Here is a 57671-nt window from a genome sequence, read left to right as displayed (position 1 = left end):
AAGCTTACCGGGAGGTATTCCTTGATGGCGACGGTGCGTTCCAGGTTGCAGTCGTGGGCCTGGTAGGTGACGCCGATATTTCCTCGCCCCAGCACGCGGCCGATCTCATACCAGTTTTGAAGCCGGTAGCCGGGCGTGAGGGGGATGGGTTGACGAATGTTTTGCATGGGCGCGGGTATGGCGTCCTGACGAGCCTAATCGGTCAGAATTCGTTCCACTATAACCAGTCGGGTTGCGATAGTGAACCATCATCGTCGGCCGGACCGGTGCGGCAGGTTTGAATGCAATTCGAAGGCTTAAGGTAAAATACTGAAATTTAATGATAAATTGTTTGGTATAGAGGATTGGTACGGAACTAAAAAAAGTCCCTATGGGTTCTTGCGCGGGAAAAGTGGATTACAATTTCAACGATGTATGTCCAATCATGCGCTTTACATCCCACGATTGGCAGGTATATTGAAGCTTGCAAGACATCCACCCCATGGAGAGCGTTACATGAGTGAATCGACCGAGACACCGAAGAAGAAGCCGGCACGCGGGGCCAGCGCAAAAGCGGCGGTTTCAGACAGTGCTGTTGCAGAGAAAGCGGCTGCCTCCAAGGCTGCGGCAGGCAAGGCACCCGCGGCCAAGCGGGCGCCGGTGGAGCCGGTCGTCACTCCCGCGGCAGGTCCGAAATCGGCTTCAGAGGGTAAGGGCGCTAAGGCGCGTGCCCAGATAGCCGATGCCGACGCGGCAGAGAAGAAGACGACGCGGCGTGCGAGTACCAGCAAGACCAAGGCGGCGGCGTCCTCCTCGACGGCGGGCTTGCCCAATCAGGACGTCATCGACAAGATGGTGGCCGAGGCGGCTTATTATCTGGCGGAAAAGCGCAACTTCGCCGTTGGCTTCGAAGAGCAGGATTGGCTAGCTGCCAAGGAGCAGATCATGACGCAGCTCCTGGGCGCCAAGAAACCCAAGACCTGATCGGGGCGGATTAGCAGCCCGCTCTAAGCTCGAAACGTGCGCCGCTTGACCGTATTGGCAAGCCGGCGCACGTCGAAGCTCGAGTCCGGAATAGGCACCGCGTGCTTTCGCTTCCGGCCCGCATCGGTTCGTGCATCATCTCCTCGCAATGACGTTCCCCGGTCGATTGCCCTCTGTTTCAGGCAGCCCGATACACTCCGGCCTGGATCGGTCCGGTCTCTCATGAAAATGCCGTGAATACGTGGAAGGCGCGCAAGCGGATCGATGCGCATGTATCGGTCGCGCCTGAACACCGGCTGCCGCCGACCCTGTCCTGGCCGCACCTGATCGCCCTGGGTGTCGGCGCCATTGTGGGCACCGGCATTTTGACGCTCATCGGCGTGGGTGCCGCCAAGGCCGGTCCCGCCGTAATTCTTGCCTTCGTCGTCGCCGGATTCGTCTGCGCCTGCGCCGCCCTGGCCTACGCGGAATTGGCCACCTTGATTCCCGCGGCGGGCAGCGCTTACACCTATGCCTACGTCGTCTTAGGCGAACTCGTCGCCTGGATCATCGGTTGGAGCCTTATTCTGGAGTATTCCCTGGTGGTCAGCGCCGTGGCGGTCGGTTGGTCCGGTTATGCGGCGCCACTGCTCGGGGCTTGGATGGGCGTTCCCATGGCGCTCATGCAGGGGCCGGAGCTGGGCGGCATTCTCAATTTGCCGGCTGTGATCATCATTTTTATGGTCGCCGGGATGCTGATCGTGGGCACCCGCGAGAGCGCAACGCTCAACGCCTTGCTGGTCGTGCTAAAGCTGGTGGCACTCGGAATGTTCGTCTCGGTTTCATTCGGCTATTTCAAAGCGGCGAACCTCCAGCCATTCATGCCCTTCGGGTTCTCCGCATCGGTCGGTGCCGACGGGGTGGAACGCGGAGTCATGGCGGCGGCGGCCATCATCTTTTTTGCTTTCTATGGCTTTGACGCCATCGCCACCGCCGCCGAGGAGACTCGCAATCCGGAACGGGACTTGGCCATCGGCATCGTCGGTTCCATGCTCGCCTGCATCCTCATCTACATCGCCGTCGCGGTGGCCGCCCTGGGTGCGCTGGCCTACACCCGTTTTGCCGACAGTCCGGAGCCCCTCGCGCTGATTTTGCGTGAATTGGGACAGCCAGCGGCGGCGCGTTTCCTGGCGGCGTCCGCCGTGCTGGCCTTGCCCACCGTCATCCTCGCCTTCTTCTATGGGCAAAGCCGCGTATTCTTCGTGATGGCGCGGGATGGGCTGTTGCCGCCGGGCTTGGCGCGGGTTTCGCGGCGCGGCACGCCGGTGCGCATCACCCTGTTCACCGCCGCCATCGTCAGCACCATCGCGGGACTGTTTCCACTGGCGGAGATCGCGGCGCTTGCCAATGCCGGCACCTTGGCGGCATTCTCCGCCGTGGCGCTGTGCATGCTGATCCTGAGGCGCCGCGAGCCGCAACTGACGCGGCGTTTTCGAACGCCTTGGCCCTGGCTGGTGGGGCCTTCGGCCATGGCCGGGTGTCTGTACCTGTTCGTCAGTCTGCCGCATCAGACCCAGCGCTATTTCTTTCTCTGGAACCTGATCGGCCTGGGCGTGTATCTGACCTACGGCTGCCGGCGGAAGAGCGGGGACGGTCGGTGACGAAGAGCAGGAAGGTTCAGGGCGGTGGCTGAAGTCTCGACCCGATAGGGCAGTAGCCCTCGGCAGGGATGCCCAGCGCCGCATTGAATTTGGCGGAGAGGTTCTGGTGACCGCACAGCGCCGCCAGTTCGATGACGCCGTCATCGCCCACGCTTTGGCGTAAACGGTGGACCAACTCCGCGTCCACGTCGATGGCCGTCGCGGTGATGGCTTCCGCATAGGCCAGGGCGTCCTTCTCCTCCGGGCTGAAAAGCGGCGAATCCCGGAAGCGATCCAGATCGTCCAATTGCGCCTCGCTGACGCCCCGCTCAAGGGCATGGGAGGCGTTCAAATCCACGCAGAAATGGCAGTGGTTCAATTGCGCGATGCGCGTTCGCACCAGCGCCCGCAGCCTGCCGTCGAGGGGCGAGCCCTTGCGCTCCAGTGTCCGCAGCATCAGTTGGAAACCGATGAAGGCGAGAGGCGTCCGTGCCCACAAGCGCACCGGTTCGGGGACGCGGCCCAAGCGCTTGCGGATCAAAGCCAGGATCGGACGCACGTACCAGGCATAGGGATAATCGTCGGGCGTGGGTATCAGGCTCATACTGCCTCCGAAGCGTGCGGGCTCAATCCGGTCGGGGACTTGAAAGGGCTGTCATCTGCGCCTCGATCCAGTCCTCAGCCACGCGGTTGACCTCGGCGGCGGGCAGGCTGGCGGCATCGAGGGGTGGACCGATGCGTACCTGTATGGTGCCCGGATGCTTGAGGAAGGCCCGACGACCCCAGAATTCCCCGGCATTGTGGGCCACCGGCACCACCGGGCAGCCGGCGCGGTGGGCCAGGGTGGCGCCGCTGCCGTTGTACTTGCCGCGCTGCCCCGGAGCGACGCGGGTCCCTTCCGGGAAGATTACCACCCAGCGGCCTGAGGCAAGACGCGCCGCGCCATCCTTCAAGACCTGCTTCAGCGCCGCCGATCGCGCCGAGCGGTCGATGGCGATGGGCTCCTGGGTGCGCATGGCCCAGCCCCAGAAAGGGATGTTCAGCAGTTCCTTTTTCAGGATGAAGGTGAGAGGCGGAAAAATGGCCTGCAGCGCGATAGTCTCCCAGGCGGACTGGTGCTTGCAAAGGATCACGCCGTTGCGCTCTGGGATATGCTCCATGCCTTCGACCTGGTAGTCGAGTCGGCAAATTAGCTTGAGGCTCCAAAGGTTGAAGCGCACCCAGCGCTGGGCCAGTCCATAGCGCAGTTCGAATGGCGCAGCGTAGGCCAAAAGCATCAGCGGGCAGATTACCAGGGTGGAGAGGATCATGCCGGTGAAATAAACGCCGGAACGCAGGTAAAGCCCCAGGTCAACGCCGGGTGTAGAGGATGTATTGGACGGCTTCATAGAGGTTGGAGAAGGAGGAGACGTCGAGATCGGGATTGCGCTTCAAGGTCTTGGCGCCCTTGCCGGTTTCCACCAGGATGGGCTCGGCGCCCACGCTTGCCGCAGACTGAATGTCCCTCAAGGAGTCGCCGATGGCGGGAACGCCGTCCAGGTCCGCGCCGTATTTGCGGGCGAACTGCTCGAACAGGCCGGTCTTGGGCTTGCGACAGTTGCAGCCATCCTCAGGGCCGTGGGGGCAGTAGAAGATATCGTCCAGATGGCCGCCGGCCTGCTCCACCATATCCCGCATCTTCTTGTGGATGGACTCCAGTGTCGGGCGGTCGAACAAGCCGCGGGCGATGCCGGACTGGTTGGTCAGCACCGCCACCCGGAAGCCGTTGTGCCGCAGCAGGGCGATGGCTTCCAGGCTGCCGGTAATCGGGGCCCATTCGGCGGGCGACTTGATGTAGGCGTCGGAATCCTCGTTGATGACGCCGTCGCGGTCCAGCAGCACCCAGTCCATGTCAGGTGTCGGCCTGGAGCCTGGATATGTCGGCGATATCCATGAACAGGCCGTCGACGATGGCGAGCAGCCCCAAGCGGTTGGCGCGCAGGGCCGGGTCCTCGGCCATCACCATCACCCCGTCGAAGAAGGCGTCCACCGGCTCCTTCAGGACCGCCAGCCGGCACAGGGCCGCGGTGTAGTCGCGCTGTTGCAGCAAGGGCAGGATGGCCGCCTCGGCGTCGCGGGCGGCGCGCAGCAGCGCGTGTTCCGGGGCTTCGGTCAGCACGTTTTCGTCCACGTTGGCCACCGGCGCTTCCTCGGATTTCCGCAGGATGTTGCGGATGCGCTTGTTGGCGGCGGCCAGGCTGGCGGACTCGGGCAGGCCACGGAATTCGCGCACGGCCTTGAGGCGCGAGAGATAGTCCAGCGGATTGCGGCCAAACATGTCCAGCACGGCGTCGATCTCGTCATGCCGGTAGCCCTTGTCCAGGGAATAGCCGCGCAGGCGTTCCAGCACGAAGTCGCGCACCGCGGTCTGCGTGGTTTCCCGGTCGAAGGGGTGGCTGAGCGACTGCAAGGCGTGGGCTATCAGGTCTTCCAGGTCCAGGTCCAGCCCGCATTCCGCCAGGATACGCAGAGCACCCAGGGCGGCGCGCCGGAGGGCGTAGGGGTCCTTGTCGCCGCTGGGGATCAGGCCGGCGCTGAAAATGCCGGCCAGGGTCTCGATCTTTTCCGCGAGCGCGAGGATTTGGCCGGTGCGGGTTTCCGGCAGGGCGCCTCCGGAAACCTTGGGCAGGTACTGTTCCTCGATGGCTGCGGCAATCTCCTCGGGCTCGCCTTCCGCCAGGGCGTAGTAGCGCCCCATGGTGCCCTGCAGATTGGTGAACTCGCCCACCATTTCGGTCAGCAGGTCCGCCTTGGCCAGCAACGCAGCGCGCTCCACCCAGGCGCTCTGGGTTTCCAGGGCTCCCGCGATGTGCGCGGCCAGGCGCTGCACCCGGTGGGTCTTGTCCAGCACGGAACCCAGGGTCTTCTGGAAGGTGATGTTGGCCAGGTCCGGAACGCGTTGTTCCAAGGTCTTGCGGCGGTCCTGGTTCCAGAAAAATTCGGCGTCGGAGAGGCGCGGACGCACCACGCGCTCGTTGCCTTCCCGCACCGTGTCCGGCCGGCTGCTCTCGATATTGCTGAAGGTGATGAAATGGGGCAGCAAGGCGCCCTGGGCATTCTTCACCGGAAAGTACTTCTGGTTTTCCTGCATGGTGGTGATGAGCACCTCAGCGGGCAGGGCCAGGTAGCGCGGCTCGAAATTACCCAGCACCGGCACCGGCCACTCCACCAGGGCCGTCACCTCGTCCAGCAACTCGGGCTCGATGTGGGCGATGCCGCCGGCTGCGGCGGCGGTCTGCTCCGCCAGCTCCTTGATGCAGGCGCGGCGTTCGTCGAAGTGGGCGATGACATGGCCCTCATCGCGCAGCCGCTGTGGGTATTCGCTGGCGCTGGCCAGTTCCAGGGAAGCGGAACTGTGGAAGCGGTGCCCCCGGGTGATGCGGCCGGTGGACAGTCCCAGGATTTCGGCAGCAATGACTTCGCTGCCATACAACAGCACGACCCAATGGGCCGGACGGACGAATTCGGCGGTTCCGGCGCCCCAACGCATGCGCTTGGCGATGGGCAGGGCCAGCAAGGCCTGATTGAGCATGCGCGGCAGCAGTTCGGCCACCGTGGCGCCCTGTTTGGTTTCGCGGAAGAACAGCCACTCCCCCTTGTCGGTCTTCTGGGTGAACAACTGGTCGACGCTGGTGCCGCAACTGCGGGCGAAGCCCTCTGTGGCCTTGGTCGGCTTGCCGTCCGCGTCGAACGCCGCATTGAGCGCGGGCCCGCGTTTCTCCACCACGTAATCGGGCTGGCGGGCCGCCAGCGCCTTGACGCAGAGGGCAAGCCGTCTGGGCGTGGCGTAAACGGTCACGCCGCTGTGCTCCAGGGTCTGTGCCAGGGAGGCTTCGACGGATGTCTTGAGCGCCGTCGCCAAGTTGAGCAGGGACTTGGGCGGCAGTTCCTCGGTGCCCAGTTCGAACAGCAGATCGCGGTTCTCAGCCATGGCCATTGCCCTCGTGCGCCAGCATGGGGAAGCCGAGTTTCTCCCGGCGCTGGTAATAGGCCTCAGCCACCGCCTTGGCCAGTTCGCGCACCCGCAGGATGTAGCGCTGGCGCTCGGTTACCGAGATGGCGCGGCGGGCATCCAGCAGGTTGAAGGAATGGGAGGCCTTCAACACCATTTCATAGGCGGGCAGCGGCAGGTCCTGGGCGATCAAGTGGCGGCATTCCTGTTCGTAGGTGTCGAAGCAGCCGAAGAGGAAGTCGGTCTTGGCATGCTCGAAATTGAAGGCGGACATTTCCACCTCGTTCTGGTGGTAGACGTCCCCGTAGGTCACCGCGCCCTGAGGGCCGCGGGCCCAGACCAGATCGTAGACGCTCTCCTTGGCCTGCAGGTACATGGCGATGCGCTCCAGGCCGTAGGTGATCTCGCCGCTCACCGGGCGGCAATCGAGACCGCCCACCTGCTGGAAATAGGTGAACTGGGTGACTTCCATGCCGTTCAGCCACACTTCCCAGCCCAGGCCCCACGCGCCCAGAGTGGGCGATTCCCAGTTGTCCTCGACGAAACGGATGTCGTGCTCCAGCAGGTCGAAACCGAGAAAGCGCAGCGAGCCCAGGTAGAGTTCCTGGATGTTCTCCGGGGAGGGCTTCATCAGCACCTGGAACTGGTAGTAGTGCTGCAGCCGGTTCGGGTTGTCGCCGTAGCGTCCGTCGGTGGGCCGCCTTGAGGGTTGCACATAGGCGGTGTTCCAGGGCTCCGGGCCGATGGAGCGCAGGAAGGTGGCGGGATGGAAGGTGCCGGCGCCGACTTCGAGGTCCAGGGGCTGCAGGATGACACAGCCCTGGGCGGCCCAGTATTCCTGGAGCGCCAGGATCAGGCCCTGGAAGGTGGAGACATCGCGAGTGATGGATTCTGGACTGGCCACGATGGATGCGGGATTGATTGCAAAGGCGCGATTATATCCCATTTGTCAGTGCGGATAGCCTTTCCACTCGACCTCTCGCGGCCCAGACCAAGCACCCGAAAGCGCTGACGGATAGGGGCTTCAGTCGGTCTGTTTGGCGCCGCGTCCGCCCATGCCTGTGCCTGCTCGGCGATCGCCCCGAGAGCTCCGTTCCTTATTGGGCCGCATGCTGGCCCGGGCGGGTGGCGACGGTTTGGAAATTTTTTACAGCTTGTCGGGCGGAGTAAGTCAGGCCATTGCAACGCAATGAAATATTGAGCGTTTTTCCGGTGGCATGATGGGTGCTTGGTTCGTTGGGACGAATCCATCTGAGCGAAACTATCCTGTCTGCGGAGAATGAACATGATCGCGACTTTGTCCCGATTTGGCGCTTGCCGGTTCCTGCTGTTGATCGTAACAGGCTTGCCGATGGTGACCCAGGCCGCCCTGATCGACTTCTCCAACTTCAGCGACGCGGAACGGATCGCCATCAATGGCCAGCAGAGTTCCCTGAACGTGGAAGGGATTCAGGTGACCGCCGCGCGCAACCAGTTCTCCCCGTCCCTCAACATCGGCGGTCACAGCACCTTGTGGATACGCAACGATCCGGACGACCACGGCCTTGGAGTCTGCTCGACGGCGGCAAGCGGGGCGGAAGCCTGCGGCGGCACACTGTTTAACCCATTGACTGAAGGCAATGGCGATCAGAACGAACTGGGCAATAATTTCCGGGACGAGGTCATACGGCTGGAGCGGCCGCAGCAGCATCGCTGGTCGGACTTCTGGGTCTCCTCACTCGACACCCTGAGCGGTCCGGGGCACGAATCGGGGCGCTTCTATTGGTCTGACCTGGCGGTGCCGGTCCTCAATTCCATGCAGTACGTCACCTTCAACCAGAGCCTGCTCGGCTGGGCGGCGGAGCAGGAGGAAGGCAGCATCTTCGATTACCTGATCGCCCATGGCTTCGATGTGGACGCGAAGTTCGTGTTCTTCCGCGCCGATGTATCCAACGGTTTCGACAATGACTTCCTCGTGTACAAGGCGGGCATCACCGCTGTGCCCCTGCCTTCTGCGGTGTTTCTTATGAGTTCGGCGCTGCTTGCGTCGGGCTTCATTACGCGGCGCCGTTTAGGAAACGACTTGGCTTGGCGTTATTGTCCATCACAAGGTTAAAAAGTTCGATTTAACAAATATTTATTTGGAATTCCCCGATTTGACAAGATTACCTCGAATAGTGCCTGGTTTGATTGCGTACATAGTCGGCCCTGCGAAATTCGTTACGCTGCAGTTAAGAGTTGGTAGAGCCCCCAATCAGTCTGCAGCCGGACCAGGGCCCGCATTAACCACCGCAGGTTGTAGCCGGCGGCGCACAGCACCGCGTGCAGCGCATCGCCCAAGGCGCCCGCAAGCCAGCAGCGCTCCATGCGATGATCTGATTTGAGGTGACCGATAGCCGGTTCGATTTCCTGCCGCCGTTTCAGCCAGCGGCGGTGCTTTTTGTCGAGCGACTTGAGCTTACGGCGGTGGATGATCTACACATCCGGGTTGTCGTGATCCACACCGCGGTAGCCGAGATCAACGACCATCTGTTTTGGAACACACCCGATGCCTTCCAGCAGGATCTGCGTTTGTTCCAACTGGGCTGACAGGGTGTGACCGTCATACAGATTGCCGGGCAAGGTTCGTGCTCCGTAACCGTTCGGCGGAGCACATTCTTCCCGCGGGGTGATGGTTGAGAGACATTGTCGTCACTTTCGGTTGCCTGGAGGAATGTGATGACATTCGAAGAACGTCGGAATTATTGGAAGCGGCGCTTGGCCGAGTATTCGGTCAGTGGATTGTCGGCGCGGGCCTGGTGCCGGCATGCGGGGGGTGGCGTATGGGACGTTCAGCTATTGGCGTCGTCGCGTGCAGAGCGAGTCGCCATTGGCTTTGTTGACGTTGATTCCGGTCGTTGACGAGGCACCTGAACCAGTCGGGCTGCGGATCGTGGTGGGCGGTGCCAGCATCGAAGTGGCGCAAGACTTCGATAGCAAACTGCTGCGTCGGGTCGTCGCGGCGTTGTCGTCGTGTTGACGACGCTGTTGAGTGTGAGCGCGGTGTACGTGGTGGCGGAGCCGTTGGACTTGCGCAAGTCGATCGATGGGTTGGCGCTGGCGGTGGCAACCAGCCTGGGGGCTTCGCCGTTGTCGGTATCGGTCTATGTGTTTGTCAATCGCGGTGGGGATAAAGTGAAGCTGCTGTGATGAGATCGGCATGGCTTCTGGCTGGCTTACAAGCGTCTGGAGAAGGGTCGTTTTTCGCCGGCCGCTGACGGCGTCGATTTCGCGTTCGGAACTGCTGTTGTTGCTGGAGGGGGTGGATCTGTCGGTGCGGCGTCTTCGTGAGGTTCGGGCGGGGCGGGTGAGCTGATGGAATGGCTTGCCAAGCCCCATGAAACAAGGGGCTTGGCGGTTTTCGGCGGGTGTCATAGGACCATGAATGCAACTGCCCTCGCCTAAGAAATCACGACCCTGAAAGCGGCTTTGGCGGAGCGTGACGGCCGCATCGAATAATTGGAATTCGAGATGGCGAAGCTCAAGCAGCTGATCTTCGGTGCCCGCTCGGAACGCTTGCAGACCCTGCCTGATCCGGCGCAAATGCCTCTCTGGGATGAACAGCCGGAAGACCTCCCGCTCGCCAGCCCGGTGGAGTTCAAGACGGTGGTGAAATCCCCGGCCAAAGGGCAACCCAAGCGCGTAGTCTTGCCGGAACATCTGCCGCGCGAGATCGTGGTGGTGCCCCTGTCGGCCAAGGAACGGGCTTGCCCGGCATGCGGCGAAGAGCGACCCGTCATCGGCTACGAGAGCTCCGAACGGCTGGACTACGTGCCCGCACAGCTCAAGGTGGTCGAGACGCGCTGCGAGAAGTCCGCCTGCACCAAGTGCCAAGGACCGTTGGATACTGCGCCGGCGCCGGCACAGGTGAGCGAACAGGGTATCCCACTGCCGGGGTGTTGGCGTATGTGCTGATGGCCAAGTTCGGCTATCACCTGCCCTTGTACCGCATCGAGCAAGTCTTCACCCACCAGGGTGTTCCCATCGCCCGCACCAGCCTGTGCGACTGGGTGCTGCAATGCGGCGTGGCCCTCAAGCCGCTGAGCGACCGGCTGCTGGTGTTGCTCAAGCGGCGGCAGGCGGTGATTTTCTCCGACGACACCACTGTGGCGGTTCAAGACCGGGGCAAGACCCGCGAGACACGGTTCTGGATCTATGCCGGTCACTCCTCGTCGATCATCGTCTACGACCACACCGAGACGCGGGCGGGCAAGCACCCCAAGGGTAGGCTGGAGGACTGCAGCGGCTACCTGCAGGCGGACGCCTATGCGGGCTATGACTAGGTCTTCGCCGATGACAAGATCGCCAAAGTGGCCTGCTGGGCGCATGCGCGCAGGAAATTCTTCGAGATTGCCCGACAGGCCGAGCAGGGTAAGCGCATCAGTGCCCATGACGCCCTGGGCTTCATCGGTCAACTGTATGGCATCGAACAGGAGGCCAAAGACTTGGAACTGGATGCCGAGGGCATTCGTCCGCCCAGTCAGGAAAAAGCCCGGCCGATCCTGAGTCAGTTCAAGGACTGGCTGGAGGACCGCCTGCGCGAGTTGGCGCCCAAGTCACCTGCGGCCAAGGCCATCGGTTAGCCCTGAAAAACTGGCCGGCGTTGCAGTGCTACACCGAGGACGGTCGTTTGGAGATCAACAACAACTGTTCCGAGCGGGCCATCCGCCCGCTGGCAATCGGCCGCAAGAATTGGCTGTTTCTGGGCTCGCCCCGCGAGGGGCAGGCAGCGGCCACGGTGTTCAGCCTGATCCAGACCTGCAAGGCACTGCGCCTCAACCCGGAGGCCTACCTGAAGGACGTGCTCAACCGCCTGCCGACCACCAAGCAAAGAGATATCGGCAGTCTGCTACCGCATAACTGGAAACCAGCCGCCGCATAAACTTCAGCCATAAGCCGCTCCGCGGCTACCCGACAAGACTGTCGTCCGCCGGACGGTTACGGTCATAACGACAAGCCTCAAATCCCCCAGAAATCAGCCTCGATTAAACCAGCTTCTCGGGGATCCAGCTATCTCGATTGCGGCACGAATCTCAGTGCCCACGCCGCCTCCAGAGTTTTTGCAGGGCCGACTAAAGAACGACTCTCTGGAGCATGAAAGTTCGAAATATGAGGCGATTCAATCCATCGGACAACACAGTTAGGGCAAGCAAGGTAGTTGCGATTACCGAAAGAGCGAAACCGTATCCGTAGAAGGACGGACCCAGCACTTGGGTAGCCCCAGTCAGGGCCGTGTTGGTACAGAAAAAGAACATTCCGAGCTTCAACATGGCACGTTGTAAATCCAGGTACGAGAGGAAGTTCAGAAGAGCCAGCAGCATCACCTGTACGCTAACAGCCACAACGTCAACGTTCAGCAGAATACGATATAAGTTCGGTATACCAAACAGGTCCAGCAGTTGAGGACCCGTGGCAAATATTACAATAACAGACATACCCTGAATCTTTAGAATCTCCTTCAATCCACGCCTAACTGAGTCGACCATATCATCTCTAAGCGCAGTGATTTCAGCCAAAGAGGCCCCTCCCTCTAGTGAGTCAAAAAAAGCTTTATGCCTATCGGCAAAGTCGGTTTCTACACGCACTAGGAAAGAAGCCATGCCTGGAATAATGCAAAGGTATGCCAAAAAAATTGGTAAGTCGTATATGTCGGAAACACGCAGGGGGCCAATTACAGGAACGCTAGTATGCGGGTTCCACCAGAAAATGAACTTGTCCACCCACATCCCCATTGAAAAAAATGCGCTGATCAGTGCCAAGCGCGGATAGAACGCACTTGGCCCCAGGAAATCAATTCGTATCAACTGATCAGCCGGAAAGCGGCGAAATACTAACAATAGTAAATAAAAAAACAATAATAACTGTCCAATTAAATACCCAGCCAGCAGCCCTTCGAGTCCTTCGTTCCGAAATCCAAACGCTGAGACGACTGATGTACTGTACCCGAGAAGAAAGCCAACTAAAACCCGCATGTATTCCCTTATTGCCGACACTATACTCATGACGATCCACGTCCCGGAGAGTACCACGACGCCACTGATCATCTCAAGGCGATATAGCAGTGATTCCTCTAAGATCAAAAATGTTGCCAGCGACGCAAGAATTCCGCTGATCAGAAAAACAAATGTAAGAACACCGGTTACATTGGCAGCAATCTCTGACTCATTTTTCTTAAAAATTTCGTCAGCGAGAAAGCGGGTAAAAGTAAGTTGGACGGGGCTAGTAACAATGAAGGATGATACAATAAGATAAGTTACTGAGACTTGAAATTGTTGCATGCAAGTTCCGGCACTACGCGCATCGAGCCGAATCAGTCCGATGGCAAAAACACCGCATATGGATAGTACCCAGGGGCCAGCGCTGATTAGCCCGGCATAACCATAGGCCTTCACAACTCCGAGATAGGTGCCGCTTTCCAGAAGCTTACGCAGTTCGAACCCAATTCCGGCCATTTAATCCCCCAAAGCGGCCTGATAGACCTCTCCATATGCGCCAAGAAACCGGGGCTCAGAGTAATAGCGTTCTACTCTTTCGATAGCGGTACGTTGCGCCGCCTTCCACCGAGTCTCATCGGTAAGGAGCGCGATCGCTGCTTCGGCGGTGGCTTCCGGGTCAGCGATTGGCACGACACTTCCTGCACTGCCCAAGGCCTTGTCTTCAGCAGTGTTACCCTCGATGATCTCTCGGCATGCGCCGACATTGGTCGTTAACACGGGAACGCCGGTGGCAAACGCTTCCAACAACACTAAAGGGAACGCCTCACTAATCGAAGTCAGGACCAACAGCCCCAACTGCGGGAAAATAGTATCCAGATCCTGGAATCCTAAGAAACGAACATTAGCCTCTAGCCCTAGATTGGCAACCAACTGACGACACTCGTCCCCGTATTTCGGATCTTCCGCTTCCGGACCGATAAGCCAGCCCTCCGCGGCCGGCAGTCGGGTTGCAACGACGCGCATAGCCCTGATGAAAGTTTTGATGTCCTTGATCGGCACCATACGCCCTATCAAGCCTAAAACCATAGGAATCTTCTCTGGCCGCTTTGAGCGAAGCGCGACATAATTTGTAAGGTTTATGCCATTCGGAATAACGTGTGTGCGCTCATCTGCAGCGCCGTCCTTCACTTGGCGGCGCCGATTTCCTTCGTGACAACTCAGGATGGGATTTGCTTCACTGTACACAAAACGACTCAGTCCCTCGAAATGACGAATCCACATGTAGCGATGTTCTTGCATCCCGTGCGGTGGAGGATCGCTAAACAAATCGTCGCAGTCTTCAATGTACGAGGACTGCAAATCAATTTTACGCTCCTTCGAATAGATTCCATGCTCGGTGAGCATAAACGGGATTTCCTGCAACTGCTTTAACACAACCGCGAGAAACCCAGCGTAGCCATTGCTCACCGAATGAACGACTCTACCTCGCGGAATTGAGGCCGCTCCCCGCGCTAGCTTCAAGAGCGGCGCGTGCATCATGCGAACAGTCCAAAAGTAGTCGGCGAAGCTCGCATGACGGCATTTTGATTCGGAATACCGTTGGCAAATAAAGTGCCATGCAGAGTTGCTGAAGTAAAAGTCGGCAATGGCGCGTCCCTTGGGGTTGGCTAGTTCACGAAGAAAATGTCCGATAACAGGTGCGGTGCAAAAATCTCCTTTGGAGCGAAACCAATCATGAAGGTGTTCGACGACAGCAAAGTTATCGACATTCCCACTTCGCTCTCTAGGAGTCTCGAATTCCTCGTTACCCCACAAATAGAAGCACTGCAAGTGAGTGACATTATCTGGCAATCTGAAGCGAAGGCCACTATAGCTCTCTTCGGTCGAACCTAAAAAGATCAGAGAGAACGTAAATTGAGGAAGTCCTGAAATCAATTGGTGAACCCAATGCGAAACGCCGCCATTCATAAATGGATAGGTGCCTTCAAGAACCAAGGTAATATCAGCGATCGGATTGCTGCCTTTCATTTTTCGCCCCTCACCGGGTAACAGTATCCGGAAGCAGCTGAGAGTTGTGGTTGCCAACTGGATATTACTGAATCAAAACTACTCCTACGCTCTGTTAGCATATTCATTTTTTGCGCAATCTCCCTTATATAGGGTTGTATCTTGCGCTCGTCACTACCAAATCTTTGTGAGTTTGAGAATGCCAAATAGGCGTGATCTAATTCACCCTGGAGTAATAAAATTCGTCCCAATTGAAAATAAAGACCTGATGACATTGAGAAGTGTTGTAGGCCAACCAGAGCGATTTGTCGAGCTCGCTCCAGAAGGAAGTTGGCAGCCTCACCTTCAGCCAAACCCGCGTAAACGAGTTCCCAATACGCGTTAACCAATCCCTGATGCAACATGGCATGGTTAGCCTCTTGAACTGGAGACGAAATTTTAGAATTCAGCCAATCTATCCTGTTATAAAGCGCCTTCTCGCGTCGACTCAGCAGAGCATAGGCCAACAGTCTGATATCTTCGGCCGGATCCTTTAAGGCGCGCCGCAGTAAACTTACGGCGCTCTTGTTGTCTAATTTCATGGTGAAAATTACTGCGGCGAGTCTACCGGTGGGCTCCTCACAGCGTGACAATATTCCAACTAGATTCGCTGAGTCGAGCTCTTGCCTGCCCTGGCGTGTACCCGCAAGAACTGGTTCAAGTTCCGGCCGTGGGTAACGATCAATGAAAACTTCCACCGCTTCAGAGCTCGCCCGTTGCCTTGATGACAATAGCAACACTACAGCTGTCCCGAACATTCCTAGAATGGAAAGAAAGAAGGCGACGCTGAAAAAAGGTAGTACGCCCATTAACAGCGAAGGGCGATAGTTAGAAGGAAGAAGACCCAACATTCCCAAGCTAAACAGAACCGCGGCAACGCCATGCTCGAGAAGGATTGCCTGAGTATACGCAAGTCTCGCTTGCGGAGTTTCAAGCAATGCGGAGACCGCTTGAGCATCCAGGTACAGCGCCGCAATTGCCATCAATAGCGGTGCCCAGCTAAAGGGCGGGGCACCTCTTTTGACACGGTTTGCCCAGGCCATCATATTTCTTTAGTCTTAAATAGCTGTCGTGGGTGCGGCGTTTGCGTCAAGGCTCAGCAAAGGGTTTGCGCAGACAGCCATCAGTTAGTTTTGTCCTAAACCTTCACTACCGGCCTCATCGCTGGCAAAGGCCCAAACGACGGGCGCGTAGCCCTCGGCGTTAAATGTTGCGACCCCTGATCCATCAACCGACCCTAGATCACTCGGACTGATCGTCCAAGAATGGGAGTAGCCGTCAATTGACGGAACCACTCGTGAAACCAGCTCCCATGTCCAACTGCCATCCGACCCCGCGTAACGTAACAAACGTCCATTTTCAATTACGAAATCTGCGCAGGTTTGTGGAGTACTTCCAGTCCACCAACAAGCATGAGCGGAATTGCCCGTTGAAATAAAGACGCGGTAAAAAGAAAATGGTAACAAGAACTTCGCTCGATAGGTGAGGCTCGTCGAACTTCTTACGACTGTCGCCTCCAAGAGGGGGTTACCGTCAGGGAGTGGCAAGGTTGTGACTGTCACGATATTACTCTGCTCAGTTGACCGCCCGCGCATGTCTCTCGCCGACAAGGAGAAGTGCATGGTCGTATCTGGCATCAAGCCGCCGACCCGAACGCGATGGGTCGAAGCGGGTAAGGAGAGGATCTTCTCCCCATCGGCATAAATGTCAAAGGCGATTACCGCTGGACTGAAGAATTCCCATGACTCAGGCTCGCCCCATGACAACTCAGTACTGGTAAAATCTGTTGATTCCGCGAGCAGATTCGGCGATCGTCGGGGAGACGACCACCAAAGTCTCGAAACCGGGGCTCCATCAGAGACCTCGATGCCCGTGCCAAATACTAGCGCCTGCTCATTCTCCCAAAAGAGTGATTCAGGCACACTATCGTAAGGATTCTCCATCACGTCATCGGTAACATAAACATAACCGGAGTGACGCAATTGGCTCAACTGAATAACTGACGCCATTTGTTCCAACGATGCTCCATAAATGATGTGCCAGAACTTATAGGGATCCTGAGGCACCCAATCAGGCTCGCGGTAGTTCAACGCAGAATTGGGGTCGCTCCCAACGTAAGCTGCGTAACTGCTTTCGAATGTCAAAAGAACGTCAGCGGCGTCTTCGTAGCATTGGGGAACCGTGGTGCCAGGATTGACTACGGTGAGCGCCCCCGGGTGATTCTCCTTCTCATAGTGGTTGAGGTGTCGATACAGTTCGACCCAGTCCTCAGAATCCTCTGTTGGGCCACAAGCATTCTGGCCTTGATCGAAGAAAATTCCGTCGATATCTGACCCATAAAACTCATACCACGCCGAGATATCCCTTTGCGCTTGCGCCATCCAGTCCGCAGCCGAATTAGTCCCCAAGCGAGTCGTAAGGCCAGTGGTACCGAAATAGCCCGTATCGACGTATCCCAATACCCGAATCCCTGACGAATGCGCGCGACGAATAACCGCAGTCCAGTAGTCGGTAGGTCGATAATCGGGCCCATTGAGAACATTGGCCACTACAATTCCGACCTTGCCGGGCGCGGATTCAATAATGCGGTCCCACGCTCGAGGATCCTGCATTGGATGAACATAAGCCGGCACAGCCAATTGTTGTCCCTCTCCTTGACCAATTGAAGAAGAGGCGCTACCCAAAAGCAGGACAATAATCATAAGTATCCCGCCGAAAGCCCAGAATAGCAGTCGATTGGATAGAGAGTACGAATGAATAGTCATAGCGACCTCCAAACCCACAAGCGGGAGAATTGCCCCGGACGACTTCCCAACATTACGGCCATCGGGCGTCACGCTTATCAAAGAATACATCCCTGGATAAAGGTCTATTCGCAGACCATATCGCGTAATGAATCCTGCAAACTAAAACGTGGAGCCCAGCCAGTGAGTTCTCTCAGCTTAGTGAAATCCCCCACTTGGCTTGCAACTTCAACCTGCTGCTTAAAGGTAGGGTCCTGATGAATCGAGACATGAAGCCCAATAAGGTCAATAAAACTTTCTACTATAGTTCGAATCGAAACGGCGACTCCCGAAGCCACATTAAACGGATGCCCCCACACATCATCGCACTCGACAAGTGCCACGTAGGCTCGAACAGCGTCTCTAACATCCACAAAATCTCGCTCGGAATCCAAATTCCCCACCGAAAGCACACCACCGCGCTGATTTGCTTGAATGTTTCTAAGCCGGGCCAAGAAATCAGCTGGCGCAAGTCCCAAGGGAAGCCCCGGTCCAATGAGATTGAATGGACGGACGACGGTTACCGGTAACCTGTATTGGTAGAAATACGTGAATGCGGCCAATTCGGCCGCAGCCTTGCTCGCACCATACGAAGCAACCGGCCTAAGCGGCGCAATTTCTTTGACTGGGGACTCCCGGTGCTCGGTCACTCCATACACAGAAGCACTTGAGACATGAAGTATCCTAGGCTTAACATCGAGCGACGCAGCTGCCTCCATTAGGTTACGTGTGGCACCCAAATTCACTTCGAAGCATCGATTGGCGTCCCGTCCGCCATACCCTGCCAAATGAAAAATAATCTCTGGCCCATTCCCCGCCAACAGCCGATCTATGTCCACCCGCTCTCGAAGATCCGCGTTTACGTAAGAAATATTATATGGCAGTTGGGCGCCAGGGCACTTATCCGTTACCGTGATTTGCGCTGACGGGAAATTCTCTATTAATTCCGGCAATAAGTACCTAGCAGTAAACGAGGTACCGCCTGTAACCAAAATATCCATCGATGTACTCACCCACCATTGCAATGCAGAAAATCCGAGCGCTTTTTGCAGAACCCATCCACGGCGAGATCGTAATCCTCAATTCGACCAATATCATACCACGTACACGGCTCCTCGTAGGTACAAACCTTTTCTCCTGCATCTTTTAGGCGAAGCATTAAGTCCGGCATCCCCAGAGCTTCTTCATATTCAATATACTTCAACGCCCTCGGTTCGAGAACGTTAATGCCCATACTCACTCGATAGTCAAACTCCGGCTTCTCAATGTAGCTATCCAAGAGGTGATGTCCATTAGTCTTAACTACGCCAAAGTCAATTTTCACCGTGCGTCGATGTACGGCGATAGTGGCTGCGGCATTTTCAGATTTATGAAAATCGCGTAGCTTTCTGTAATCGAGCGTCGTCAAAAGATCTCCATTCATCACAAGGAACGTATCATCCAATCCGTCAATCAGTTTTAGAGGGCCAGCCGTGGAAAGCTCCTTAGCCTCTCGAGAATAACTAATATCCAATCCAAAGCGTGAGCCGTCTAGACAAAAGGCTTCGAGCAACTCAGCCAAATAGGCGACCGCGAGCGTTACTTTCTCTACCCCGGCAGATTTAAGCTGACGAAGGACAACTTCAATAATTGGCATATCGCTGATAGGCATAAGCGGCTTGGGAAGAACCGTTGTATATGGGCGAAGGCGAGTACCCTTGCCGCCAGCCAGAATTACTGCATGCATGTTCACTCTCCTCTGTAAAGCATTGAAGTCAAAGTACCTTTAAACAAGATAGATATGCATCCAAAAAAACACACTGATGTTCTCCTGACTTGGATAGAGCCGACACTTTGATATAAATTGGGTATTCCTTCCAGCTACGCTACGCACATCTCCGTCGCTACACACACACTAAGATCAAAGCAAGTTAAACTCCGAAGCAACTATGGACGCATAAAAACACTAGATTAGTTCTCAAGACAGCGTACAATTACGTATTAATTCGACTAAGAAAGTAACCGCATAGATGTTTACTCTTGGATTATTTTCTTTGCACGTATGGATACGTATTGTTTATTGAAAAGCAGGAAATATTATTTGGCTCGTGGGTACGTGAAAACCTTGCGGTCATCTATAGCAGCACTTAGGCGTTGTCACATAACTGTTACAATGTGAAGCTTGCGTCATGACTCATCGACTGACTTTCGCGCTGGTAAGCTAGTGTGACGTAGAAATGTATCATTTGAAGGGTACACAAGGAGTTACAAAAATATCGTTTAATCTTTTTTGGAGGGGACCCCCACAGTACCGTCACAATAAGCGGATACTCACGATGCTTGGTATCTAATCGAGTAAGGCTAGGCTTCCTTGCGTTGCTCAGCGTTGAGTCCAGATTGCGAGGCGGCTAGGTCATTGAAGCTCATGCGGAGGCAAGATGTGCGGGATAGTCGGATCAATAGCGCAGAGACAAATTGCACCCATTCTTGTAGAGGGACTACGTCGCTTGGAGTATAGGGGTTACGACTCCACCGGCATCGCGGTCCTGGATGCCAGGGGGCAGATTTGGCGCAAGCGCAGCGTGGGAAAGCTGAAGGAGCTGGAGCAGCGCATCGCGACCGATCCGGTTCCTCGCGGCGGCCTGGCGGGAATTGCCCACGCACGCTGGGCGACACATGGCGTACCGACAGAACGCAATGCGCACCCGCATCTGTCGCGGGCGTCGGTCGCCGTTGTGCACAATGGCATCATCGAGAACCATCACGAACTGCGTGTCCAGCTCCAGAACAGGGGCTTTGAATTCACGTCGGACACCGACACCGAGGTCATCGCGCACCAGATCCAGGACTTCCTCGAGCAGGGGCATACGCTCGAAGAGGCCGTGCGGGCTGCCACGAACCTGTTCTCCGGCAGTTATGCCATCGGGGTGATTGCCGTTCCCGAACCCGACCGTTTGGTCGCCGCCCGCTTCGGCAGTCCCCTGGTCATCGGCCTGGGCGAAGGGGAGAACTTCATGGCATCGGACGTGTTTGCCTTATTGCGGGAGACCCGCCGCTTCCTGTTTCTCGAGGATGGGGACATCGCCGTGCTCACGCGCGAAGGCGTGGAAGTCCATGATCAGGCCGGCATTCCGACCAGTCGCCCGGTCAAGGAGGTGAACCTGCATGCCGATGCCTGCGAACATGCCGGGCATAGCCATTACATGCACAAGGAAATCCACGAGCAACCGGGAGCCGTGACGCAAACCCTGAACGGTCGCTTGAACGAAGCGGGTCTTCTGGATGTGGCCTTTGAAGCCAGCGCCTGGGAGGCTCTTAGACGAACCCGCGGCGTGCATATCGTTGCCTGCGGCACCAGCTACCACGCGGGCCTGATTGCGCGCCACTGGATCGAAGCCATGGCCAGAATCCCGTGCACGGTGGAAGTCGCCAGCGAGTACCGTTACCGTGATCTGGTGGTGCCACCGGGCACCTTGTTCGTCAGCATCTCCCAGTCGGGCGAAACCGCCGACACGCTGGCCGCGCTTTCCCTGGCCAAGCGGTTGGGGTACGTGCACACTCTGGCTCTGTGCAACGTGGCCGAAAGCTCGCTGGTGCGAGCTTCGGCTTCTTCCCTCATGACCCAAGCCGGGCCGGAAATCGGGGTTGCATCCACAAAGGCTTTCACCACGCAGTTGACCGGCCTGGCGCTGTTGGTCCTCGCTCTTTGTCGATTCCGGCCCGGCCACCCGGGCCTGATGGAGCGGTTAGCCTCCGCCGCCTTGCGTCAGTTGCGTACACAGATCGTCACCGCGTTGCGCCTGGAGACTGCGATCCGGCAATGGGCACAACGCATCGCCTTGTGCGAACACGCGATCTATTTGGGGCGCGGAGCGATGTACCCGGTGGCCATGGAAGGCGCGTTGAAGCTGAAGGAGATTTCCTATATCCATGCCGAGTGCTTTGCGGCTGGCGAACTCAAGCACGGGCCGCTCGCCCTGGTGGATGAACGTATGCCGGTCATCGCCCTCGCACCCAACAACAGACTGGCGGAGAAGCTGAATTCCAACCTGGCGGAGGTTCGCGCCCGCGGTGGGCAGATCTTTGTGCTGGCGAGTCGGGAAACGGATTTGAGCGGCTTGACTGGCATCGAGGTCATCCGGCTCCCTGAAGTCGATGAGTTGACCGCCCCCATCGTGTACAGCATTCCCTTGCAGCTTCTGGCGTACCACGTGGCCCTGTTGCGCGGCACCGATCTCGATCAGCCGCGGAATCTCGCTAAGTCCGTCACCGTCGAGTAAGCAGAGCGATGAGCTTTTCAGTCGTCGTCAGCGAAAACAGGTCCATGTGTCGTGAATACAGGTTCGGAAAGAGCGGCCGTTTCAGCCATCCGGCATCACCATGGTTCCATCCATCGCAGTGCCGGCCTGCTGTTCGCATTTTTTGACGACCCCGAGTCGGCCCGGGACACGGCCGACATCCTGAGAGCGATGAATCTGGATGTTGCACAAGTTGGCTGTCAATTGGTCATTATTTGCTAATGGCCGTGAGCCCTGCATACCCCGCACTTCAGTAAGGCAGTGTTTTAGGATTACTTATTTATATATCAATTTTATGAGGTGGCAATTATGTCTCAAAAAATTACCGGGAAAAGGGTCCTGGTTACTGGCGCCGGCGGTTTTATTGGCAGTCACCTGACTGAAGCGTTGGTGAAGGAGGGAGCAAGCGTAAAAGCTTTAGTTACATATAACTCAAGAAACGATTGGGGGCAACTGGAGCGCCTTCCAGAAAGCATAAGATCCCAGATCGAAGTGTATGCTGGAAATATTCGTGACCCTTACTTCGTAGATCGCATAACAAAGGGAGCCGAAATAGTTTTTCACTTGGCAGCACTCATTCCAATACCTTACTCCTATCTTGCGCCAGCAGAATATGTAGAAACCAATGTACGGGGCACACTTCACGTCTTGGAAGCATGTAGGAAGAATGGTGTTGCTCGACTGCTACATACGTCAACAAGTGAAACTTATGGTACAGCTCTGTATACACCTATCGATGAGAAACATCCACTACAGGGGCAATCACCATATTCCGCCAGCAAAATAGGCGCGGACAAGCTTGCCGAATCCTATTGGCGATCTTTTGAATTACCGGTGGTGATTGTCCGACCCTTTAATACCTATGGTCCACGACAGTCAGCTCGTGCATTTCTCCCAACCATACTCACGCAAGCGCTTAGCGGTAATACTGTCAGGACTGGTTCTCTGGAGCCAGTTAGAGACATGAACTATGTGGGAGACACCGTACGTGGATTTATACTCGCAGCAACAGCCTCGGATGTCGAAGGCCTGACCTTGAATCTTGGGAGTGGGACTGGGGTAACCATGGGTGAATTGATGAATGTCGCGTTCCAGATTTTAGGGCGTTCGCCGACAGTAGAAGTTGAAAGCACTCGACTTCGGCCGCGTAATAGTGAGGTCTATGAATTAATCGCTAATGCAGACCTTGCACGAAAGACGATAGGATGGGAAAGCCTTACAAGTCTGGAAATGGGCCTGAAAAAGACCATGGAGTGGATAGCGGGGAATATGTCTGACTATAAGCCACAGATATACAACGTTTGAGCCAACATTTTTGGTCTATACCAATTCGTGTGGAAGTGCAGGGCAATCGTATGAATGAAGACGGTGATTTTAATTGACAATAAGTAGTCGTCTCTGGAAAAACTCTGCAGGTTGCGTAAGCACTGAGATTTCTGCCGAAATTGATTATCCGTCCGGCAAAGTAATCTGTGAGGCAATGAGGTAAGCGTGCAGGATAGTGTCCACTTATTTTCTTGGCGGACACTATGGCCGAATACACTATTACTCCGGCCGCAATAAAGCGCACAGGTTTCTGACCTAACTGACTGAAACTACAAAATTACCGACCGAGCATCGGTTCGGATAATAGTGGCCGGAGTAATAAGCGCACCCGGCGGCAGCACAGCGCCGAATTAAAATGGCAGGTGGTGGATGCTTGCAGAGAGCCCGAGGCCTCAGTTGCCGGGGTGGCGCGCGATGACAAAACCATCACCAAACAGAATCCGAAGCGCCGGCCGCTGCCGCCCGAGTTACCGCGCCGGGAGATCCACTACCAGCCAGATTCCACGCATTGTGCCTGCGGCTGTGAACTGAAGCGGATCGCCGAGAAGCTGGACTAAACCCCCGGCACTTTCAGCGTCGAGCGCCACATCCGCGGCAAGTGTGTCTGCCTTCACTGCGAAACGCTGGTCCAGGTGCCGGCGCCGGCCCATGTCATCGACAAGGGGCTACCGACCACCGGTCTTCTGGCCCAGGTGCTAGTGGCTAAGGCCATCCTCTCCGGCCTGATCAAACCCATTTTTTGGCTCGATTTTCTGCGATGGGTGTCTGCACTATCCGCGGAAATTCTTGGTCGGGATGTCGATTCGAACTCCGATCGGAATGCTTTCGCGGTCTGAGTTTTGCAGGTCCGACTGTATATTATTTGTCCACACCCTCTTAACCGTCGATCCAATTTTACGCGGCCGGTTCTGAAAGGAGATGAGTAACTTCCCAATCAGTCAACTTCTGCCCGTGACTTTGCTTTGTCAACCTCGACGGATGGTTGAATCGGCGTACTGGGAATTTTGAGCGTAGCTGTAATCTCGGCCAATAGGGATTCCGGGCACTGTTCGGGGGTCAAACACCATGTAACACTTGAAACGAGCGTCGAACTGGCAGACAGCGAGTCGAGAATGCCATTTCTGCTCAAAAAACTTGCAAGAGCCTGCTCGTCTGTAAAATGTAAGAGGCGAATAAGGATCTGACAACCGTCGTATCTTTTGATACACCACACCTCATCCGATCCGCGTCCACCGCCAAGCAATTTCCCACAGGCATCATCCTGATTATGGGGGGGCACGGTTATAGCGATTATGGCTGACGGCAACTTGAATTCTCTTAACTCATAGTCGGCTCGCCGGATGGCTGTATCAAGCGTTTGTATGGAGCATTCGCTTAGGGAAAATATCGAGTTCCGACGCCTAATCAGGTCTCCAATGCGTCCACCAAGTACCGCGAGTAAGGTTAAGGTCTGGTGGTTAAAGTCGAATAAGGACATTTCGTTAATGACGATCACTGCCCAAATTTTGTCGTCCACATCGATCAGGGGCACGATAGATAAAGTACCGTCCACAGTATCGTAATGGTCTGGTTGGATACTTACGACTTGGCGCGTTCTAAGTACTTCGCGCAATAAGTGATTCGTTGGCCAAACCGGACGAGGGTTGCCGAAGCAGGCCATGGCTGGATGCATTAGTTGGCCTTTGATATTGATTGAATACAAAGCGGCAGATCGTGTGCTGGTGTGGAAGCAGAAGAAATCCAGAATTGGCATGGCGATTCCTTCGAGAGGAGGGCCTTTCGCTAACGAAAATGTGAGAATTCGGGACTGAAGCTCCTGGAGCGACTTGCGCAGGCTCATGAAGCGCCCTCCAAGTTTCCGTTCTAACTGGGCGTGCGAACTTTTCAATAGCTGATAAAGTGGAACGAACTCATTCATTCGCGCGTTTTGCCGCGAGTATTTGATCTGAAGCGCATGCATGCGTCTCTCGTAAATCTCATGAAATTCGCCACAAATGAATATGATGAGAAGCATGCCGATGGCTAGCGAAGAAAGAGAATGTTTAGTCGGCTCCCAATAGCCAATATAGAGGCCGATTTCATAGGCTGTGGCGAGAAGCAATAGGCTGACTGTACCGTGGTTTGTGCCGTAACGAAGCGCCAACAACAGAAGAGGAAGAAGTACCCAAGGAAATGGCGCGTCAATGAAAAATGGATCGGACGGGGTAATTAGGATTCCTACAGTTGGTATGGCGCTGGTCAGAAGCAAGTTTTCAGCCCAGGCCTTTGTAGTCGATGAAGTAGGTATTTCTGTCCGCATTTTTCATTTACCGTTTGCTAAGCGCTCGGAATGAAAAGGAGAGTTTAGTATGTGAATTCGAGACTTTGGAAACGTGCTCTAATTTCTGAAGCTAAGGTTAGAATATTGCCGGTTCCGCCAAACGGTGGCATGTCGCCGGATAATATGTGTGAGATTGACATCGGATCGCACCTACGAGATTTTTTGCCACGACACCCCAGCGCATTGAGTATTTGTTGATCCACCCCCAACCAAAGCGCGTATTTCCCTCGACTTGACCGCTGTTTCTATTAAGCCATAACTAGCGCGTTGTGAGTTACTTAGGGTGATTTCCAGGCGCACGGCTAAAATACTTTACCCGAGAGATGCGCCTCTTAAAGTCAACAATTCAGTCTCATCTCAATTGGCCCTTCATGAGTTTATTGCGGTAAATCAGCAGCACGCTGCGCAATAGTGTTATCACCCTTGTCAGGGTCGAACCTACCCCCGGGCTACTGAAGTCCGGGGGGGCAACGAATTAAATAATATGTTACAGTTTATTTAGCCTAACTTATGCCCAGATTAGCAATAGATTTTGGCGTAACATTAATGTATTTCAAATGCAATCATAAGTTGATTTTTTGGTAAAACAATACGTGGTTATACGGTGTATTTGAGCTTTGCCCGGTCCGAGGTATTTGTTGACTGCAATCGTCTAAGTAGGGCTGCTATGTTTCTTCGCAGAACGTTGGATGTCCATAAAAGACATGGCTAAGCAATTGAAGAATTGAGTTAGGTTGGTTCATGGTGAGGAGGTCGTTGCATGAGCTGATAAATATTTGACAGCTCAATAAGATAGCACTGTGGTGCCGCATAATGCAGATCAGAGGTTGCGTAGGTGTGACTACGCGGGCACTTTTGAAAGGTGCTCCAATATAGCTTAGTAAGGCCCTAGAGTTATTTCGGACGTCGCGGTATCAGTAAAACTGCTTATGACAACATGTGGCTCTTGGGGCACGATTGAGTCTAACCCCATTGTGATAATAGAGTTTCGGGGCTATGTGGCAAGATGAAAGCATTGGGAGTTTGGGGGGCGATGTGGTGTGGGTTCTTACGTGCCCTCCTCCTTGAACGTTTTAAGAAATTGGAGGAGTCATATCGGTCTCCCCGCCCACGCACTCGAGTCCCTGACTGTGTTGGACGCTGAGTTCACGGGTATTTGGGGTTTGATAGTGCGTAGAAATGCGCATTGCCCTATTCGGCGGATGAACATTACGTGGGAACATGGGCTAGCTTCGAACATTAACCTGTCGCGTGTTTGCCTTTAGCGGGCACCCGTGCCGGAGTAGCTTTAAGGAAAGTCGCACAATGGGTCCGAAAATGGATCCCGCGGCGAATGACGCCGGAAACCCGCTTTACGGCGACTGATTAAATCGACAACGACGGGTTGCCGATTATGACGGTGCGCACCAGCACCGCAGGAATCGCGGATGAATTCCGGGATTTCGTGAGCGCTTGAGCATGTGCCAGGGTGCATGGGCATCCCGGTATGCCACCGATGGAAGGGTGTTGGTTCGAGCGAGGCTTAGGCTTTGTGAACTGACATGATTCGCCCTGCAACACACGTGACTTCTAACACGCCGCCCCAGAATGCCTTGGGATTGCCCCCCTGCGCCTTGCTCGTGGTAGACGCCAGCGCGCGGATCAGGCTCTGCAACGAAGCGGCCGCCCGAATGCTCGGCGCGGTCGGCGCGGCTATCGTTGGGGAGCCAGCTGCGCAATTACTGCCGGATATTCCCTGGGCGGAATTGCTGCACCGCGGCGGCGCGCGGAGTTGCGAGGTTCGCGTAGAGGGATCTCCTGCTGCGGCGCTGACCGCCATTTGCGAGGCGCAGCAATGGGATGGGCAGCCGGCGCTGATGATCGAGCTGCGCTCGAGGATTGGTGGCGAAACGGCACCTCCTGGCCCGGACCTGGAGCGTTTTCAGGCGCGGGCGGAGCGCAGCGACAACGGCGTGTGCGTCACGGACCGGGAGGGCCGGATCGTTTATGCCAATACCGTCTTGGCGCTGCAGACCGGATACGCCCTGACCGAAATCATTGGCAGCACCCCGCGCCTTTTCCGTTCCGGAGAACATCCGCCAGCTTTCTACGCCAAGCTGTGGGAAACCCTGGAACAGGGGCGGGAGTTCTGCGCCGTGTTCATTAACCGGCGTAAGAGCGGGGAACTTTACTACGAGAAAAAGCGCATCAGGCCGTTCATCGGCCCCAATAACCGAGTGACCCACTATGTGGCGACAGGCCGGGATATCAGCCAGAACCTGCTGGTCCTGGAGAAGCTGGAGTACCTGGCGAACCACGACAGCCTGACGGGGCTGCCCAACCGCTCCCTGTTCCGCGACCGGCTCCACCGCGAATTCATTCACGCAGGTCGTTATGGCGGCGGGTTCGCGGTTTGCTATGTGGATGTGGATCAACTCAAGCCGATCAATGACCTGTACGGCCATGCCGCAGGGGATTCGCTCTTGCTCGGCGTGAGTCGAACCCTCAGCGGGCACCTGCGCAAGGAGGATACGGTGGCGCGCCTGGGCGGCGATGAGTTCGGGTTGATCCTCAAGGACGTTGCCACCGTCGAGGGCGTCCGCAAGGTGCTCTCCGGATTGATGCGCACATTCAAGTCACCTCAATGCTGCGAAGCTGACCTGATTCATGCGTCCATGTCGGTGAGCATCGGGGTGGCACTGTTTCCGCGCGACGGAGGGGATGAGGTCAGCCTGATGACGCGAGCAGACCAGGCCATGTACCGTGCGAAGGCATCCGGCGGCGGCCGGTTCCGCTTTTTCAGCCGGAGGCTGGACGCGCGGAAATGCCCGGCACCGGGTGTGTCCGACGAGATGGCGGAAAGCAGCGGGCCGAGCCGCCGCAGGCTTGGGCTGGCCAAAGACTCCCTCAACCCGGACCTGCTGTATTACCTGAATCTGATCGATTCCTCTGTGTGACGGACACGGGTGATTGCGTCCGGCCCGATTTGGGCTACGCGGGGCAGGGCGTCGGGCAGTGTTCGGTGAGCCCTGCCGCCTCTAACCGGAACACTGAGCCCGTTCTGCTCCCGCGCAGGCCGCCAATGGGAGGGTGATACAGTAGGCGGGGCCTTCGTGGCGGTTGGGTTCGGTCCAGAATTCGCCGCCCTGAGCCGTGATGAGGGCGCGATGGAGGGCAAGCTCTAGTCCCACCTTGCCCGATTTGAATGAATAGTGCGGCTTGAACAGGGTGCGTATGGTGTTATCGTCCAGGGGCGCGCTCCGGTGCTGGATCGTGATCTGTCCACACATGCCGTCGGCGGACGGCGTGACGGAGACCACCACATCCCTTGGGGCAGCATCCGTTTCGGAAGCGGGCGGGGCGCGCAGTCGTATCAGGGCATGCAGGCTTCGCTCCAGCCATACCCGGTTGGCCATGACGGTCCCCACAATTCCAAGGGATGTCACCGACACTTGCAGTGCGTCAAGCGTCTCCTTCTCCCGCAACTTGACGACGGCATCTTGTGCGAGTTGCCCTAGGTCGCAGCATTCCATGCCGGGCGGCTCGATGGGAATTCCTTCGGAGAAATCCTTGAACATCCGTCCCGCGCGCCGGATTTCCCGGATGACTTGCTCCAGGGCGTGCTCGAACGTGTCGCGGTCGGTCACCTTGCTGCGCAGTAAACGCATGGCGACGCTGGCATAGGTTCCCGCCGCTGCCAACGGTTGGTTCAGGTCGTGCGCCATGGCCGAGACCGTGAGGTTCGCCACGTTATGGGCGAGGGCTGCGTCGAGGCCGATCTGGCTGGCCAGGGCGTCCGCCTCGCCCCGCTTTTTCGCCGTCAGGTCGATGCCGAGCCCAAACCAGAAGCGCACGCCGCCGCCGGGTTCGAGCACAGGGACCACATCGACGCCAAACCAGCGCATCGCGCCACTGCGGTCGCGCAGTCGCAGTTCGCGCGCGAAAGGTGCGCCGCTGGGCGCTGCATCCATCCACTGTTCGACCGTTTTGGCCTCATCGTCCCGACTGATCAGGTCCAGCCAGTTAAGCCGCGCCTTTTCTCCCAGCGCGCTACGGCAATATTCGGAAAATGGCCGGTTAGCGTAGAAGCAGTTCCCCTTGGCGTCGCACAACCAAGCCAAGTGAGGCAAAGATTCGATCGCGGCGTATAGGAAGTCGCCGCACTCAATTGCAGTATCAGCAATGACATTTTGCATATGCAGGAACTCGATGCCCCGGCCAATGCGTCCGGGAGCGCTCAATGAATACGTGCCTGGACCAAAAAACATGGGGCTTGTGACATCCCTGTGCCGCACCCATACCAGGCAAGTCATTAACCCTGCCCAATACCTTAACTCACCGGCGCTGGGTCAGGCATCAATTACACAATAGACCGATTCGGTTCGAAAAACATCTGGCGCGAGTTCCTTGCACCGCGGCCTCTGGCGCCAATCTCCCGATTGCTGTGACGACGCCTGTCAGCCTGGGGGCGGACAAATTCAGGAAGTATTCAATCCGCGCATTATTAATACAGCGCCACTGTTGTCGGGTTAGTTTTATGCACTTGTTTATAACCCTTGTGGCAGGTATTAAATACCCATCTTTCTTAGAGGAAACCCGTAATAGTACGGATACAGGCGGGACGCCGGAGCCTGGCAATTGGTTTGCGGCGAGGTCAGGAATTCATGCACTCTTGCCCTGGTTGAGGCGGGATGCGTCGCTGGGATTCAGCAGGCCCAGATCGCAGATCATCAACACCAGTTGGGGCAGGCTCTCGGCTTCCATTTTTTCCATCAGGTGTCCGCGGTGCACCTCGACGGTACGCGAACTGATTCCAAGGGAATTGGCGATTTGCTTGGATGACAGCCCGTGGCCTACCAGCAGCATGATCTCCTTCTCGCGCGCGGTGAGGCTGTCATAGCGCTCCTTCAGTGATCTCCGAGCCCGGCGGCTTTCCTGGCACACTTGGGCGCTGGCGAGGGCATTGCGGACCTGGGCGAGCAATTCCTCCGGCTCATAGGGCTTCTGTATGAAGTCCACGGCGCCGGAAAGGAAGGCTTGCCGGGTGGTGGGTACGTCGCCGTGGCCGGAGATGAAGACAATAGGTATCTCGATGCCGTGTTCAACCAGCCAGTGCTGTGCCTCCAGCCCGGACATGCCGGTAAGGCGCACGTCCATCACCACGCAACCGGCCATGCCGCTGAGGCAGTGGGTCAGGAAGGCTTCAGCCGAATGATAGACCTTGGTTTCGATGCCTTCGACCCGGAACAGCCAGGCCAGGGCGCGGCATAGCTCAGGATCGTCATCAACTATGTAGACATACGGTGTTTCGGCGTTCATGGCGTGGTGTCTGCTTGTGCGGCAAAAAGGCGCGTTACGGCAATCCGCACCGTTCTGCGTGAATGGCAGGGAATCCTTGAATTTTTTAAGTGTAAATTGGGTCAAGTGCGATATCATAACAATAGTAAAAACACTTATACGGTAGCCGGGGCCAGTTTAGGTGATCAGGTGACTGGGGCAGGGCGTTTCTTTGAGTCTTTGCTGTCAGGGCCCCGCGCTTCGCCGCTCCGGCGTGTCTGGCGCCGTTTCCGCGTTTTGCCGCGGCGGAGTGCGCGCGCACTAATTTGGATACTATAGCGCACCGTTTCCGCGAGGGCCCTTTTGCATTCGGCGTGGCCATGACGATTGCTGCCGCGACGGATCGAGGTCCGCTTTGCACCGCATTATCGGTTTCGCAGGGTCTGCGCCCAGTCAGCGGGGATTTATGCCATGGTTCCGGTTTCTAGCCAGATACTGCCGATGACGGGCCAGGGGCGTTTGGAGCCCGAGTCGCCGCGCCATTTCCTCCAGCTCCTGACGGGATTCGGCATCGCCTGCGCGCTGACGGCGGAGCTGGGCGACCTGCTTTCGATTGCGGCCACCTTCACTTCGTTCAGGCCGGCGGCGGGGCTCCTGTGGGCAGCGCTGATCTGCTTCCCGGTTCGGCGCTGGCCGACACTCATCGTCACGGCTCTCATAGCCATCCTTGCCGTCCGTTCCGGCTTGCACGGGGTGGCCTTGGGCTGGGAGTCCGGCTTTTTCATGTTCGACGCCCTGGGCGCCGTCGCCGGGGCGTCTCTTTTGCGGCTGCGCAGCGTCGAGCGCTTCGTTTTCGACAGCCTGAAGGGTGTCATCCAATTCGCGGCTGTATCCGTGCTGGTTACCTTTGCCCTGACCGCCCCGCTCGCGGCGGCCTTGCTGCACATCGCTCAGGCCGCGCCGTTCCCTGAAACCTGGCTGCGACTCGGCCTGGCGGATTGGTCGGGAATCTGGTTCACGGCGCCCTGGGCCCTATCGCTTGTCTCCAACTGGCAGGCTGCGCGTTCCAGCCGGCTTTTGCGCCAACCGGTGGAGGCCGTCTGTCTGGTGGCATCCCTGAGCCTGACGGCCTATGGCCTGTACTTCGGAAAGTTCGGCTGGCTGAGCATGAATTTCGTGCTGATGCTCTGGCTGCTGTGGGCGGCGGTGCGATTCGGAACCGAGGGGGTTACTCTTGCCGCCATGATTATGGCGGCATTTGCCGCACGCTCCGTGGCTTTGGGGGTCGGGCCTTTTGTGTTGCCCGGGAGCTCTTTGGAGGACGCAGAGCTGCGTGTGCTTCTCTATCCCGGCGTCGCCAGCCTGGTGTTCCAGTCGATGGCCGGGATTCTCGCGGAACGTGGCCGAGCGCTTGCCGCACTGCGCGAATGGAATGCGAACCTCGACCGGCTCGCCAGCGAGCGGGCGCTGCAATTGGAAAGCGCCTTGGCGGCCATGAGCGATGCGGTGTGCATCTTCGACGCGGATGGCCGGGTCGCGCATTGCAACGACGCATTTCTCCAGTTCCATGGGTTTTGTCACCGCTCGCAGGCCGGAACGACTTTGACGGATTACACCGATTTGCTGGAAGCACGTACGCCGCAGGAGACTGTCCTGCCTTCGGATGATTGGCCCGCGGCGCGGGCGCTCAGAGGGGAAAGCGGCTTCGACGAAGAGTTGCAGGTAACCCGCAAAGGCAGCGGCGAAAGCTGGTTCGCCAGCTTCAATTTTGCGCCCATAAGGGGAAAGGGCGGGGAAATTGCCGGCGCTGTGCTGACCGGCCGCGATGTCTCCGAGCGTCGGAGGCGCGTGCAGGCCCTGCGCAAACTGTCGCTGGCGGTGGAACAGAGTTCCAATTCCGTCATCATCACCGACCTGGCGGGCCACATCGAGTTCGTGAACGAGACCTTCGTGCGCAACTCCGGGTACACACGGGAAGAGGCGTTGGGCAAGACTCCCAGCTTGGTCAACTCGGGTCTGACGCCACCGGAAACGTTCGCGGCCATGTGGGAAAGCCTACGGCAGGGCCGAGTATGGACCGGGGAGTTCACCAACCGCGCCAAGGATGGGCGCATTTATACGGACGCCGTCTCCGTCTGGCCATTGCGGCAGCCCGACGGCCGAATCACCCATTATGTCGCCGAGCAGATCGACATCACCCGGCAAAAGCTGGAGCGGGCGGAGCTGGAGATATACCGTCAGGGCCTGGAAAAATTGGTGGAGGAGCGCACCGCCGCACTGCAAACGGCGCTGCACGATCTGGAAGCCAGCGAGGAAAATGCCCGGCGCGTGATGGAGTGGGTTTCCGCCATCATCCTTATCGCCGATCATGCGGGACGATTCGTCTATGCCAACCCGGCCGGCCTGCTCGCCCTGGGGTATTCCCTGGACGAACTGCACGGCATGCAAATCGCCGAACTGGTGGGGGACGGCGACCGCCCGGAATTGTATGCATACCTGGCGGCCATGGAGCGCGGGGAGAACCAGGTACGCACCTGGACCCTGAAGCACAAGGACGGACGCGAGATTCCTTTCCAGCTTAATACCCAGCAGCTTCCCGACAGCCGCTATATCGCCATCGGTTACGACCGTTCCCGGGAACTGGCGGCGGAACTGCAACTGCGTCTGGCCGCCAGCGTGTTCGAGAACTCCTGCGAGGGCATCCTGATTACCGACGCCGAAGGCACCATCATCGACGTCAATCAGGCTTTCGTTTCGCTCACCGGCTATTCCCGGTACGAAGCCATCGGCCAGAACGCCCGCTTGCTCAGTTCCGGTCGTCACGATAAGGCCTTCTTCAGTGCCATGCGCGAATCGTGCCGGGAGCGGGGATACTGGGTCGGTGAATTATGGAACCGCTGCAAGGATGGCCGCGTCGTACGCCACATGATGACCATCAGCGCCGTGCAGGAGGCGGGCCATATCTCGCGGCTCATCGGCCTTTTCACCGACATCACGGAGAAAGCCGAGGCCGAATTGCGCTTGCAGCAGAGCGAGGAAAGGCTGCGCCTGACCACCGAGTCCCTGGGAATCGGTCTTTGGTACTGGAAGCCGCGCGACGGCGTGCTGGAGGGCAACAAGCGCTGCTGGCGCCTGTTTGGACACGACGCTGGCTGGAGACCCCGGTTCAAGGACATCCTCAAGGCGATCCATCCGAAGGACCGGCGCCAGGTGGGCAGGGAACTGCTGCAGTCGACACGGTCGGCGCGAACCTTCAACCAGGAGTTCCGTGTGCTCAGGTCCAACGGCACGGTTGTCTGGCTCAGCGCTATGGGCACGACCTATTGCAACAGCCTGGGTCCCGAGATTCAGATGATGGGTATCTGCATGGACATCAGCGGGCGCAAGTCCGCTGAGATCCTCCTGAAGACACAACACGAATCCCTGGAGGCCAGCGACCGGCAGAAGGACGCCTTCATCGCCATGCTGTCCCACGAGATCCGCAATCCGCTGGCGGCGATCAATAATGCTATGGCGGTGCTGCGCCGCTCGGCCAAGCAGGACCCGACCGTGCAATGGACCGAGCATACGGTGACCGGCCAGTTGCAACAGCTCAACCGCCTGGTGGGCGATCTGCTGGATGTGTCGCGCATCGCCCAGGGCAAGCTGGAATTCAAGCGCAGCCGGTTTGCTGCCAGCGAGCTCATGCAGCAGGCGGTGGCCATCAGCCAGCCAGTGATCGACCGCCTGGGCCAGCGCCTGCACATTCATGCCGTTATCGAGGGCCTCTACCTGGAAGGCGATATGGCGCGACTGGTTCAAGTATTCGACAACCTGCTGCAGAATGCCGCCAAATACACGCCGGCCCACGGCGAAATCTGGGTGCGCGCCGAGGCTGTGGAAGGTGAGTTCGTGCTGAGCGTCCGTGATAGCGGCATCGGCATAGAAGCGGAATTGCTGCCGCGCATCTTCGAGCCCTTTGTTCAAGGCAAACACCTGCCTGACCACGCCGATTCCGGCATGGGGATCGGTCTGGCGCTGGCGAAGCGTCTGGTGCAACTGCATGGCGGCAGCATTCGCGCCGAAAGTCCGGGGCCGGGGCAGGGCAGCACGGTTACTGTGCACCTGCCCCTGGCTGGCCAGCGTACCACGCCGAGGCGTCAGCCCGCGCTCGTTACCCCGTGTCCGACCGAGGAAAGCCGGGCACTTAAGGTCCTGGTGGTGGACGATATCCCGTCCGTAGCCGATTCCTTCGGCATGCTGCTCGAACTGATTGGTCACCAGGTCCGAATCGCCAACAGCGGTGGCGAAGCCGTGCAGCGGGTGCAGGAGAGCAGGCCGGACGTGGTCTTCCTCGATATCGGCCTGCCGGATATGACCGGCTTCGACGCATTCAGCAGGATACGGGAGCTGCCTGGCGGCGCCGACCTGCCGGTGGTTGCGCTCACCGGTTTCGGTCAGGCGCAGGATCTCAAACGCACCGCGGAAGCGGGGTTCTTTGGTCATCTGGTCAAGCCTGCCGACCCGGACGAGGTGGAAGCTCTGCTGCGCGGGCTGGGAGGCAAGCCCTTGGAAGAATTTGAAAAAATGTAAGGCTATGTTTGCGGTGACCGTTGCAGCATGTCCGTTTCCCTCCACCTGTCAGGGGGATGGTAGGGTGGGGGGGCACCTTGACCGCTGCAGTGAAATTCGATTTGGCTTCTTCGTCCGGGCGTTCTACCCCCCCATCCTCGCGTTCCCCCTGCGAGGGGGAATGAGCGAGGACACCGAACGTTAACAATTTCTCGGCCATTTCCTTGCCTCGCGGGTTCACTTAAAGCCGGGGCTGTTCTTCACGGGCAAATCGCGGAAAATAGGAAGCCGCAGCCGTCTCGCGACAGCGGGAACCGCCGCCGCGGCGCCTTCGGGCGATGTGCCCGATGCGGCGTAAGCGGCACGTCTTATTGCACCGATGAGGAAGCTGATCCCATGTCGACTATTCATCACGCGCTCGTCCTGAATCTCCACCAACCACCCGGCAACCTGGAGTTTCTGCTGGACCATAACCCATGGGAGGCCAAGGAGATCCTGTATGCCTACGACCGGATTCCAAGGTCGCTCTGGGGTTACGAGGATGTGGGCCGCGTGCACCTGTCCTTGTCCGGCACCTTACTCGAGACCCTCTCCAGCCCCGAATTCCAGCAACGGGTCTATGGCATGGTCGATTGCGGCTCCCTGCTCTGGCAACTGCAGAATCAGAGCATCATCGAGATTCTGGGAACCGGTTATTACCATCCCGTGCTGCCCCTGATTCCGGTGGTGGACCGCGAAGATCATCTTCACCGCTGGCAGGGCGTCGCCAAGCACCTGTTCTGGCGCGAGCAATTCAACGGATTCTGGCCGCCCGAGATGGGCTTTTCCATGGAGCTGATTCCGCTGCTGCAACAGGCGGGTTACCGCTATGTGCTGGTGGACAGCGAACACGTGGAACCGGTTTCGCCCATGCGCTGGGAGGAATTGCGCTACCGCCCGCATATCGCCCGCCACGGCGACGCCGAGATCGTGGTGATCGTGCGCGACCGGGATTTGTCCGACGCCCAGGAGTCCGGCATGGAGTTCGGCTGGTTCGAGAACGAACTGATCGAACGCACCCGCTGGTGCGATTTCGAGCCCCTGGTGACCACCTGCACCGACGGCGAGAACGGGGGCTGGTTCCGCAACACCACCGAGGGCAGTAACTTCTGGACCTGCTTCTATCTCGAGTTGATGAACCAGGCTCGCGGCGGCGGCCGTATCCGGCCCACCTTCATCAGCGACTACATCGAACGCCACGGCGTACACAGCGAAGTGCGCGTGCGAGAGGGGGCCTGGAACACCGGTTGGCATCATGGGCGCGATTTCACCCAATGGACGGGCTCGCAACTGCAGAAGGACGCACTGGCCCGGCTGCATGCCGTGAGTGCGACATTTCACCGGCTGCGGGAGGGGGCGATTGCCGGAGAAGATCACGACCCGGCGGACTGGCACGCGCTGACCGAGGCGCAGTGGCGCCTGCTACGGGCGGAGACCAGCTGCAATTTCTATTGGGGCGAGGAATGGGTGCACCGCGCTCACACGGACCTCGATGCGGTGGAGACAGCGCTGCAGCCTTTGCTTGCAAGGCCACAGCCGGAAAGATCCTTACCCACTTAGGCCTGTGACCGATGGGGGCTTACTCTGGACGGGGTTAGTTCACAAATTTGACAATCGTCAAAATTGTGCGTTTCAGGCTGTCACGAGATATTCACAGAATCTGTGGATAACTTGGTGCAAAAGCCGTCTGCAAACGCGCTAAGTGTACGCCCCGGCTAGCATTTGGTTTTCCCTGGTCAAGTTTTTTACAATTAAAAATATCCTATATTTCATTGGCTTGTGTAAGTATTTGAGGCAAAGTGAGTGTGGCATTTGCCGCAGATCGCCCACAATTGCGATCCGGTGGATATCCTCGCGGGAATTTGCCGGTGTCAAGGCTTCGGTGCTGGGCCAGCAGGGCACGGCTTGAGTCTTTTTGCGCGGCCTCGAACCGGTCGAATGACAGCCGTGCGGCCGCGCCAAGTCGACCTCGGTTGCTCCCGGTGGCGGCTGCCCGCATGGTTTTGAAACGACTGAAAGGTTCTTATGGCAAACGGTTCCGACAGACAGGCAGTTCCGCATGGCATCCTGCCTCGCGCAATCCACTGGTTCGATCGCAACGTGTTGGATCTCGGCCGCCAGATGCGCTGGAGTTACGTGCCGCCGCTCATGGTCTACATGGCGGCCGGCGTTTCCGGCCTGACCGGCATCGTCGGGACCTTCTTCGTCAAGGAGTACCTGGGGCTGTCCGCCGAGTTCCTGGCCGCCCTCAGTTTCTGGGCCATGCTGCCCTGGACCCTGAAGATGCCCCTGGGCCACCTGGTGGATCTCATCTGGAGGCACAAGGCTGGCTTGATTTATCTCGGCGCCGGCCTCATCGCCGCCAGCCTGATGATCATGATTGGCCTGCTCTCTGACCCGGCGGGCATGCGCGAGACCCTGTCGGCGGAAACCTGGTATGTGCTGGCCGTGCTGCTGGCGCCGGCGGGCTATGTGATCCAGGACACGGTGGCGGATGCCATGACCGTGGAGGCGGTGCCCCGATTTGACGAACAGGGCAGGGCCCGCAGCGAAGAGGACATCCGGCTGAGCCACACCACCATGCAGACCCTTGGCCGGGTCGCCATCATCGGCGGTACGCTGCTAGTGGCCATCGCCAACGTGTATCTGTTTGCGGGGGTGGAGAGCATGGGCGCGGCGCAGAAGGCGGCGATCTACCTGCAGATCTACCGGCTGGCCCTGGTGATTCCGCTGGTGTCGGTGCTGGGCGTGGTGATGGCGGCGCTGATGCGGGCCAGCGCGGCCCGGCGCCTGGCGGCGCAGGGTCTGGAGTTCGACGAGATCGACCGCGCCCTGGGGCTGGTCGTGGCCGAGCCTACCGCCCCCAATCCTTGGATACTGGGGGGCGGGGCGGCCTTCGTGCTGTTTTCTCTGGCCATGGGTCTGTCGGCGTTTCCCTTCAACGAGGAGGTGGTGTTCGCCGGTTCCCTGGCCATCGTGTTGTTCCTCATGCGGCGCCTGACCCTGGATTTGCCCGATGGCGCCCGGCATAGCCTGTACGGCACGGCCCTGGTGATCTTCGCCTTCCGCGCCATGCCTTCTCCGGGCCCCGGCTCCAGTTGGTGGATGATCGACGTGCTCGGCTTCGACCAGCAGTTCCTGGCTCAGTTGTCCCTCATCGCCAGTTCCCTGACGCTGGTCGGCATGTTCCTGTTCCGCCGTTTCATGGCGGAGCGGCCCATTACCCGCATCATCGTGGTGCTGACCATCGCCTCGACGGTGCTGTTCCTGCCCAACATCGCCATGTATTACGGATTTCATCACTGGACCGCTGCGCATACCGGCGGCGTGGTGGATGCCCGCTTTATCGCCCTGGTGGATACAGCGCTGGAATCGCCCCTGGGGCAGATCGCGATGATTCCCATGCTGGCCTGGATCGCCAACTCCGCTCCGGCGCAACTCAAGGCCACCTATTTCGCGGTGATGGCGGCTTTCACCAACCTGGCGCTAGCCTTGGCGCAGTTGCTCACCAAGCATCTGAACGCACTGTTCACCGTCAGCCGCGAACTGCGCGATCCGGTCACCGGCAGCGTGGCGGCGCCGGCGGATTACAGCGAGCTGGGCGCGCTCTTCATCACCGTCACCGTCATCGGGCTGCTGATCCCCCTCCTGGCGGTGTATCTGGTGGAGCGCCGGATGCCGGTTTCCGAGTCTCAGGCTTCGTAGCCAAAAGCATCGACGTAGGGCCGCAGCCTTGCGCCGATCGTTTCGAACGCATGCGCGTAGCGCCGCCAGCGGCCTACGGAGGAGGAATAAAGGGGCTGGGCCACCTGGCTGAAGCTCGGACTGTTGACGTACTTGCGTGCCGCCTGCTTATGGAACTCGGCCACCGCCGGGTCCCAAGGCAGTTGCAGGAATTCGAACACCCGCCGGAAGCTGGGCTCGAAGTCCGTCACCGCGTCCTCGTAGCGCAATTCCAGATAGGGCACACTGAGCCGCTCGCGCATGAGCAGCCACCAGTCGAGCATCAAGGCGTAGAAGTCCGCGATTCCCTGCCAGGTAAACAGATGCACGGTGGAGGGCGTGGGGATCATGGTCTGCATGAAGCAGCTCAGGCAGACATCGCGCGGGTCGCGCATGACGAATACGACCTTGGCGTCCGGAAAGACGCAGTTGAGCAGGCCCAGATCGATGGTGTTCATGGTGGTCTTGTCCACCAGGTGTTGGCCGCTCAGCTTCTCCCCGTACAGGCCTCGGGCCAGCTTCCAGTAATGGGCGCGAAGGTGGCGAATGCCGTCCCGATCCAAGGCCCGCAACTGATCCGCCAGGCTGCCTGAACACGGGTTCATGCGGCGCAGTTCGTCGCCGAGGGAACTCAGCAGGCTGCTCTCGTCGGCCACCAGCACCCGCGGGTGTGCGGCCAGGACTTCCTGGGTCAGGGTAGTGCCGGAACGCATGAATCCCAGCACGAAGCTCGGCGCCGGCACATCCCCGGCCAGGTCTGCGGTGGACCAGCGGCGCAGCAGCGCCGGGTCGAAGCCGGCCCTGTAGCTTTCGATCATGCGTGACACCAGGCCCGCATCCTGGCGCCGGACCTCCGGCAATCGGGCGGACAGCTCGGCGGCCGCATGCAAATGGGCAAAAACCTGATCGTATTCGCCCAGCTTGTCCAGGATGTTCGCCAGCTCCTTGTGTGCCCTAAAGGCTTCTTCCGGCGACAGGCGTCCCTGCAGCACCTTTTCCAGCCTGTTCCGGGCGGGTTCGTGGAGCTTTTCAGCCGCTTCGAGCGTGGCCAGCAGGATCTGCAGGGTTGCCGAGTCCGGCGCCAACCTGATCGCTTGCCGGGCCGCCGTCAGGGCTTGCGTGCTTAGATTGAGGCGCAGGCAGGAGACGGCGAGCAACTGGTAGCCGCGGACCTCGGCGGGATTGATCTGCACCGCTGTCCGGGCCAGATCCCGCGCGCCGGCGTAGTCGGTCCAGTATTGCAACTGGTCGGCCAGGTTCAGGGTCAGACTGACGTCGCGGGTCTTGCGGGCTTTCTTGGCCAGCAACTGGCCGGACTGGCGGAGTTGCGCGACCCCTTCCTCGCGCCGCCCCAGCCAGCATAGCGACTGCCCCAGGGCCGCCAGGGCCTGCGGATTCCTGTCATCCTGCACGACAGCCTCCGCAAAGCAACGCACCGCCTCTTCGAAATTGCGCGCCTGCACGGCGGCCTGGCCCCGCTGCATGGGGCTGGAGGGAATGGAAAACTGCGGTGCTTGAGATGACATAGGGACGTCCCGGATTAAGTCGGCATTGCGCAAAGTCAGCAAGAAAAATGCCTCCCCGGCAAATCAAGCCTGTAGCGCGCCAGCGTGGTTCGTTTGGATGGGAAATGGCGCATTGGCTGTGGCATTTCACGCGAATTCGTCCCGCCGCCGTCGCCCGCTCACCGCACGAAGGCTGAGACGCCGCCTCAGGAATCGTGTAAAATCGCGGATTTTTATTAGCCAAAACAATCAGCTATGCGTGAATTGAACCCGCTCTACAACCAGATCAAGGACTTGAAGGCTCGCCACGAGGGCCTTAGGGGGTATCTTTGACTTCGAAACCAAGCAGGAGCGCCTCACCGAAGTCCTGAGGGAACTGGAAGACCCCAAGATCTGGGATAACCCGGAAAAGGCCCAGGCCCTGGGGAAGGAGCGCGGCCAACTGGAGCAGGTGGTCAACACCCTGTTGAAGCTGCAGCAGGGCATCGCCGATGCCGAGGAACTGCTGGAGCTGGCCGTGGCGGAGGACGACGAGGATACGGTGGAGACCGTGGCGGCCGATCTCGAAGCATATGAGAAGGATGTCGCCGGGCTGGAATTCCGCCGCATGTTCTCCGGCGAGATGGACCCCAACAATGCCTTCCTGGATATCCAGGCCGGGTCCGGCGGCACCGAGGCCCAGGACTGGGCGGAAATGCTGTTGCGCATGTATCTGCGCTGGGGTGAGCGGCGCGGCTTCAAGACTGAGCTGATGGAAGTCTCCGCCGGCGAAGTGGCCGGCATCAAGAGCGCCACCGTCAAGTTCGAGGGTGAATACGCGTTCGGCTGGCTGCGCACGGAGACCGGCGTGCACCGCCTGGTGCGCAAGTCCCCCTTCGATTCCGGCAACCGGCGGCATACCTCGTTTTCCTCGGTGTTCGTCTCGCCCGAGATCGACGACAACGTGGACATCGAGATCAATCCGGCAGATTTGCGGGTGGATGTCTACCGCGCCAGCGGCGCCGGCGGCCAGCACGTGAACCGGACCGAGTCCGCGGTGCGCATCACCCATATGCCCACCAACATCGTGGTGCAGTGCCAGAGCGACCGCTCCCAGCACAAGAACCGCGATACCGCCATGAAGCAGCTGAAATCCAAGCTGTACGAGTTGGAGATGCTCAAGCGCAGCGCCGCCCAGCAGGCCCTGGAGGACACCAAGTCCGACATCGGCTGGGGCAGCCAGATCCGCTCCTATGTGTTGGATGACTCCCGTATCAAGGATCTCCGCACCGAGGTGGAGACCCGCAATCCACAGCCGGTGCTGGACGGCGACCTGGACATGTTTATCGAGGCGAGCCTGAAGGCGGGCCTGTGAGTGCCCTCAGGGTTACAGGCGATCTTTAAGGGACGTTGAGGGGGCTTGCTGGCGGCAGCCCCCCATCCCAGCTATCCCCCTCCCAGCAGGTGGATTATGGTGGGGTGGCGCATGAACCGGCCACAAAGCCGCCTCGCCCAACTCTCCAACCCATTCAATCAATCAAGATAAAGAGCGATGTCTGAACAACTGGACGAGAACAAACTGATCGCGCAGCGGCGCGAGAAACTGGCGGCCCTGCGCGAGGGCGTGGCCTTCCCCAATGATTTCCGCCGCGATGGCCTGGCGGAAGAGCTGCATCGCCGCTTTGGCGAGACGGACGCGGAACAGCTGGAAAGCGCGCCAGTCACCGTGAGACTGGCGGGCCGACTGATGGCCAAGCGCCTCATGGGCAAGGCCAGCTTCGCGCAGATCCAGGACATGTCCGGGCGCATCCAGTTGTTCCTGCAGCGCGACGCCCTGCCCGAGGGTGTCTACGAAGCCTTCAAGACCTGGGACATCGGCGACATCATCGCCGTGGAAGGCACGGTGTTCCGCACCAAGACCGGGGAGCTCTCGGTGAAGGCCTCCACGGTGCGCCTGCTGACCAAGTCCCTGCGGCCCCTGCCGGAGAAGTTCCACGGCCTCACCGATCAGGAAATCCGCTACCGCCAGCGCTATGTGGACCTGATCATGACCGAGGAATCGCGCCAGGTGTTCCGCCTGCGCAGCGCCATCGTCGCCTATGTGCGCCAGTTCCTCACCGCCCGCGACTTCATGGAAGTCGAAACGCCCATGATGCAGGCCATCCCCGGCGGCGCGCGCGCCAAGCCCTTTGTCACCCACCACAACGCCCTGGACATGGAATTGTTCCTGCGCATCGCGCCGGAGCTCTACCTCAAGCGTCTGGTGGTGGGCGGTTTCGAGCGGGTGTTCGAGATCAACCGCAGTTTTCGCAATGAAGGCCTCTCCACTCGGCACAATCCCGAGTTCACCATGTTGGAGTTCTACCAGGCCTACGCGGATTACCGCGAGCTGATGGACCTGACCGAGGAACTGCTGCGCGGGCTGGCCCGGGATGTGCTCGGCTCCATGCAGGTCAGCTATCAGGAGAAAGTCTACGATCTGGAGACCCCCTTCCGGCGCATGACCCTGCTGGAGTCTGTGCTGCACTTCAACCCGGACCTGAACTTGGACAATCTGGCCAGCCGCGAGGCCGCGGCGCAGGTGGCCCAGCGCCTGGGCATTCCGGTCAAGGCCGGCGATGGCCTGGGCAAGATCCAGACGGAGATATTCGAGAAGACCGTGGAGCACCGCCTGGAAGAGCCTACCTTCATCACCGAGTACCCGGCCGAGGTGTCGCCCCTGGCGCGGCGTAATGACGCCAATCCCTTCGTTACCGACCGATTTGAGTTCTTCGTGGCTGGCCGCGAGCTGGCCAACGGCTTCTCCGAGCTGAACGACGCCGAGGACCAGGCGGAGCGCTTCCGCAAGCAGGTGGAGGACAAGGACGCGGGCGACGAGGAGGCCATGCACTACGACGCCGATTACGTGCGCGCCCTGGAATATGGCCTGCCGCCCACGGCGGGCGAGGGCATCGGCATCGACCGCCTGGTGATGTTCCTGACTGATTCGCCCTCCATCCGCGATGTCATCCTGTTCCCGCATATGCGCAAGGAAGTGTGATCCGCCGGGCGACGCATTGAAGGGTGGCGCTTGGGGTGCTAGCTTGATGGGGTCGGAAGCGGGAGCTAATACCCGCAACTTCCTGGGCACACACGGCTAGGCACGGGCGCGCATGGGCATACTGGACGAGATCAAGAAAGAGGCGGAGCGGCTTCGCAAGGCCCAGGAGGCGGAGGATGCCCTACGCAGCGTTCAGGAGCGCAACGACGCCCAGGGCTTGCGCGAGCGCATGGTGCGTATCCAGCGCTATCTGTTCGAACTGGTGGACCATCTGGAGGTGGTGGGCTGGCCGGTGGATGCGGTGTACAGCGTGCCCGGCGTCGGCGATGTGTCCTTCAGTCAGGGGAATTACCGCATCTTTGTGGACAACGCCAGCGATCCCAAGAAGATCTCCCTGCGTTTCGACTGCCTGACGGCCGAATCCAGGCATTATTCCGTCACGCCCAGGGCGCTGGCCGATGATTTCCGCAAGTTCCTGCGCTCGGAGCAGGTGGCCTTCAGCGAGTCGCCCATTCGCAGCGGCGCCGAGGTGGAAGGGGCGCTGTTCGAGTGCCGATTGCGGGTGCTGGTGAGCCTATTGTTCGAGACCCAGGAAGAGAGCTTCGAGGTAGGCGTCACCACCCACAACTTCGAGGGCCTGGTGGACGTCAAGCTGCATTTCCCCTACCAGAAGATCGACGAGGACTGGCTGGACCAGTTGGGGCATTACGTCCTGCGCAAGGACCGACGTCTGAGCACCCTGGAAATTCCCGATGATGTGCGCCGCCAGCTGCGCCAGCGGCTGGAGGAGGATAACCGCCGCCGTCAGGCTGAGCAGGCCGAGCCGCGCAAGGAAGCCGGTTTCTTCGCCCGCCTGGGCAGCCTGCTGCGTCGCCCGGCGGAAAAATAGCGGCGGCGCCGGTGCAAGCCGCCGCCCTGGGTAAACGTCAGTCGTCGATCAGCTTGCCGTCCGCATCCACCAGCGGCACCTTGTACTTGCCGAGGATCTTGTTGATCTTGCGCTGATTGTCCTCGATCAGCTTGTTCAATTCCTCTTTGCGCTCCTTGTCCGGGATGCGCACGCCCATGGACATGGGGAATTCGAACTTCACGCCCTGCTCGGAATGCATGGGGATCACCTCGAAAGCGCCCTTGTTATGGGTTTCCAGGTAGCCTGCAATGGGGCCCCACACGATCGCCATGTCCAGCTTGCCGGATTTCAGCGCCTGCTCGACGCGCTCGGCGGTGCTGATGGTGGCGTCGGCATCCATGGACTGGAACGGTATCGAACCATCCAGCAGTTTGTGATTCAGCAGCCAGGTGGTGGCGGGTGAGCCGTCAAACATGGCCATCTTCAGCTTGGCCTTTTGCTTGTCGGACAGCTTGTCCAGATCCTCGGGGGATTCGATATCGTCCCAGCCGCGTTTTTTGGCGATGACCAGGGCATAGGTCGAGCGGTAATAGGGCTGGGTAGTGGCCGCCTGCTCGGCGCCGGTGGGCAGGCCGATGATAACATCGCACTTGTAACCCTTGCCCTTGCCCTCCTCGACCTCCGCCTTCAGGGTGTTGCGGATGAAGCCCATGCGCTGCGGAAACCAGGTGTATTCCAGCTCGAGGTCCAGTTCGTCGGCCAACAGTTCCGCGATCTTGTTTTCGAAACCCTCACCCTTCTGGTTGGAATAGGGCAGGTTGTTGGGGTCGGCGCAGACCTTGAAGGTCTTGCCCTCCCAGGCCTGGGAAGCCGGTGCGATGGCCAGGGCGGCGAGCAGGCCCAGCGCCCGGTGTTTGAACGAATTCGTCATGACGTTTCCTGTGTGAGTGTGCCTTGCGAGTCCCGGTTGGACCGCCGGTATTCTAAATTTATTCCTTCCCTGAAATGAAGAACGCCCCGGCCGATTGCTCGACCGGGGCGTCCCGAAGTCCTAACCTAGAGGTTCAGACTAGGGCAGAGCAAACACGGTGAACACACCGCCCAGCTTGGTGTGCGCGCCCAGGCTCTTGTAAGCGCCCACGGCGCCCAGACCTTCGCTCTCGCCTTCCAGGCCTGCGGCCATGCCCACGCCGGCCCAGCCGCCGATACCGGACAGCACGCCGATGTACTGCTTGCCTTTGTGCTCCCAGGTACTGACGTTGCCGATCACGCCGGACGGGGTCTTGAACTTGTACAGTTCAGCGCCGTTGTTGGCGTCGCGGATCTTCAGGTAGCCTTCCAGGGTGCCGTAGATCACGATGTCACCCGCGGTGGACACCATGCCGCTCCACAGGGAGAACGGCTCGTCAATGGCCCAGGCGATCTTGCCGGTGGTGGGATCCCATGCGGTGAAGGAACCCATGTTCAGGCGGTCGGGGGTCGGCTGACCGGTCTGCACATCCGCCTTCGCCGGGTAGATGCTCAGGGTGGCGCCCACGTACGGCTGGCCTGCGGTGTACTCAACCGCGAACGGCTCGTAGTCCATGCAGGTGTGGTTACCCGGGATGTAGATCAGCTTGCTTTTGGGAGAGAACGTGACCGGAGGCTCGTTCTTGCTGCCCATAGCCGAGGGGCAGATGCCCTTGCTGTTGTGGTCTTCGCCACCGGCCTGGGTGGAGTACTGGGTCTGCACCTGCGGACGGCCAGACTTCATGTCCACATGGGAAGCCCAGTTGACGGCCTTGTCGAACTTCTCGGCCACCAGCAGTTCGCCGGTCGCGCGGTCCAGGGTGTAGCCGAAGCCGTTGCGGTCGAAGTGGGTCAACAGCTTGCTGTGCTCGTTGCCGTTGGCGTCCTTCATGGGCAGATCGACCAGCGTCATTTCGTTGATGCCGTCGAAGTCCCACTCGTCGTGCGGGGTCATCTGGTAGACCCACTTGGCTTCGCCGGTGTCCACGTCACGAGCCCAAATGGTCATGGACCACTTGTTGTCGCCAGGACGCTGTACCGGGTTCCAGGTGGAGGGATTGCCGGAGCCGTAGTACATCAGGTTCAGTTGCGGATCATAGCTGTACCAGCCCCAAGTGGTGCCGCCGCCGATCTTCCACTGGTCGCCCTGCCAGGTCTTGAGGGAAGAGTCCTTGCCGACCGGGGCCATCTTGCCATCGGTCCAGGTCATGGTCTTTTCCGGGTTGATCTTCATCTCGGCGTCAGGACCGGTGCTGTAAGCCTTCCACGCCGGGCTGCCATTCTTGATGTTGTAGGCGGCGATGAAGCCGCGCACGCCGTACTCGCCGCCGGAGATACCGACGAAGACCTTGTCCTTCACCACCAGCGGAGCATTGGTGTTGGTCATGCCCTGCTTGGTGTCGCCGTTCTTCGCCTTCCAGACCACTTTGCCGGTCTTGGCATCCAGGGCCACCAGGGTTGCATCGCCCTGGGCCAGGAAGACCTTACCGTCGCCGTAGGCCAGACCGCGGTTGACCACGTCGCAGCACATCACGCCGATAACTTGCTGAGGATCGGTGCCTGCGTCAGGCGCATAGTTGTATTCCCAAACCACGCTCTGCGTGTCCTGGTTCAGCGCGTAAACCTTGTGGGGGAAGCCGGTGTGGATGTAGATCAGCCCATTGACAACCAGCGGACCGCCTTCGTGGCCGCGCAGCATGCCGGTGGAGAAGGTCCACTTGGGCTGCAGGTTCTTGGCGGTATCCTTGTTGATCTGGGTCAGGGGGCTGTAGCGGGTGCCGGCATAGTCCTTGCCCCAGGTAGCCCAGCTGCTGTTGTCCTGAGTTAGGGCCGCCACTTCAGCGTTCGCTTGGGACATCCCGGGTGCGGCCAGCATCGCAGCAACGGAGGATGCGAGCAGCCAACTTTTCACGGGTTTAATCATCTTTCTCCTCCTAATTAGTCCGCATCCGCGAACCAAATCGAATTTATGCCAATTAAGCCAAAAAGCTAGGACGGATTGGTGTTGTTATAAGGAAACTTTCCTGAAAACACGCCTGAAAATTCCCCGGACAATCCCGTCTGGGTGCGTAAATTGAATTATTTCAGGGCAAAAGTCAACACGGGGGCCGCCTGGATACAGGCTGCCGACAAGCTCGCCGCGGAAGGGATTTTGCCTGGGCTGCGCGCGATCGTGAACCAGGGCGGTCCGATGTTGCGAAAGCCACTCCTGCTTCGGGAATCACGTTGCCGAAAAGCCGCGCCGGGGCGACAATGCGGCCCTGCGCGCCGCGGGTCGGGAGGTTGCCAGGCGACGCGTCCAATCCTGTTAGCGACGATCTGCCCTGCCCGGTGTTCCCATGAAATCGATCATCCATGCAATCTGCGCCCTGTTCCTGCTCCTGGCATGCGCCGCCCACGCAGAGCAGCCGGCCATGACGCTCAAGGAGGTAGCGGACGGCATCTACGTGCATCAGGGGGTGCATGCGCTGCCGGACCGGCACAACCGCGGGGAGATCGCCAATATCGGCTTCATCCGCGGCGAGCGCTGTGTCGCGGTGGTGGACACGGGAGGCAGTCCCGCCCAGGGCAGGGTGCTGAAGGCGGCCATCGCAGCCCTGACCCCGGTGCCGGTCTGCTACGTGATCAACACCCATGTCCATCCCGACCATATATACGGCAATGCCGCCTTTCGCCAGCCCGGCGTCGTGTTCATTGGCCACCGCAAGCTGCCCCAGGCCATGGCGTCGCGCGCCCCCCATTACCTGGACATGGCCCAGCGCGAACTGGACAACGGCATGGGCAAGGATGACTTCGTGTTTCCGGATGAAACCGTGGATAGCACCCGCGAGCTGGACCTGGGCGGCCGCAAGCTGTTGTTGAGGGCTCACGGCACCGCGCACACGGACAACGATCTGAGCGTGTTCGACGAGAAAACCAAAACCCTGTGGGCCTCGGACCTGCTGTTCATGGGGCATATCCCGGTGGTGGACGGTAGCCTTCTGGGCTGGCTGAAGGAACTGGAGCAATTGCGCGGGCTGGACGCCCGCCTGGCCATCCCGGGACATGGTCCGGTGGCCACGGAGTGGCCCAAGGCGTCCGATGCCGAACTGGCCTACCTGAACATGTTGGCGAGCGAGATCCGCGCTGCGCTCAAGGCCGGCAAAACCATGGAGCAGGCCCTGGTGACCGTGGGGCAGTCGGCGCGCGGCCAGTGGGACTTGTTCGACGACTTCCACAAGCGCAATATTTCCACCGCTTTCGCCGAGCTGGAGTGGGAAGACGATTGAAGGCCCCCAGCATCCCCGCTGCAGGGACCAGGACCCTGACAGGCCGGGAGCACCAGCGAATTACGGCAGCCCCTATTAGACACGACAGACCGACACCCGAGAGGACTTTATGAATATCAGCTCCAATCCCAAGAGATTACGGTGGCCGGCCCTGGCCGGCTTGTTCCTGTTCGCGGGCCTGGCCCTGGCCGCATCCGAGGACGATGCCCTTTGGGACAGCACCCTCAAGCAGCAGTATTTCGGAGACCGTCCCATTGCCGAGTCTACTGACGTTATCGAACTGGTGGCGCCTTATCGCGCCGAGGACCCGGCCCTGGTGCCCATTTCCGTGAACGCCAAGATTGCGCAGTCCCCGGACAAATTCATCAAGGCCATTACCCTGATCATCGACAAGAACCCCGTGCCTTTCGCCGCCGCGTTCCACTTCACGCCGGAGAGCGGCAAGGCGGATGTGGCCATGCGCCTGCGTGTGAATGCGTACACCAATGTGCGCGCCATCGCCGAGACCAACGACGGCAAGCTCAGCATGTCCAAAGCCTTCGTCAAGGCCAGCGGCGGTTGCTCGGCGCCCATCGGAGCGGATCTGGATGCGGCCATGGCGCGGCTAGGCAAGATGAAGTTCAAGCTGGATGGGGACAAGGTGACGCCGCAGTCGCCCAATCTCACCCAGCTTCTCATCAGCCACCCGAATATCACCGGTATGCAGATGGATCAGATTTCCCGTATGGTCAAACCCGCTCACTACGTGGACGAGGTCAAGGTGAGCTTCGACGGTAAGCCGGTCATGACGGCGCAGACGGATATCGCGGTCAGCGCGGACCCCAATTTCCGCTTTTATTTCGTGCCGCAGAAGGCCGGGGAATTGAAGGCCGAGATAAAGGACAACCTGGGCAAGCAGTTCAGTTATACGCAGGCCGTTACTCCCTGATCAGCACGCTCATCTCCGAACGGAGTGCTCTTGAAAGGGCGGGCATGGCCCGCCCTTTCGCCGCGCCTGTCAGCGCAAAGCGCGGTTTTCCGGTCGTCTTGCGGCGGCCAGTGCGAAGTAAAGGCTGGAGCCTCGACCCAGCATGCTTTCAGCCCATACTCGTCCGCCGTGACGGTCGATGACACGCTTGACGATGGCCAGGCCGATACCGGTGCCCTCGAATTCATCCAGTCCGTGCAAGCGCTGGAACACGCCAAACAGCTTATCCACGTACTGCATGTCGAAGCCGACGCCATTGTCCTTTACACAGTACACGCTTACCTCGCCCTCTATGTTCCCGACTACCTCGATGACAGCCTCGGGACGCGGCGAGCTGAACTTGATGGCGTTGGAAAGCAGATTGGCAAAGACCTGGCGCAGCATCGCCCGGTCACCGCTGGCAGGCGGCAGGTCGCCCAGATGCAGGACGATGTTCCGCTCTGGAACGGCACTGCGCAGCTCATGGAAAACCTCCTGCGCGAGCGTCCGCATGTCGATAGGCGCAAACGTCATTTCGCGGCGCGAGGTGCGCGAGAACTGCAACAGGTCATCGATCAGGTCCGCCATCCGAGCCACATTGCCCCTCACGACGCTGATCAAGCGCCGGCCTTCAGCGTCCAGCTGCTGCGAATAATGTTTGGCCAACAGCCCTGAAAAGCCGTCGATGGCCCGCAAAGGTCCGCGCAAGTCATGGGATACGGAATAGGAGAAGGACTCCAGCTCGCTGTTGGCCACTTCCAGCTCGGTGGTGCGTTCGGCAACCCGTTGCTCGAGTTCCCGATTGAGCTCACGGACCTCGTCCTGCGCGCGATTCCGTTCGGTGAGGTCATAGGCCAGGCCGACGAATCCGGTAGTCCGGCCATCCTCATCGCGCAGCGCTGTCACTGACAGAAACACTGGCACACGGTTTCCATTCTTGCGGATAAAGGTCCATTCGCCCTCCTCAGGCAGGTTTTGGCGGGGGCGCGCAGCGAACACGTCGAATCCCGGCGAGACGGCCTCCCCCAGTTCCGCGGATAATTGCGACGCGCGCTCCTTGATCTCTTGTGGATCGTGCCAAAGCGCAGGGGTTTCCTTTCCAACGACTTCCACCGCGGCGTAGCCCAGCAGGCGCTCGGCGGCGGGGTTGAAACTGGTGACGACCCCCTCGGGCGTCGTGGAGATGATGACATGGGCGGCATTGTCCAGGATCGTCCGCTGCAGACGCGTCAGTCGCCGCAGTTGTTCTTCCCGGGTCTGGATGGCCTCCATCATGGCGTTGAAACTGCGTGCGAGACGGCTGATCTCGTCCCTGCCGGCGTCGGGCATACGCACGTTGTACTCACCTTGATTGCGGACCCGTTCCGCTGCCCGGGCCAGGGCTCTTACCGGCCGGATGAGGGTCCGTCTAAGCACCGTCAGTTGCCCTAGGGTTGCCAGTGCCAGAACCATCACGGCGGTACCGAAGATCCAGAGCGCCCTCTGCATCTGCTCCCTCACCTGGTTAAGGCTCATCGACAGGCGCAAACTCCCGCCTCGCGGCAGTTTCATCGCCAATTCGGCCTGTCGCCCGGCCACGTAGATTCCGGGCGATGTTTGGGGGGCGGCGCTGCGCTGGCTGCCGAAGCCGGCCAGCCGCCGGCCGTCTTCCAGCAGCAACTCCGCCGCCAGGATATGCGGATTGGCGCGCAGACCTTCGAGTATCTCCTGGGCTCGTAACGGATCTTCGAAGGCCACCGCCGACTCGGTGCCGACGGCGACCAGTTGCGCATACGGCTCCATGAGCTCCCGGACTCTGGCTTCGAGGGTCATATCCTGGTAGATGAGCAGGCCTCCGCCCACCAGCACGAAAACCAGCAGTGCCGATCCCCAAAGCACCAGCACAAGCTTTTTCCAGATGCTCAGTCGACTTGGCAAGGCATCACCTCAGGGTACGCAAGATTCCAGCCTCCAGGACCTGGTGCGACACTTCCAGCATCTTGGTTTGAATCAGCAGAGACGCAGAGCGCGCTTGGTCCAGGTTGATGCTCATTGAGACCCTATCTCCAACATTGAACTGGATGATTCCGCCCTCCATCAGAAAGTCGGGTGTATCTCCCACGGTGAGCACAGGCTGCCGCTTCAGCGCCGCCAGCGCCGCGCGCCGTCTGTCCTGTGCCTCATACGAGACATAGACGATCTGGCACGCAGGCAGTTCGTCCGGGGTGTCCGCGCGCAGCACCTCGAACGGCCGCCCCTGCTCGGCCCGCCCCTGCAGGGTCTTTTCCAGGACATCGCCGAAAGGATCGCGGCCCAGGACGCAGACATGCCAGGGCGAGCGCGCATCGGAAAACGCCGTGTCGGGCCAGGTGACGTAGTGTGCAAAGTTGCGCAGGAAGGCGGCCATCACCTTGCTTGGGCGTTCGGCAGCCGACTCCTGGCCCAGCGCAAGACTCGGGAGCAGCAGGCACAGCATGACCGCGCCCCACGCGCGGCCCCGCGCGCGCAGAGGCGCTTCCGCCCGGAGGCAGGCGCCTCCGTGTCTTTGCCGGTGTCTGGTCACGCCTGAGTTCCCGGTAAAGAGTGGTCGACTCCGAATCGCGTGCCGGCACCACCCGGATGGGTGCTCATTCCTCCTGGTCCGGGCGCCGCTGTAACCGGGCGGCAGACGTCGCCGGATTTCATGGGCTCGCCTTTCGGCTCAAAACGAGGCCGTGAACGATAGAAGAAACTCGCGCGGGCGGCCTCGCGTGCTCTGGGACGGCCGATACCGCTCATCGGCCAGGTTCTTGGCGGTCAGGTCCAGGCTCAAGCGGTGCCCGCCTACCTGCCACTGGTAGCCGACCATCGCGTTGACCAGCGCGTAGGTCTGATAGGCGGAGCCGGGCGTATCCGGGAGTAGCGTCTGGTCGAAGACGAGATTGACGCCTCCGGCGATGTAAATCCCTTTCATCCAGTCCTCGGTGAAGTTGTAACGGGTCCACAAATTGGCCAGGTGCGGTGCGCTCATCTGCAGGGGAGCGTCATGGAAGCGCGCCACATTCTTATAGTTCTGCTGGCCTGCGGAATCCAGGGTGTACGGATTCTGGGCCAGGATGGCATCGTCGTGGCCGCTGAACTCGGTGATCTTGGCGTCCATGTAGCTGTAGGAGCCATAGAGTTGCCAGTTCTCTGTCAGCGTCGCGGTGGCGTCAAGTTCGACGCCGCGGGAGCGCTGCTCGCCGCTCTGGACGTTGCTGATCACCACGGAGCCGGACGCGTTCGTGGTGGCCAGATCGTTGACGATGTTCTCGTTCTTGATGTCGAAGTAGCTGAGCGTGCCGGACAGGCGACCGCCGAACAGGCTGTACTTCACCCCGATGTCGTAGCCTTCGCCTTCGGTCGGTTTGGCGGGCGTTTGGGTGCCGTCCGGATTGTTGAGGAGTTGGGTGCCAGGGACAAAGGACTTGGCGTAGGACCCGAACAGCGAGAGCTCGGGTGTGAGTTTGTAAAGAATGCCGTACTGCGGTGTGAACGCGCTGGCATTGATCGCGGGCTGCAACTGCTCGGTGACGTAGTTGTTGAGCTGGCCCTCCGTCCAGGTTTCACGGCCACCCACCAGCACCAGCAGCCGGTCGTCGAAGAAACCGAAGGTGGCGCTGCCGTACAGGGACATGTCTGAATAATTGGAGGACTGGTTGGTCACGTTTTCAGTTAGCGCGGATTTTGGGATCGGCACGATGCGATTCCAGCTGGCGGGGTCTCGCAGGTCCCAAAGCGGCAGCGGCGAGGCGATGGGATCGCTGCCGAGCGCCGGGTCGTTGGGTGCCTGGGCAGCCCAGTTGTCGAAGCTTCGGTCGACGTACTGGCCACCAAACAGCAGGCGCAGACTCGCCCAGTCGAACTGATACTGGCCGGTCGCGTCGACTTGGTAGATGTCGTCCCGGTTGGTGTAGATCTGACCGCGGAAGCGACGGCCCTGCAGAAAGGTGGTGTTGTTGGGCATGCCGAAATTGCCGGAAAACAGCGCGTCGACCTTATATTCCAGATGCGAGTACATTCCGCGCAGGTTCCAGTGATCGTCGGCCTTGAAGTCGATGGATGTGCTGAGGTTGCTGGTGTCGCTGTGGCGATAGTCCTGGTAGGCCATGCTGTTCCAGTTGTTGGGAAGGCCAGGCACGTCCACCCCGGACAGATTGGGGTCGGCTGGCGTCGGCAGCACGCCCTTCTGGGTGTTGTAGCCTGGCTTCTGCATGAGCTGTGGCGTCTCGTCCTTCTGGAAAGCCTCGTATTTGAGCATGAGCTTGAGGCGGTCGCTGGGCTGCCAGAGCAGGGATGGCGCGATGTCCCAGGTGTTGCCATCGTATGGCTTCCAGTAGTGCATGTCCTGGTAGTACGACGCCGCAAGCCGGTAGAAGAGGGTCTTAGTGGCAGGCCCGGTCACATCCAAATCGAAGCGGTACTGGTTGTCGGAGCCGTAGCGGGCGCCGCCGGTGGCGGCGAATGAGGCTTCCGGGCTCTTGGTGATCACGTTGACGATGCCGCCCGGCGCCACCTGGCCGTACAGGAACGACGAGGGCCCCTTGACGACCTCCATGCGCGCGATGTTGGTGAAATCGAGGAGCGAAGGGCCCGGCAGTCCGTCCCGCAGGATTTGCGTACTACCCGGGGTGGTGCCGATGGCGAAGCCGCGGATCGCCATGTTGGCGTTGCCCTCGTTGAAGTCGTTGCTGCGGTAGGTGACGCTGGGGGAGTAGCGCGCCACGTCGAACGGGATGAGCGGTTTCTGGTCCTGGATGAAGGATTCCGTGAATGCCTGGACGGCGAAGGGGAGTTCCCCGATGGGCCTGTCGAAACGGGAAGCGGAGACGGAGTTGGAGGCGCGGTAGCCGCTGTCCAACTGGGTCGAAACCTCGAAAGGCGAGACCCGCACTTTGACGAGTTCCTCCAGGTCCATGTCCGCCAAATCCTTCACTGCAGCGGTCACTTTGTCCGTTGCACAGACCAGCACGCTCAGCAACAAGGCTGCCAAAGGCCGGTGTGGTCTGGGGGGAGCGGAAAGGTGGGGCTTATGGCTGTCGAGCGCGTGAGTGTTCAAACTCAGCCGTCTTCTCAAGCTCCAGGCCCTCCCACCTCGTTGAAGAGTCTGACAGTCATCCCATCGTGTCGACGCGATGAAGCATAGGCCGTCCCCCTAGTCCTTCGCAACTTGGTAAAAATATCAGTGTCAAGCCCGCTGTGTGGCTTCGAGCGTACCCGTGCAGCATGGCCCCATGACGGATCGGGCTTGTTTGGTCGGTCCGGCCATGGGGGTGCGCAGTGACAGTAAGGCAGCAGAGCGACTCGGGCCGCGGCGGCGGGGTTACCTGAGGTGTGGAAAGACGGGCTGCTGCCTCAGTATCCCACGAATGGCTTGGCCACCAGCACCATCAGACTGCGCTCCGGCACCTGGAGCGTCATGCGGCCCACCAGGGCCGTTCCCCTGCCGCTGGGGTCGATGTCGCCGGGGGCATCCGCTGAAGTGTCGATAACCTTGTACCAGGTCTTGTCCCCGGCCAGGCCAGGCAGGGCGAATTCGATGCCTCGGAAGTCCGGGTTCAATAGCAGGCACAGGCTTTCGTCGCCTTCCCGGCGGGTGTGGATGTGGCAGCACAGGGCCGTGTCCTTGTCCCACTCCGGCGGCAGGCCCGCCGCGTTGTGCCAGGTGATCTCGTCAGGGCGGTAGAACTGTTCCGTGGACAGGCAGCGGTGCTGCTTGCGGAAGGCGATCATGTTGCGGGTGAAATCGAACAGGTCCCGGTTGGTGTCCAAAAGGCTCCAGTCGAACCAGGAAATCTCGTTGTCCTGGCAGTAGGCGTTGTTGTTGCCGCGCTGGGTGCGGCCAAACTCGTCGCCGCCCAGCATCATGGGCACGCCGCGTGACAGGAACAGGGTAGCCAGCATGTTCTTTTTCTGGCGCAGCCGCAGCCGGTTGATCCAGGCATCGTCCGTGGGTCCTTCCACGCCGTAGTTGTCGCTGAAATTCTCGTTGCAGCCGTCGCGGCTTTCCTCGCCATTGGCCAGGTTGTGCTTGTGCTGGTAGCTCACCAGGTCGTGCAGGGTGAAGCCGTCGTGGCAGGTGACGAAGTTGATGCTGTTGATGGGCGCCTTGCCGCTGTGGTCGTACAGGTCGGAACTGCCGCACAGACGGCTGGCCATGCGGCCTATCATCCCGGCTTCACCGCGCCAGAAGCGGCGCACGTCGTCGCGGAACTGGCCATTCCATTCCGACCAGCGTTCACCCGGGAAACGGCCCACGAGGTAGGCGCCGCCCGCGTCCCAGGCTTCGGCGATGAGCTTGACCTCGCGCAGGATGGGATCTTCGGCGATGGATTCCAGCAGGGGCGGGTTGGGGGCCAGGTGGCCGGTGCGGTCGCGCCCGAGTATGGAGGCCAGGTCGAAGCGGAAACCGTCCACGTGCATCTCCACCACCCAGTAGCGCAGGCAATCCAGAATGTAGTTGCGCACCACGGGATGATTGCAATTCAGTGTGTTGCCGCAGCCCGAGTAGTTCTTGTAGCGGCGCTTGTCCTCCTCCAGCAGGTAGTAGATGCTGTTGTCCAGGCCGCGGAAGTTCAGGGTGGGCCCGGTCTCGTCACCTTCCGCCGTGTGGTTGAACACCACGTCCAGCAAGACTTCGATGCCGGCCCGGTGCAGGGCCTTGACCATGGTCTTGAACTCGTCGACCTGGCAGCCCGGGTAGCTGCGGCTGCCGAAGTCCTCGTGGGGCGCGAAGAAGCCGATGGTGTTATAGCCCCAATAATTGCGCAGCCGTTCACCGGTGAACGGATTGCGCGCCGTCAGTTCGTCTGGATTGAAGGCCTGCAGGGGCATGAGTTCGATGGCGTTGATGCCCAGTTCCTGCAGATAGGGAATCTTCTCGATGATGCCGAGGTAGGTGCCGCGGTGGGTGACGCCGGAACCCGGATGGATGGTGAGCCCGCGCACATGGGTTTCGTAGATCACCAACTCCGACCAGTGGCGCTTGAGGGGGCGGTCGTTTTCCCAGTCGAAACCGTTGGCCACCACCAGGCCCTTGGCGACGGCCTTGGGAATGCAATTGGGCACGCCTTGCTCCTGCGTGGAGCAGGGGCTGAAATCCCAGCGTTCGGGGCTGATCAAGGCGGTGGCGTAAGGGTCCAGCATCACCAGTTGCGGCGCGAAACGGTGGCCCTTGTCCGGATCGAATGGCCCTTCCACCCGGTAGGTGTAGGCCTGTCCCAGGCAAATGCCCTGCACGCACACATGCCAGATATCGCCGGTGCGATGGTGCTGCGGGTCGAGCTCGATGACCTGGCAGGGCTCGCAATCCTCGGGCTTGGCGTAGAGCAGGAGGGCGACACGGGTGGCGTGACGGCTGAACAGGGTGAAGTTGACGCCGCCGCGGTGCAAAGACACCCCGTGCGGGATGGGCGACCCGGCTGAATAGGTGAAAGTTGGCTTCATTCGTTCTGTCTGAGTGTAAGGTTGCTCGAGTCCTTGCATCAATGGACCGCTACCGCCTCCTTCTTCAGCGCGCCCTGAAAGCCGACCCGTTCTGACCATAACGCCCGGGTCGCGCTTGCGTCAGCGCATACTAGTAACCTTGTCCCATCATGAAGCCATGCCTTGGCGAGCCGGCATTTTTTAATCCGGCAGGGGGATAGTAGCATTTTGCAAAGATCATATGAACCTCTTCGCAACGGCGCTGTCATAGCGTTGCGGTTGTTTTGCAATGGCCCTGCTAAAAACCCAATCGGAGGAACGGGGTCTTGTTGCGCAATCGCGAAGCGCTGCATGAGTCGCGGGCAAGTCCCGCTCTGCGGCACGTCAACAAGCAATAAACCTTGGAGGTATTCGATATGGCTGCAACAACTATCGGTGATGTAAGCGTCGCTGAGAAGCCGCTTCTCGACAAGAAGTGGCTTGCTTTTGCGTTCACCATCTACACGGTGTTCTACATGTGGGTTCGCTGGTACGAAGGTGTTTATGGCTGGTCCGCTGGCCTTGACTCTTTCGCTCCGGAATTCGAAACCTATTGGATGAACTTCCTGTACACGGAAATCGTCCTCGAGGTTACCACGGCATCCATCCTGTGGGGCTACATCTGGAAGACCCGTGACCGCAACCTGGCTGCCATCACCCCGCGTGAAGAGCTGCGTCGCAACATGACCCACCTGATCTGGCTGTTTGCCTATGCGTGGGCCATCTACTGGGGCGCTTCCTACTTCACCGAGCAGGACGGCACCT

At 59.3% G+C, this 57671-nt stretch carries 42 protein-coding genes and 3 pseudogenes (1 of these 45 running past the window's edge); 22 read left to right on the top strand and 23 right to left on the bottom strand.

Annotation, left to right across the window (positions count from 1 at the left end; translation table 11 throughout):
• Nucleotides 1-167, bottom strand: partial view of a serine/threonine protein kinase gene (locus EK23_RS14675; protein ID WP_045226134.1) — the beginning only. The gene continues 2197 nt to the left of window position 1, outside the view; only the first 167 of its 2364 coding nucleotides appear in the window; its start codon is at nt 165-167; the stop codon falls past the left edge of the window.
• A 328-nt stretch (nt 168-495) separates the two neighbouring features.
• On the opposite strand from EK23_RS14675, the gene EK23_RS21880 reads away from it, so the two are divergent.
• Entirely contained in the window at nt 496-963 is a 468-nt protein-coding gene (locus EK23_RS21880; protein ID WP_052808203.1) for a DUF2934 domain-containing protein, read from the top strand.
• A 233-nt stretch (nt 964-1196) separates the two neighbouring features.
• Nucleotides 1197-2603, top strand: a complete 1407-nt coding sequence (locus EK23_RS14665; RefSeq protein ID WP_082054216.1) for an amino acid permease — start codon at nt 1197-1199, stop codon at nt 2601-2603.
• A 16-nt stretch (nt 2604-2619) separates the two neighbouring features.
• Here EK23_RS14665 and EK23_RS14660 read toward each other — a convergent pair whose 3' ends face one another.
• The 5 genes from EK23_RS14660 to glyQ are packed head-to-tail and all read right to left on the bottom strand — an operon-like array spanning nt 2620 to nt 7519.
• On the bottom strand, nt 2620-3186 hold the full coding sequence (locus EK23_RS14660) for a carboxymuconolactone decarboxylase family protein (RefSeq protein WP_045226133.1): 567 nt from the start codon (nt 3184-3186) through the stop codon (nt 2620-2622).
• Nucleotides 3187-3208: 22 nt separating this feature from the next.
• On the bottom strand, nt 3209-3970 hold the full coding sequence (locus EK23_RS14655) for a lysophospholipid acyltransferase family protein (RefSeq protein ID WP_045226132.1): 762 nt from the start codon (nt 3968-3970) through the stop codon (nt 3209-3211).
• Nucleotides 3933-4472: a D-glycero-beta-D-manno-heptose 1,7-bisphosphate 7-phosphatase gene (gene gmhB / locus EK23_RS14650; protein WP_045226131.1), complete on the bottom strand. Its 540-nt coding sequence runs from the start codon at nt 4470-4472 to the stop codon at nt 3933-3935. The genes EK23_RS14655 and gmhB overlap by 38 nt, the downstream gene beginning before the upstream one ends.
• 1 nt (nt 4473) lies before the next feature.
• Nucleotides 4474-6552, bottom strand: coding sequence for a glycine--tRNA ligase subunit beta (glyS, locus tag EK23_RS14645; protein ID WP_045226193.1), 2079 nt, complete (start codon nt 6550-6552; stop codon nt 4474-4476).
• Nucleotides 6545-7519 (bottom strand): glycine--tRNA ligase subunit alpha, encoded by a 975-nt coding sequence (gene glyQ, locus EK23_RS14640; RefSeq protein ID WP_082054215.1) that lies wholly within the window; start codon nt 7517-7519, stop codon nt 6545-6547. The genes glyS and glyQ overlap by 8 nt, the downstream gene beginning before the upstream one ends.
• A gap of 339 nt (nt 7520-7858) precedes the next feature.
• Here glyQ and EK23_RS14635 point away from each other — a divergent pair, with 339 nt between their 5' ends.
• Entirely contained in the window at nt 7859-8668 is an 810-nt protein-coding gene (locus tag EK23_RS14635; protein ID WP_045226130.1) for a hypothetical protein, read from the top strand.
• A gap of 146 nt (nt 8669-8814) precedes the next feature.
• Here EK23_RS14635 and EK23_RS24225 read toward each other — a convergent pair.
• Nucleotides 8815-9186 (bottom strand): annotated as a pseudogene (locus EK23_RS24225) (transposase); the annotation flags it as partial.
• A gap of 84 nt (nt 9187-9270) precedes the next feature.
• On the opposite strand from EK23_RS24225, the gene tnpA reads away from it, so the two are divergent.
• The 6 genes and pseudogenes from tnpA to EK23_RS24710 all read left to right on the top strand — a co-directional run bounded on the left by tnpA (nt 9271) and on the right by EK23_RS24710 (nt 11473).
• Nucleotides 9271-9453, top strand: a complete 183-nt coding sequence (tnpA, locus tag EK23_RS24865; RefSeq protein WP_438941141.1) for an IS66 family insertion sequence element accessory protein TnpA — start codon at nt 9271-9273, stop codon at nt 9451-9453.
• Complete coding sequence (locus tag EK23_RS23680) at nt 9404-9571, top strand: hypothetical protein (protein ID WP_158002516.1); 168 nt, start codon at nt 9404-9406, stop codon at nt 9569-9571. The genes tnpA and EK23_RS23680 overlap by 50 nt, the downstream gene beginning before the upstream one ends.
• Nucleotides 9565-9741, top strand: a complete 177-nt coding sequence (gene tnpB / locus EK23_RS22590; protein ID WP_082054214.1) for an IS66 family insertion sequence element accessory protein TnpB — start codon at nt 9565-9567, stop codon at nt 9739-9741. Before EK23_RS23680 ends, tnpB begins: the two co-directional genes overlap by 7 nt.
• 321 nt (nt 9742-10062) lie before the next feature.
• Nucleotides 10063-10506 (top strand): IS66 family transposase zinc-finger binding domain-containing protein, encoded by a 444-nt coding sequence (locus EK23_RS21870; protein WP_052808201.1) that lies wholly within the window; start codon nt 10063-10065, stop codon nt 10504-10506.
• Nucleotides 10506-11257, top strand: a pseudogene (gene tnpC / locus EK23_RS24220) (IS66 family transposase); the annotation flags it as partial. The gene EK23_RS21870 and the pseudogene tnpC, both read left to right, overlap by 1 nt.
• Before the next feature lie 72 nt (nt 11258-11329).
• On the top strand, nt 11330-11473 hold the full coding sequence (locus tag EK23_RS24710; RefSeq protein WP_369112145.1) for a transposase domain-containing protein: 144 nt from the start codon (nt 11330-11332) through the stop codon (nt 11471-11473).
• Between the two features lie 190 nt (nt 11474-11663).
• On the opposite strand, the gene pelG is transcribed toward EK23_RS24710, so the two are convergent.
• From pelG to EK23_RS14585, 6 genes are all read right to left on the bottom strand, one after another.
• A complete protein-coding gene (gene pelG / locus EK23_RS14610; RefSeq protein WP_045226128.1) occupies nt 11664-13043 on the bottom strand; it encodes an exopolysaccharide Pel transporter PelG in 1380 nt (459 codons plus the stop codon).
• Complete coding sequence (gene pelF / locus EK23_RS14605) at nt 13044-14555, bottom strand: GT4 family glycosyltransferase PelF (protein WP_045226127.1); 1512 nt, start codon at nt 14553-14555, stop codon at nt 13044-13046. It lies immediately after the preceding gene.
• The gene (locus EK23_RS14600) at nt 14552-15619 is read right to left on the bottom strand and encodes a hypothetical protein (protein ID WP_145998671.1); all 1068 of its coding nucleotides are present in this window, start codon (nt 15617-15619) and stop codon (nt 14552-14554) included. The genes pelF and EK23_RS14600 overlap by 4 nt, the downstream gene beginning before the upstream one ends.
• 81 nt (nt 15620-15700) lie before the next feature.
• Nucleotides 15701-17275, bottom strand: coding sequence for a spherulation-specific family 4 protein (locus EK23_RS14595; protein ID WP_158002513.1), 1575 nt, complete (start codon nt 17273-17275; stop codon nt 15701-15703).
• A 167-nt stretch (nt 17276-17442) separates the two neighbouring features.
• On the bottom strand, nt 17443-18357 hold the full coding sequence (locus tag EK23_RS21855) for an NAD-dependent epimerase/dehydratase family protein (RefSeq protein WP_052808199.1): 915 nt from the start codon (nt 18355-18357) through the stop codon (nt 17443-17445).
• A gap of 8 nt (nt 18358-18365) precedes the next feature.
• Nucleotides 18366-19082 carry a sugar phosphate nucleotidyltransferase gene (locus tag EK23_RS14585; RefSeq protein WP_045226124.1) on the bottom strand — a complete coding sequence of 239 codons (717 nt, stop codon included), beginning with the start codon at nt 19080-19082 and terminating at the stop codon, nt 18366-18368.
• A gap of 691 nt (nt 19083-19773) precedes the next feature.
• On the opposite strand from EK23_RS14585, the gene glmS reads away from it, so the two are divergent.
• The 3 genes and pseudogenes from glmS to EK23_RS24215 all read left to right on the top strand — a co-directional run.
• A complete protein-coding gene (gene glmS / locus EK23_RS14580) occupies nt 19774-21615 on the top strand; it encodes a glutamine--fructose-6-phosphate transaminase (isomerizing) (protein ID WP_045226123.1) in 1842 nt (613 codons plus the stop codon).
• A 327-nt stretch (nt 21616-21942) separates the two neighbouring features.
• Nucleotides 21943-22938: a GDP-mannose 4,6-dehydratase gene (locus EK23_RS14575; protein WP_045226122.1), complete on the top strand. Its 996-nt coding sequence runs from the start codon at nt 21943-21945 to the stop codon at nt 22936-22938.
• Between the two features lie 452 nt (nt 22939-23390).
• Nucleotides 23391-23666, top strand: a pseudogene (locus EK23_RS24215) (IS66 family transposase zinc-finger binding domain-containing protein); the annotation flags it as partial.
• 227 nt (nt 23667-23893) lie between these two features.
• Here EK23_RS24215 and EK23_RS14565 read toward each other — a convergent pair.
• Nucleotides 23894-25258 carry a hypothetical protein gene (locus EK23_RS14565; protein WP_045226120.1) on the bottom strand — a complete coding sequence of 455 codons (1365 nt, stop codon included), beginning with the start codon at nt 25256-25258 and terminating at the stop codon, nt 23894-23896.
• 1583 nt (nt 25259-26841) lie between these two features.
• Here EK23_RS14565 and EK23_RS14560 point away from each other — a divergent pair.
• Entirely contained in the window at nt 26842-28215 is a 1374-nt protein-coding gene (locus EK23_RS14560) for a diguanylate cyclase domain-containing protein (protein WP_158002512.1), read from the top strand.
• 81 nt (nt 28216-28296) lie between these two features.
• On the opposite strand, the gene EK23_RS14555 is transcribed toward EK23_RS14560, so the two are convergent.
• On the bottom strand, nt 28297-29454 hold the full coding sequence (locus EK23_RS14555; RefSeq protein ID WP_158002511.1) for a PAS domain-containing sensor histidine kinase: 1158 nt from the start codon (nt 29452-29454) through the stop codon (nt 28297-28299).
• 466 nt (nt 29455-29920) lie between these two features.
• Nucleotides 29921-30577 (bottom strand): response regulator transcription factor, encoded by a 657-nt coding sequence (locus EK23_RS14550; protein ID WP_045226118.1) that lies wholly within the window; start codon nt 30575-30577, stop codon nt 29921-29923.
• Nucleotides 30578-31006: 429 nt separating this feature from the next.
• Here EK23_RS14550 and EK23_RS21850 point away from each other — a divergent pair, with 429 nt between their 5' ends.
• The 3 genes from EK23_RS21850 (at nt 31007) to EK23_RS24485 (ending at nt 38830) form a co-directional block, all read left to right on the top strand.
• Nucleotides 31007-35107 (top strand): PAS domain S-box protein, encoded by a 4101-nt coding sequence (locus EK23_RS21850; RefSeq protein ID WP_082054207.1) that lies wholly within the window; start codon nt 31007-31009, stop codon nt 35105-35107.
• A 375-nt stretch (nt 35108-35482) separates the two neighbouring features.
• Entirely contained in the window at nt 35483-36685 is a 1203-nt protein-coding gene (locus EK23_RS14540) for a polysaccharide deacetylase family protein (protein ID WP_045226117.1), read from the top strand.
• 465 nt (nt 36686-37150) lie between these two features.
• Nucleotides 37151-38830 (top strand): MFS transporter, encoded by a 1680-nt coding sequence (locus EK23_RS24485; protein WP_045226116.1) that lies wholly within the window; start codon nt 37151-37153, stop codon nt 38828-38830.
• Here EK23_RS24485 and EK23_RS14530 read toward each other — a convergent pair.
• Nucleotides 38818-40374, bottom strand: a complete 1557-nt coding sequence (locus EK23_RS14530; RefSeq protein ID WP_235282081.1) for a tetratricopeptide repeat-containing sulfotransferase family protein — start codon at nt 40372-40374, stop codon at nt 38818-38820. The two genes, EK23_RS24485 and EK23_RS14530, sit on opposite strands and share 13 nt — an antisense overlap.
• Before the next feature lie 234 nt (nt 40375-40608).
• Here EK23_RS14530 and prfB point away from each other — a divergent pair.
• The 3 genes from prfB (at nt 40609) to EK23_RS14510 (ending at nt 44261) form a co-directional block, all read left to right on the top strand.
• Nucleotides 40609-41707 (top strand): peptide chain release factor 2 gene (gene prfB, locus EK23_RS14520; RefSeq protein WP_097990980.1). Its coding sequence is split into 2 segments (ribosomal slippage): nt 40609-40683 and nt 40685-41707, totalling 1098 coding nucleotides; the frame shifts between segments, so codons are not numbered across the junction.
• 177 nt (nt 41708-41884) lie between these two features.
• Nucleotides 41885-43372 carry a lysine--tRNA ligase gene (gene lysS, locus EK23_RS14515; RefSeq protein ID WP_045226113.1) on the top strand — a complete coding sequence of 496 codons (1488 nt, stop codon included), beginning with the start codon at nt 41885-41887 and terminating at the stop codon, nt 43370-43372.
• Nucleotides 43373-43484: 112 nt separating this feature from the next.
• Nucleotides 43485-44261, top strand: coding sequence for a hypothetical protein (locus EK23_RS14510; RefSeq protein ID WP_045226112.1), 777 nt, complete (start codon nt 43485-43487; stop codon nt 44259-44261).
• A 37-nt stretch (nt 44262-44298) separates the two neighbouring features.
• Here the strand turns inward: EK23_RS14510 and EK23_RS14505 are convergent, their stop codons facing one another.
• Together EK23_RS14505 and EK23_RS14500 are read right to left on the bottom strand one after the other, a co-directional pair.
• On the bottom strand, nt 44299-45153 hold the full coding sequence (locus tag EK23_RS14505; protein WP_045226111.1) for a quinoprotein dehydrogenase-associated putative ABC transporter substrate-binding protein: 855 nt from the start codon (nt 45151-45153) through the stop codon (nt 44299-44301).
• Between the two features lie 138 nt (nt 45154-45291).
• Complete coding sequence (locus tag EK23_RS14500; protein WP_045226110.1) at nt 45292-47154, bottom strand: methanol/ethanol family PQQ-dependent dehydrogenase; 1863 nt, start codon at nt 47152-47154, stop codon at nt 45292-45294.
• Between the two features lie 415 nt (nt 47155-47569).
• On the opposite strand from EK23_RS14500, the gene EK23_RS14495 reads away from it, so the two are divergent.
• A complete protein-coding gene (locus EK23_RS14495) occupies nt 47570-48499 on the top strand; it encodes a quinoprotein relay system zinc metallohydrolase 2 (protein ID WP_045226109.1) in 930 nt (309 codons plus the stop codon).
• A gap of 109 nt (nt 48500-48608) precedes the next feature.
• Nucleotides 48609-49427 carry a quinoprotein dehydrogenase-associated SoxYZ-like carrier gene (locus EK23_RS14490; RefSeq protein ID WP_082054205.1) on the top strand — a complete coding sequence of 273 codons (819 nt, stop codon included), beginning with the start codon at nt 48609-48611 and terminating at the stop codon, nt 49425-49427.
• Between the two features lie 69 nt (nt 49428-49496).
• Here EK23_RS14490 and EK23_RS21845 read toward each other — a convergent pair whose 3' ends face one another.
• The 4 genes from EK23_RS21845 to glgX form a co-directional block, all read right to left on the bottom strand.
• Entirely contained in the window at nt 49497-51362 is a 1866-nt protein-coding gene (locus tag EK23_RS21845; RefSeq protein ID WP_145998670.1) for an ATP-binding protein, read from the bottom strand.
• Between the two features lie 4 nt (nt 51363-51366).
• Entirely contained in the window at nt 51367-51987 is a 621-nt protein-coding gene (locus tag EK23_RS14480) for a TOL_0243 family YfiR-like periplasmic protein (protein ID WP_235282080.1), read from the bottom strand.
• Between the two features lie 138 nt (nt 51988-52125).
• Nucleotides 52126-54435 (bottom strand): TonB-dependent siderophore receptor, encoded by a 2310-nt coding sequence (locus tag EK23_RS14475; RefSeq protein WP_235282079.1) that lies wholly within the window; start codon nt 54433-54435, stop codon nt 52126-52128.
• Nucleotides 54436-54797: 362 nt separating this feature from the next.
• Entirely contained in the window at nt 54798-56888 is a 2091-nt protein-coding gene (glgX, locus tag EK23_RS14470; protein ID WP_045226107.1) for a glycogen debranching protein GlgX, read from the bottom strand.
• A gap of 395 nt (nt 56889-57283) precedes the next feature.
• On the opposite strand from glgX, the gene EK23_RS14465 reads away from it, so the two are divergent.
• Nucleotides 57284-57671 (top strand): methane monooxygenase/ammonia monooxygenase subunit C (locus EK23_RS14465; protein ID WP_045226184.1); only part of this gene is annotated, 388 nt, incomplete at its 3' end.

Origin of the sequence: Methyloterricola oryzae (genome assembly GCF_000934725.1) — a bacterium.
GTDB lineage: Bacteria > Pseudomonadota > Gammaproteobacteria > Methylococcales > Methylococcaceae > Methyloterricola > Methyloterricola oryzae.
Note: the sequence above shows the minus strand (reverse complement) of the source record. Positions and strands in the feature narration are given on the sequence as shown.

What these genes read in the sequence shown, in the direction of transcription:
- EK23_RS21880 (WP_052808203.1), top strand. Translation starts at nt 496, where the DNA reads ATGAGTGAATCGACCGAGACACCGAAGAAGAAGCCGGCACGCGGGGCC.
- EK23_RS14660 (WP_045226133.1), bottom strand. Translation starts at nt 3,186, where the DNA reads ATGAGCCTGATACCCACGCCCGACGATTATCCCTATGCCTGGTACGTG.
- EK23_RS14655 (WP_045226132.1), bottom strand. Translation starts at nt 3,970, where the DNA reads ATGAAGCCGTCCAATACATCCTCTACACCCGGCGTTGACCTGGGGCTT.
- gmhB (WP_045226131.1), bottom strand. Translation starts at nt 4,472, where the DNA reads ATGGACTGGGTGCTGCTGGACCGCGACGGCGTCATCAACGAGGATTCC.
- glyS (WP_045226193.1), bottom strand. Translation starts at nt 6,552, where the DNA reads ATGGCTGAGAACCGCGATCTGCTGTTCGAACTGGGCACCGAGGAACTG.
- glyQ (WP_082054215.1), bottom strand. Translation starts at nt 7,519, where the DNA reads ATGGGATATAATCGCGCCTTTGCAATCAATCCCGCATCCATCGTGGCC.
- EK23_RS14635 (WP_045226130.1), top strand. Translation starts at nt 7,859, where the DNA reads ATGATCGCGACTTTGTCCCGATTTGGCGCTTGCCGGTTCCTGCTGTTG.
- tnpA (WP_438941141.1), top strand. Translation starts at nt 9,271, where the DNA reads ATGACATTCGAAGAACGTCGGAATTATTGGAAGCGGCGCTTGGCCGAG.
- EK23_RS21870 (WP_052808201.1), top strand. Translation starts at nt 10,063, where the DNA reads ATGGCGAAGCTCAAGCAGCTGATCTTCGGTGCCCGCTCGGAACGCTTG.
- pelG (WP_045226128.1), bottom strand. Translation starts at nt 13,043, where the DNA reads ATGGCCGGAATTGGGTTCGAACTGCGTAAGCTTCTGGAAAGCGGCACC.
- pelF (WP_045226127.1), bottom strand. Translation starts at nt 14,555, where the DNA reads ATGAAAGGCAGCAATCCGATCGCTGATATTACCTTGGTTCTTGAAGGC.
- EK23_RS14600 (WP_145998671.1), bottom strand. Translation starts at nt 15,619, where the DNA reads ATGATGGCCTGGGCAAACCGTGTCAAAAGAGGTGCCCCGCCCTTTAGC.
- EK23_RS14595 (WP_158002513.1), bottom strand. Translation starts at nt 17,275, where the DNA reads ATGATTATTGTCCTGCTTTTGGGTAGCGCCTCTTCTTCAATTGGTCAA.
- EK23_RS21855 (WP_052808199.1), bottom strand. Translation starts at nt 18,357, where the DNA reads ATGGATATTTTGGTTACAGGCGGTACCTCGTTTACTGCTAGGTACTTA.
- EK23_RS14585 (WP_045226124.1), bottom strand. Translation starts at nt 19,082, where the DNA reads ATGCATGCAGTAATTCTGGCTGGCGGCAAGGGTACTCGCCTTCGCCCA.
- glmS (WP_045226123.1), top strand. Translation starts at nt 19,774, where the DNA reads ATGTGCGGGATAGTCGGATCAATAGCGCAGAGACAAATTGCACCCATT.
- EK23_RS14575 (WP_045226122.1), top strand. Translation starts at nt 21,943, where the DNA reads ATGTCTCAAAAAATTACCGGGAAAAGGGTCCTGGTTACTGGCGCCGGC.
- EK23_RS14565 (WP_045226120.1), bottom strand. Translation starts at nt 25,258, where the DNA reads ATGCGGACAGAAATACCTACTTCATCGACTACAAAGGCCTGGGCTGAA.
- EK23_RS14555 (WP_158002511.1), bottom strand. Translation starts at nt 29,454, where the DNA reads ATGCAAAATGTCATTGCTGATACTGCAATTGAGTGCGGCGACTTCCTA.
- EK23_RS14550 (WP_045226118.1), bottom strand. Translation starts at nt 30,577, where the DNA reads ATGAACGCCGAAACACCGTATGTCTACATAGTTGATGACGATCCTGAG.
- EK23_RS21850 (WP_082054207.1), top strand. Translation starts at nt 31,007, where the DNA reads ATGGTTCCGGTTTCTAGCCAGATACTGCCGATGACGGGCCAGGGGCGT.
- EK23_RS14540 (WP_045226117.1), top strand. Translation starts at nt 35,483, where the DNA reads ATGTCGACTATTCATCACGCGCTCGTCCTGAATCTCCACCAACCACCC.
- EK23_RS24485 (WP_045226116.1), top strand. Translation starts at nt 37,151, where the DNA reads ATGGCAAACGGTTCCGACAGACAGGCAGTTCCGCATGGCATCCTGCCT.
- EK23_RS14530 (WP_235282081.1), bottom strand. Translation starts at nt 40,374, where the DNA reads ATGTCATCTCAAGCACCGCAGTTTTCCATTCCCTCCAGCCCCATGCAG.
- lysS (WP_045226113.1), top strand. Translation starts at nt 41,885, where the DNA reads ATGTCTGAACAACTGGACGAGAACAAACTGATCGCGCAGCGGCGCGAG.
- EK23_RS14510 (WP_045226112.1), top strand. Translation starts at nt 43,485, where the DNA reads ATGGGCATACTGGACGAGATCAAGAAAGAGGCGGAGCGGCTTCGCAAG.
- EK23_RS14505 (WP_045226111.1), bottom strand. Translation starts at nt 45,153, where the DNA reads ATGACGAATTCGTTCAAACACCGGGCGCTGGGCCTGCTCGCCGCCCTG.
- EK23_RS14500 (WP_045226110.1), bottom strand. Translation starts at nt 47,154, where the DNA reads ATGATTAAACCCGTGAAAAGTTGGCTGCTCGCATCCTCCGTTGCTGCG.
- EK23_RS14495 (WP_045226109.1), top strand. Translation starts at nt 47,570, where the DNA reads ATGAAATCGATCATCCATGCAATCTGCGCCCTGTTCCTGCTCCTGGCA.
- EK23_RS14490 (WP_082054205.1), top strand. Translation starts at nt 48,609, where the DNA reads ATGAATATCAGCTCCAATCCCAAGAGATTACGGTGGCCGGCCCTGGCC.
- glgX (WP_045226107.1), bottom strand. Translation starts at nt 56,888, where the DNA reads ATGAAGCCAACTTTCACCTATTCAGCCGGGTCGCCCATCCCGCACGGG.